Origin of the sequence: Streptomyces sp. NPDC058872, from assembly GCF_042743065.1 — a bacterium.
Taxonomy (GTDB): domain Bacteria; phylum Actinomycetota; class Actinomycetes; order Streptomycetales; family Streptomycetaceae; genus Streptomyces.
Genome location: NZ_JBHYMK010000005.1, coordinates 112,298 through 168,486, shown reverse-complemented (window position 1 = coordinate 168,486; position 56,189 = coordinate 112,298). Strand labels below are relative to the sequence as shown.

61 protein-coding genes, 1 tRNA gene and 1 pseudogene (2 of these 63 running past the window's edge) are annotated in these 56,189 nt (G+C 66.2%); 54 read left to right on the top strand and 9 right to left on the bottom strand.

The window, feature by feature from the left end; genetic code table 11:
- The 5 genes in view from ACFW22_RS04995 to paaA are tightly spaced (each overlapping or abutting the next) and all read right to left on the bottom strand, a layout consistent with a single transcriptional unit that may run on beyond the window.
- A protein-coding gene (locus tag ACFW22_RS04995) for a 2Fe-2S iron-sulfur cluster-binding protein (RefSeq protein WP_386398974.1) crosses the window boundary here: on the bottom strand, positions 1-210 show its 5' portion. It extends 879 nt beyond the left edge of the window; the window shows 210 of its 1,089 coding nt (coding positions 1-210); it begins with the start codon at positions 208-210; its stop codon lies beyond the left edge, outside the window.
- Entirely contained in the window at positions 211-708 is a 498-nt protein-coding gene (gene paaD, locus ACFW22_RS04990; protein WP_386398972.1) for a 1,2-phenylacetyl-CoA epoxidase subunit PaaD, read from the bottom strand.
- On the bottom strand, positions 702-1,436 hold the full coding sequence (gene paaC / locus ACFW22_RS04985; RefSeq protein WP_386398970.1) for a 1,2-phenylacetyl-CoA epoxidase subunit PaaC: 735 nt from the start codon (positions 1,434-1,436) through the stop codon (positions 702-704). The genes paaD and paaC overlap by 7 nt, the downstream gene beginning before the upstream one ends.
- Entirely contained in the window at positions 1,433-1,720 is a 288-nt protein-coding gene (gene paaB / locus ACFW22_RS04980) for a 1,2-phenylacetyl-CoA epoxidase subunit PaaB (RefSeq protein ID WP_017240349.1), read from the bottom strand. The genes paaC and paaB overlap by 4 nt, the downstream gene beginning before the upstream one ends.
- A complete protein-coding gene (gene paaA, locus ACFW22_RS04975) occupies positions 1,717-2,733 on the bottom strand; it encodes a 1,2-phenylacetyl-CoA epoxidase subunit PaaA (protein WP_386398966.1) in 1,017 nt (338 codons plus the stop codon). Before paaA ends, paaB begins: the two co-directional genes overlap by 4 nt.
- A 112-nt stretch (positions 2,734-2,845) precedes the next feature.
- Between paaA and ACFW22_RS04970 the strand changes: the two genes are divergently transcribed.
- From ACFW22_RS04970 to ACFW22_RS04960, 3 genes are read left to right on the top strand one after another with little or no spacing between them, the layout of a single operon-like run.
- Positions 2,846-3,691, top strand: a complete 846-nt coding sequence (locus ACFW22_RS04970; RefSeq protein ID WP_386398963.1) for a DUF5819 family protein — start codon at positions 2,846-2,848, stop codon at positions 3,689-3,691.
- Positions 3,688-4,941, top strand: a complete 1,254-nt coding sequence (locus tag ACFW22_RS04965) for an HTTM domain-containing protein (RefSeq protein ID WP_386398960.1) — start codon at positions 3,688-3,690, stop codon at positions 4,939-4,941. Before ACFW22_RS04970 ends, ACFW22_RS04965 begins: the two co-directional genes overlap by 4 nt.
- The gene (locus ACFW22_RS04960) at positions 4,938-5,600 is read left to right on the top strand and encodes a TrmH family RNA methyltransferase (RefSeq protein ID WP_386398957.1); all 663 of its coding nucleotides are present in this window, start codon (positions 4,938-4,940) and stop codon (positions 5,598-5,600) included. Before ACFW22_RS04965 ends, ACFW22_RS04960 begins: the two co-directional genes overlap by 4 nt.
- Before the next feature lie 39 nt (positions 5,601-5,639).
- Here the strand turns inward: ACFW22_RS04960 and paaN are convergent, their stop codons facing one another.
- Positions 5,640-7,337 (bottom strand): phenylacetic acid degradation protein PaaN, encoded by a 1,698-nt coding sequence (gene paaN, locus ACFW22_RS04955; protein WP_386398954.1) that lies wholly within the window; start codon positions 7,335-7,337, stop codon positions 5,640-5,642.
- 124 nt (positions 7,338-7,461) lie between these two features.
- Here paaN and ACFW22_RS04950 point away from each other — a divergent pair, with 124 nt between their 5' ends.
- Positions 7,462-9,042: a 3-hydroxyacyl-CoA dehydrogenase gene (locus ACFW22_RS04950; RefSeq protein ID WP_386398951.1), complete on the top strand. Its 1,581-nt coding sequence runs from the start codon at positions 7,462-7,464 to the stop codon at positions 9,040-9,042.
- A complete protein-coding gene (locus ACFW22_RS04945; protein WP_386398949.1) occupies positions 9,042-9,635 on the top strand; it encodes a TetR/AcrR family transcriptional regulator in 594 nt (197 codons plus the stop codon). The genes ACFW22_RS04950 and ACFW22_RS04945 overlap by 1 nt, the downstream gene beginning before the upstream one ends.
- 193 nt (positions 9,636-9,828) lie before the next feature.
- Here ACFW22_RS04945 and ACFW22_RS04940 read toward each other — a convergent pair whose 3' ends face one another.
- Positions 9,829-10,386, bottom strand: coding sequence for an Lrp/AsnC family transcriptional regulator (locus ACFW22_RS04940; protein WP_386398946.1), 558 nt, complete (start codon positions 10,384-10,386; stop codon positions 9,829-9,831).
- A 177-nt stretch (positions 10,387-10,563) separates the two neighbouring features.
- On the opposite strand from ACFW22_RS04940, the gene pdhA reads away from it, so the two are divergent.
- The 43 genes and pseudogenes from pdhA to ACFW22_RS04725 all read left to right on the top strand — a co-directional run bounded on the left by pdhA (position 10,564) and on the right by ACFW22_RS04725 (position 50,448).
- Complete coding sequence (pdhA, locus tag ACFW22_RS04935) at positions 10,564-11,724, top strand: pyruvate dehydrogenase (acetyl-transferring) E1 component subunit alpha (protein WP_386398943.1); 1,161 nt, start codon at positions 10,564-10,566, stop codon at positions 11,722-11,724.
- Positions 11,724-12,770, top strand: a complete 1,047-nt coding sequence (locus tag ACFW22_RS04930) for an alpha-ketoacid dehydrogenase subunit beta (protein WP_386398940.1) — start codon at positions 11,724-11,726, stop codon at positions 12,768-12,770. The genes pdhA and ACFW22_RS04930 overlap by 1 nt, the downstream gene beginning before the upstream one ends.
- Entirely contained in the window at positions 12,770-14,131 is a 1,362-nt protein-coding gene (locus ACFW22_RS04925) for a dihydrolipoamide acetyltransferase family protein (protein WP_386398936.1), read from the top strand. Before ACFW22_RS04930 ends, ACFW22_RS04925 begins: the two co-directional genes overlap by 1 nt.
- A 224-nt stretch (positions 14,132-14,355) precedes the next feature.
- Positions 14,356-15,210, top strand: coding sequence for an NTP transferase domain-containing protein (locus ACFW22_RS04920; protein ID WP_386398933.1), 855 nt, complete (start codon positions 14,356-14,358; stop codon positions 15,208-15,210).
- Positions 15,207-16,577, top strand: a complete 1,371-nt coding sequence (locus ACFW22_RS04915) for a molybdopterin molybdotransferase MoeA (RefSeq protein ID WP_386398931.1) — start codon at positions 15,207-15,209, stop codon at positions 16,575-16,577. The genes ACFW22_RS04920 and ACFW22_RS04915 overlap by 4 nt, the downstream gene beginning before the upstream one ends.
- 20 nt (positions 16,578-16,597) lie before the next feature.
- Positions 16,598-17,659: a potassium channel family protein gene (locus ACFW22_RS04910; protein ID WP_386399061.1), complete on the top strand. Its 1,062-nt coding sequence runs from the start codon at positions 16,598-16,600 to the stop codon at positions 17,657-17,659.
- Between the two features lie 47 nt (positions 17,660-17,706).
- Positions 17,707-18,093, top strand: a pseudogene (locus tag ACFW22_RS04905) (alcohol dehydrogenase catalytic domain-containing protein); the annotation flags it as partial.
- A gap of 98 nt (positions 18,094-18,191) precedes the next feature.
- Positions 18,192-19,949 carry a recombinase family protein gene (locus ACFW22_RS04900; RefSeq protein ID WP_386398929.1) on the top strand — a complete coding sequence of 586 codons (1,758 nt, stop codon included), beginning with the start codon at positions 18,192-18,194 and terminating at the stop codon, positions 19,947-19,949.
- Between the two features lie 130 nt (positions 19,950-20,079).
- Entirely contained in the window at positions 20,080-20,295 is a 216-nt protein-coding gene (locus tag ACFW22_RS04895) for a hypothetical protein (protein ID WP_386398926.1), read from the top strand.
- Between the two features lie 425 nt (positions 20,296-20,720).
- Positions 20,721-20,797: transfer RNA gene (locus ACFW22_RS04890), tRNA-Leu, on the top strand.
- A gap of 65 nt (positions 20,798-20,862) precedes the next feature.
- A complete protein-coding gene (locus ACFW22_RS04885; protein ID WP_386398923.1) occupies positions 20,863-21,210 on the top strand; it encodes an HNH endonuclease in 348 nt (115 codons plus the stop codon).
- A gap of 272 nt (positions 21,211-21,482) precedes the next feature.
- Positions 21,483-21,851 (top strand): phage terminase small subunit P27 family, encoded by a 369-nt coding sequence (locus tag ACFW22_RS04880; RefSeq protein WP_386399058.1) that lies wholly within the window; start codon positions 21,483-21,485, stop codon positions 21,849-21,851.
- 43 nt (positions 21,852-21,894) lie between these two features.
- Positions 21,895-23,457, top strand: a complete 1,563-nt coding sequence (locus ACFW22_RS04875) for a terminase large subunit domain-containing protein (RefSeq protein WP_386398921.1) — start codon at positions 21,895-21,897, stop codon at positions 23,455-23,457.
- A gap of 64 nt (positions 23,458-23,521) precedes the next feature.
- A complete protein-coding gene (locus ACFW22_RS04870; RefSeq protein WP_386398918.1) occupies positions 23,522-24,880 on the top strand; it encodes a phage portal protein in 1,359 nt (452 codons plus the stop codon).
- Positions 24,843-25,460 carry an HK97 family phage prohead protease gene (locus ACFW22_RS04865; RefSeq protein ID WP_386398914.1) on the top strand — a complete coding sequence of 206 codons (618 nt, stop codon included), beginning with the start codon at positions 24,843-24,845 and terminating at the stop codon, positions 25,458-25,460. Before ACFW22_RS04870 ends, ACFW22_RS04865 begins: the two co-directional genes overlap by 38 nt.
- Positions 25,460-26,638, top strand: a complete 1,179-nt coding sequence (locus ACFW22_RS04860; protein WP_386398911.1) for a phage major capsid protein — start codon at positions 25,460-25,462, stop codon at positions 26,636-26,638. Before ACFW22_RS04865 ends, ACFW22_RS04860 begins: the two co-directional genes overlap by 1 nt.
- Before the next feature lie 72 nt (positions 26,639-26,710).
- Positions 26,711-27,076, top strand: coding sequence for a hypothetical protein (locus tag ACFW22_RS04855; protein WP_386398908.1), 366 nt, complete (start codon positions 26,711-26,713; stop codon positions 27,074-27,076).
- Positions 27,077-27,085: 9 nt separating this feature from the next.
- Positions 27,086-27,517, top strand: coding sequence for a hypothetical protein (locus ACFW22_RS04850; protein ID WP_386398903.1), 432 nt, complete (start codon positions 27,086-27,088; stop codon positions 27,515-27,517).
- A gap of 10 nt (positions 27,518-27,527) precedes the next feature.
- Positions 27,528-28,529, top strand: coding sequence for a phage tail tube protein (locus ACFW22_RS04845; protein ID WP_386398900.1), 1,002 nt, complete (start codon positions 27,528-27,530; stop codon positions 28,527-28,529).
- A 39-nt stretch (positions 28,530-28,568) separates the two neighbouring features.
- Entirely contained in the window at positions 28,569-28,997 is a 429-nt protein-coding gene (locus ACFW22_RS04840; RefSeq protein ID WP_386398896.1) for an HK97-gp10 family putative phage morphogenesis protein, read from the top strand.
- Between the two features lie 3 nt (positions 28,998-29,000).
- On the top strand, positions 29,001-29,279 hold the full coding sequence (locus ACFW22_RS04835) for a hypothetical protein (RefSeq protein WP_386398893.1): 279 nt from the start codon (positions 29,001-29,003) through the stop codon (positions 29,277-29,279).
- Between the two features lie 276 nt (positions 29,280-29,555).
- Positions 29,556-31,886 carry a phage tail tape measure protein gene (locus ACFW22_RS04830; RefSeq protein ID WP_386398890.1) on the top strand — a complete coding sequence of 777 codons (2,331 nt, stop codon included), beginning with the start codon at positions 29,556-29,558 and terminating at the stop codon, positions 31,884-31,886.
- 46 nt (positions 31,887-31,932) lie between these two features.
- On the top strand, positions 31,933-32,730 hold the full coding sequence (locus ACFW22_RS04825; protein ID WP_386398886.1) for a hypothetical protein: 798 nt from the start codon (positions 31,933-31,935) through the stop codon (positions 32,728-32,730).
- On the top strand, positions 32,730-33,803 hold the full coding sequence (locus tag ACFW22_RS04820; protein ID WP_386398884.1) for a hypothetical protein: 1,074 nt from the start codon (positions 32,730-32,732) through the stop codon (positions 33,801-33,803). The genes ACFW22_RS04825 and ACFW22_RS04820 overlap by 1 nt, the downstream gene beginning before the upstream one ends.
- A gap of 19 nt (positions 33,804-33,822) precedes the next feature.
- On the top strand, positions 33,823-34,611 hold the full coding sequence (locus ACFW22_RS04815; protein WP_386398882.1) for a hypothetical protein: 789 nt from the start codon (positions 33,823-33,825) through the stop codon (positions 34,609-34,611).
- Between the two features lie 10 nt (positions 34,612-34,621).
- Positions 34,622-34,864 carry a hypothetical protein gene (locus ACFW22_RS04810; protein ID WP_386398879.1) on the top strand — a complete coding sequence of 81 codons (243 nt, stop codon included), beginning with the start codon at positions 34,622-34,624 and terminating at the stop codon, positions 34,862-34,864.
- Positions 34,865-34,900: 36 nt separating this feature from the next.
- A complete protein-coding gene (locus ACFW22_RS04805) occupies positions 34,901-36,688 on the top strand; it encodes a hypothetical protein (RefSeq protein WP_386398876.1) in 1,788 nt (595 codons plus the stop codon).
- Between the two features lie 77 nt (positions 36,689-36,765).
- Positions 36,766-37,683 carry a peptidoglycan-binding protein gene (locus tag ACFW22_RS04800; protein ID WP_386398874.1) on the top strand — a complete coding sequence of 306 codons (918 nt, stop codon included), beginning with the start codon at positions 36,766-36,768 and terminating at the stop codon, positions 37,681-37,683.
- 110 nt (positions 37,684-37,793) lie between these two features.
- Positions 37,794-38,012 (top strand): hypothetical protein, encoded by a 219-nt coding sequence (locus ACFW22_RS04795; RefSeq protein ID WP_386398870.1) that lies wholly within the window; start codon positions 37,794-37,796, stop codon positions 38,010-38,012.
- Between the two features lie 62 nt (positions 38,013-38,074).
- Complete coding sequence (locus ACFW22_RS04790) at positions 38,075-38,638, top strand: hypothetical protein (RefSeq protein WP_386398867.1); 564 nt, start codon at positions 38,075-38,077, stop codon at positions 38,636-38,638.
- Between the two features lie 175 nt (positions 38,639-38,813).
- A complete protein-coding gene (locus tag ACFW22_RS04785; protein WP_386398864.1) occupies positions 38,814-40,502 on the top strand; it encodes a hypothetical protein in 1,689 nt (562 codons plus the stop codon).
- Positions 40,503-40,791: 289 nt separating this feature from the next.
- A complete protein-coding gene (locus tag ACFW22_RS04780) occupies positions 40,792-41,631 on the top strand; it encodes a hypothetical protein (RefSeq protein ID WP_386398862.1) in 840 nt (279 codons plus the stop codon).
- A 137-nt stretch (positions 41,632-41,768) separates the two neighbouring features.
- Positions 41,769-42,482 (top strand): hypothetical protein, encoded by a 714-nt coding sequence (locus tag ACFW22_RS04775; protein ID WP_386398860.1) that lies wholly within the window; start codon positions 41,769-41,771, stop codon positions 42,480-42,482.
- Positions 42,483-42,487: 5 nt separating this feature from the next.
- A complete protein-coding gene (locus ACFW22_RS04770; RefSeq protein WP_386398857.1) occupies positions 42,488-42,664 on the top strand; it encodes a hypothetical protein in 177 nt (58 codons plus the stop codon).
- A complete protein-coding gene (locus ACFW22_RS04765) occupies positions 42,657-42,938 on the top strand; it encodes a hypothetical protein (RefSeq protein ID WP_386398855.1) in 282 nt (93 codons plus the stop codon). Before ACFW22_RS04770 ends, ACFW22_RS04765 begins: the two co-directional genes overlap by 8 nt.
- 245 nt (positions 42,939-43,183) lie before the next feature.
- Positions 43,184-43,723 carry a hypothetical protein gene (locus tag ACFW22_RS04760; RefSeq protein WP_386398852.1) on the top strand — a complete coding sequence of 180 codons (540 nt, stop codon included), beginning with the start codon at positions 43,184-43,186 and terminating at the stop codon, positions 43,721-43,723.
- 135 nt (positions 43,724-43,858) lie between these two features.
- Positions 43,859-46,288, top strand: a complete 2,430-nt coding sequence (locus tag ACFW22_RS04755; protein ID WP_386398849.1) for a phage/plasmid primase, P4 family — start codon at positions 43,859-43,861, stop codon at positions 46,286-46,288.
- A 67-nt stretch (positions 46,289-46,355) separates the two neighbouring features.
- On the top strand, positions 46,356-48,212 hold the full coding sequence (locus ACFW22_RS04750) for a DNA polymerase (RefSeq protein WP_386398847.1): 1,857 nt from the start codon (positions 46,356-46,358) through the stop codon (positions 48,210-48,212).
- Between the two features lie 389 nt (positions 48,213-48,601).
- Positions 48,602-49,405, top strand: coding sequence for a sigma factor (locus tag ACFW22_RS04745; RefSeq protein ID WP_386398845.1), 804 nt, complete (start codon positions 48,602-48,604; stop codon positions 49,403-49,405).
- A 16-nt stretch (positions 49,406-49,421) separates the two neighbouring features.
- A complete protein-coding gene (locus tag ACFW22_RS04740; RefSeq protein WP_386398843.1) occupies positions 49,422-49,586 on the top strand; it encodes a hypothetical protein in 165 nt (54 codons plus the stop codon).
- A gap of 16 nt (positions 49,587-49,602) precedes the next feature.
- Complete coding sequence (locus tag ACFW22_RS04735) at positions 49,603-49,857, top strand: hypothetical protein (RefSeq protein WP_386398840.1); 255 nt, start codon at positions 49,603-49,605, stop codon at positions 49,855-49,857.
- Between the two features lie 42 nt (positions 49,858-49,899).
- Entirely contained in the window at positions 49,900-50,157 is a 258-nt protein-coding gene (locus tag ACFW22_RS04730) for a hypothetical protein (RefSeq protein WP_386398838.1), read from the top strand.
- 39 nt (positions 50,158-50,196) lie between these two features.
- Complete coding sequence (locus ACFW22_RS04725) at positions 50,197-50,448, top strand: hypothetical protein (RefSeq protein WP_386398836.1); 252 nt, start codon at positions 50,197-50,199, stop codon at positions 50,446-50,448.
- Positions 50,449-51,621: 1,173 nt separating this feature from the next.
- Here ACFW22_RS04725 and ACFW22_RS04720 read toward each other — a convergent pair.
- Both ACFW22_RS04720 and ACFW22_RS04715 read right to left on the bottom strand, forming a co-directional pair.
- Positions 51,622-51,825 (bottom strand): DUF397 domain-containing protein, encoded by a 204-nt coding sequence (locus tag ACFW22_RS04720; protein WP_386398834.1) that lies wholly within the window; start codon positions 51,823-51,825, stop codon positions 51,622-51,624.
- Entirely contained in the window at positions 51,822-52,652 is an 831-nt protein-coding gene (locus ACFW22_RS04715; protein WP_386398830.1) for a Scr1 family TA system antitoxin-like transcriptional regulator, read from the bottom strand. Before ACFW22_RS04715 ends, ACFW22_RS04720 begins: the two co-directional genes overlap by 4 nt.
- Before the next feature lie 370 nt (positions 52,653-53,022).
- Here ACFW22_RS04715 and ACFW22_RS04710 point away from each other — a divergent pair, with 370 nt between their 5' ends.
- The 6 genes from ACFW22_RS04710 to ACFW22_RS04685 all read left to right on the top strand — a co-directional run.
- Positions 53,023-53,172 carry a hypothetical protein gene (locus ACFW22_RS04710; RefSeq protein ID WP_386398828.1) on the top strand — a complete coding sequence of 50 codons (150 nt, stop codon included), beginning with the start codon at positions 53,023-53,025 and terminating at the stop codon, positions 53,170-53,172.
- Between the two features lie 107 nt (positions 53,173-53,279).
- Positions 53,280-53,450 carry a hypothetical protein gene (locus ACFW22_RS04705; protein ID WP_386398824.1) on the top strand — a complete coding sequence of 57 codons (171 nt, stop codon included), beginning with the start codon at positions 53,280-53,282 and terminating at the stop codon, positions 53,448-53,450.
- Complete coding sequence (locus tag ACFW22_RS04700) at positions 53,447-53,890, top strand: hypothetical protein (RefSeq protein WP_386398822.1); 444 nt, start codon at positions 53,447-53,449, stop codon at positions 53,888-53,890. Before ACFW22_RS04705 ends, ACFW22_RS04700 begins: the two co-directional genes overlap by 4 nt.
- Before the next feature lie 153 nt (positions 53,891-54,043).
- Complete coding sequence (locus tag ACFW22_RS04695) at positions 54,044-55,165, top strand: radical SAM protein (protein WP_386398819.1); 1,122 nt, start codon at positions 54,044-54,046, stop codon at positions 55,163-55,165.
- Positions 55,162-55,332, top strand: coding sequence for a hypothetical protein (locus tag ACFW22_RS04690; protein ID WP_173264330.1), 171 nt, complete (start codon positions 55,162-55,164; stop codon positions 55,330-55,332). Before ACFW22_RS04695 ends, ACFW22_RS04690 begins: the two co-directional genes overlap by 4 nt.
- 93 nt (positions 55,333-55,425) lie before the next feature.
- On the top strand, positions 55,426-56,189 hold the 5' portion of the coding sequence (locus tag ACFW22_RS04685) for a phosphotransferase (RefSeq protein WP_173264329.1). The gene runs 43 nt beyond the window's last position; 764 of the gene's 807 nt are visible here — the first part of the coding sequence; its start codon is at positions 55,426-55,428; its stop codon lies off the right edge, out of view.

Here is a 56,189-nt window from a genome sequence, read left to right as displayed (position 1 = left end):
GGGGGCGCAGATCGAGTACGTGCGCCGGACCTCCGTGCCGTCCTCGGTGATGCGGCGCAGGGCGAGGTGCTGGCCGGGGAGGTGGCGGTACGCCTCGTGGAGTTCGGTCGGGACCGCGAAGGTGACGGCCACGGAGTCGTCCGTGAGTCGCTCGACCTCGCTCACCCGGAGCGGATGGAAGCCGGTCCGTCCGGTGTCGGAGGGCAGCATCTACAACTCCTTGAAGTGGTCGAACGGTTCGCTGCAGGCGGTGCAGCGGCGCAGGGCCTTGCACGCGGTGGAGGAGAAGCGGCTCAGGAGCTCGGTGTCGGTGGATCCGCAGTGGGGGCAGCGGATCGCCAGGCTCAGCGGTACGGGACCACCAGCCGGGCCCTGGGGGCGGGGCGGGGCGATGCCGAACTCGGTGAGCTTGCGCCGTCCCTCCTCGCTGATGTCGTCGGTGGACCAAGCCGGGGTGAGCACCGTGACGACGGAGACCTCTGGTACTCCGTGGTCGTGGAGGGCGTGCTCGATGTCGGAGGACATCGCCTCGATGGCGGGGCAGCCCGTGTACGTGGGGGTGAGCGACACCTCGACCCGTCCGGGACCGAGGACCCGGACGCCCCGCATGACGCCGAGCTCCTCCAGGGTGAGGACGGGCAGCTCCGGATCGGGAACGGAGCCGGCGATCCGGCTCAGTTCCTCCTCCAGGGCCGTCATGGTCACCATGACGCCCCCGGGTGGCTGCGGTGCAGGTGCTGCATCTCGGCCAGCATCCGTCCGAAGGCTTCGGTGTGCAGGCCTTGGCGGCCGGCTCCCGCGGCCCATGCGCCGGTGCGCGGCCCGGAGGGCAGGGTGAGGGTGGCCCGGCCGAGGACGTCGCTGACCGAGTCGAGCCAGGCGCTCTCCAGGGACGTGAGGTCCAGGTCGAGGCCGTCGACGGGCTGGAACAGTTCGCCGGTGTACCGCCAGAGCGCCTCGCAGGCCTGCTGCATCCGGGCGTGGCTCTCCGCGGTGCCGTCGCCGAGGCGCAGGGTCCAGTGCTCGGCATGGTCCTGGTGGTAGGCGACTTCCTTGACGGCCTTGGCCGCGAGGCCTGCGAAGGGGCCTTCGGCGGCGGCCAGCTGCCCGTACAAGAGCCGCTGGTAGGTGGAGAAGTAGAGCTGGCGGGCGATGGTGTGGGCGAAGTCGCCGTTCGGCTGCTCGACCAGCTGGACGTTCCGGAAGGAGCGCTCCTCGCGGAGGTAGGCCAGCTCGTCCTCGTCGCCGACGAGGGAGAGCAGGATCCGGGCCTGGCCGAGGAGGTCGAGGGCGATGTTGGCCAGGGCCACCTCCTCCTCCAGGACCGGGGCGGAGCCGGCCCACTCCCCCAGGCGGTGGGAGAGGACGAGGGCGTCGTCGCCGAGGGCGAGGGCCGCGGCGACGGGGGTGTCGGTGCTGTGGGCGGCGCCGGTCACAGGTGCTTCACCCCCTCCGGGATCTCGTAGAAGGTCGGGTGGCGGTAGGGCTTGTCCGCGGCCGGTTCGAAGAAGGGGTCCTTCTCGTCGGGGGAGGAGGCGGTGATGGCCGTCGACGGGACGACCCAGATCGACACTCCCTCGGACCTACGGGTGTAGAGATCGCGGGCGTTCCGCAGTGCCATCTCCGCGTCGGGCGCGTGGAGACTGCCCGCGTGGGTGTGGGACAGTCCGCGGCGGGAGCGCACGAACACCTCCCACAGCGGCCAACCGTCGCTCGTCATGCCTGTGCCCCTCCGTGCTTGCCGGTGTGCTTCTCCGCGTAGGCCGCCGCGGCTTCCCTGACCCAGGCGCCGTCTTCGTGGGCCTGGCGCCGTTTGTTGAGCCGCTGGTCGTTGCAGGGGCCGTTCCCCTTGAGGACGTCCCAGAACTCGGCCCAGTCGATCGGGCCGAAGTCGTAGTGCCCGCGCTCCTCGTTCCACCGGATGTCGGGGTCGGGGAGGGTGAGGCCGAGGGCCTCGGCCTGGGGCACGGCGATGTCGACGAAGCGCTGGCGCAGTTCGTCGTTGGAGTGGCGCTTGATCTTCCAGGCCATCGACTGGGCGGAGTGCGCGGACTCGTCGTCCGGCGGGCCGAACATCATCAGCGAGGGCCACCACCAGCGGTCCACCGCGTCCTGGGCCATGGCGTGCTGGGCCTCGGTGCCGCGGGAGAGGGCGAGCAGGGCCTCGTACCCCTGGCGCTGGTGGAAGGACTCCTCCTTGCAGACCCGGACCATCGCGCGGGCGTACGGGCCGTAGGAGCAGCGGCAGAGCGGCACCTGGTTGGTGATGGCGGCCCCGTCGACGAGCCAGCCGATGGCACCGACGTCTGCCCAGGTCAGCGTGGGGTAGTTGAAGATCGAGGAGTACTTCTGGCGGCCGGAGTGGAGCTTGTCGAGGAGCTCGTCGCGGCTGGTGCCGAGGGTTTCCGCCGCGCTGTACAGGTACAGACCGTGACCGGCCTCGTCCTGCACCTTGGCCATGAGGATGGCCTTGCGGCGCAGGGAAGGCGCGCGGGTGATCCAGTTCGCCTCGGGCTGCATGCCGATGATCTCGGAGTGGGCGTGCTGTGCGATTTGACGGACGAGTGAGGCCCGGTAGGCCTCGGGCATCCAGTCGCGCGGCTCGATCCGCTCGTCGGCGGCGACGGCGGCGTCGAACACGGCCTCGTGCGCGGCCTGCTCCGCCGCCATGGCCGCGTCCGACGCGCCGGGCACGCCCGTGGTCCTTGCCGTCCCTGCCGTCACTGCGGTCATCAGATCCCCTACCGACCGATCGTTCGGTTGAATGACTTCAATGGTGGGTCGACGGCCCGTATGGTGTCAACCCTGTGGATAACCGAGGCGGGTCGATCGGGATCGGGGCGGGATGGACGCGTACGTCGAGAAGGACGCGGTCGGGGTGAGCGACGACGGGCGGGGATCCACCGCCGACCCGCGGACCGTCCTTTCGGAGCCCGAGGAAGCCCGGGCCGCCGGCACCGGGGACGGACTTGGCCCCGCACCCGGCCCCGCACCCGGGGGAACCGGTGGCGGCACCGGGATCATGGCGCTGTCGCTGCCCTACCAGGTCGTCGCCGCCGTGGCGCTCGCCGTGGCCGGCGTGCTCGTCTGCGTCCACCTCTCGATGGTGTTCCTCCACGTGGCCCCGTCCAACACGCTGACCAAACGGCACGGCGAGGCCGTCGGCGACTGGATCTACCCCGAGTTCGAGCAGAACTGGAAGCTCTTCGCGCCCAACCCGCTCCAGACGAACCTCTCCGTCGAGGTGCGTGCCGAGCTCGTCACCGCTGACGGGGGGCGCCGCACCACCGACTGGATCGACCTCACCGCCCAGGACATCGAGCAGATCCGCCACAACCCGATGCCCAGCCACGCCCAGCAGAACCAGCTCCGCCGGGCCGTGGACTTCTACCTCAACACGCACGACGACGACTTCCGGCCCAGTGGTCTGCGCGGCACCCTGTCGGAGCAGTACATGCGCCGGATCGCGATGATCCGGCTCGACGCCCTCGAAGGCACCGACGGGCGACCCCTCGGCGCCGCTGCGCAGCGCATCCAGCTCCGCACCGTCAGCCGGGCCGTCCCCGCCGCTCCGTGGAGCGACGAGAAATCGCAGAAGACCCCCTCCCACCGGGACTTCCCGTGGTGGAAGGTCACCGAAGCCGACCGGCCCGCCGGGGCCGGCACGAGCCGCACGGAGACGGGCCGATGAGCAGCTCCCACGTCATGCCCGCAGCTCCCCGCGAGCCCCTCGACCGACGTCTCGCCCGTGCCGTCCAGGCCGTCACCGGCCGACCGCTCGCCCCGTACCAGAGCGCGATCGTACGCATCGGCTTCTCCCTGACCTGGCTGCTGTTCCTGCTGCGCGAGATTCCCCACCGGCACCTCCTCTACGGCCCCGAGGGACCCTGGTCCTGGGGGATGGCGCACCGGCTCATCGCCGACAACCGCGCCTTCACCACCCTCCTGTGGTCGGACGGCCGGATCTGGTTCGAGACCGTCTACGGGCTCGCGGTGCTCTCCGCAGCCCTGCTGCTGGTGGGCTGGCGGACCCGGGCCGTGTCCGTGGTCTTCATGGTCGGCGTGCTCTCGCTGCAGAACCGCTCCGTCTTCGTGGGCGACGGCGGTGACAACGTGCTCCACCTCGTCGCGATCTACCTCGTCTTCACCCGCTGCGGACGGGTGTGGTCCCTCGACGCCCGGCGAGCGGCCCGTGAGGCCCGTGAGGTCCGCTCCGGGGGCCTTCCGCGCCGTGATGTCGTCGGGCCCGTGCTGTGGGTGGTGCTCGGCGGCTTCGTCCTCGCCGCCACCTGGTTCAGCGACGTCACCGGCGAGTGGTGGGTGCCGGTGCTGCTGTGGGTGCTGTGGCTCGGGCACGGCCTGTGGTGGCTGGTGTGCCGGCTCGTCCCCGGGGAACCGCGCACCCTGCTCGACGTCCTCGCCAACCTCGCGCACAACGCCACCCTCGTCGTCCTCATGGCGGAGGTCTGCCTGATCTACGCCACGGCGGGCTGGTACAAGATCCAGGGATCGCGCTGGCAGGACGGAACCGCCCTGTTCTACCCGCTGCACCTGAACTACTTCACGCCCTGGCCGACCCTCTCCGAGGTGCTCGGCGCCAGCGGGATCATGGTGATGCTGCTGACCTACGGCACCGTGGTCGTCCAGGTCGCCTTCCCCTTCACGCTCTTCAACCGCAAGGTCAAGAACGTCCTGCTCGTCATGATGATGGCCGAGCACGCGGGGATCGCGGTGCTCCTCGGACTGCCGGTGTTCTCCCTCGCGATGATCTCCGCCGATGCGGTGTTCCTGCCGACGGCGTTCCTCGTCGCGCTGGGCGCCTGGGTGACCCGGGGCAGGGACCGACTGCTGCGCAGGCCCTCCACCGGGTCCCCCGTCGAGCCGGTGCCCGAGCAGCGCCGTACGGGTGAGGAGCCCGCTCCCCGTACCCTCGTCGGGTGAGCACCACGGAAGAACAGTCCGAGCCGATCCAGTACGACGAAGGGTTCGGACCCGAGATCGGCGTCGGGCCGCACCCGGAGCCGTGGCCGCGGGACGGGCGGTACGACCCCGAGCTGCTGGCCGGCGGCGACCGGCGCAACGTCGTGGACCGCTACCGCTACTGGAGGCACGAGGCGGTCGTCGCCGACCTCGACACCCGGCGCCATGACTTCCACGTGGCGGTGGAGAACTGGGGCCACGACTTCAACATCGGGTCGGTGGTGCGGACCGCCAACGCCTTCCTGGCGAAGGAGGTCCACATCGTGGGCCGACGCCGCTGGAACCGGCGGGGCGCCATGGTCACCGACCGCTACCAGCACGTCCGGCACCATCCGGACACCGCGTCGCTGACCTCCTGGGCGGCGGCCGAGGGCCTGCCCGTCATCGGCATCGACAACCTGCCGGGCGCCGTTCCGCTGGAGCGGACCGTGCTGCCCCGTCGCTGTGTGCTGCTCTTCGGGCAGGAAGGGCCGGGGCTCACGGAGGAGGCCCGTGCCCACGTGGAGATGGTCTGCTCGATCGCCCAGTTCGGTTCGACCCGGTCGATCAATGCGGGCGCCGCGGCGGCGATCGCCATGCACGCGTGGGTCCAGCGGTACGCGGAGATCGAGGCTCCGTAAAGGGGGTGGAGACCCCGAGGGGCCTCCACCCGTCGTGCGTCAGGCCTGGCGGCGGACCTCCACCACCCGGAAGCGGTTGGAGACGAAGGCGCCGTCACACAGCGCCGCGTTCGCCGCGGGGTTGCCGCCGGAACCGTGGAAGTCGGAGAAGGCGGCCGTCTGGTTCACGTACACCCCGCCCGTGAGGTTCAGCGAGAGCTGGGCCGACTCCTCCAGGCAGACCTCCTCCACCGCGCGCTCGGTCTCGGCCGAGGTCGTGTAGGCGCCGACCGTCATCGCGCCCTTCTCCCGGACCGTGCGGCGCAGCAGCTCCAGGGCGTCCGCGGTGGAGTCCACCGAGACGGCGAAGGAGACCGGGCCGAAGCACTCGGAGAAGTACGCGGACTGGGCGTCCGGCTTGGAGCCGTCCAGCTTCACGATCACCGGGGTGCGGACCACGGCGTCCGGGTACTCGGGGTTGACCACCTCGCGGGAGGCGAGGGCGACCTCGCCGAGCTCGGCGGCGGCTTCGAGACGCGCCTTCACGTCCGGGTTCACCAGGGCGCCGAGCAGGCCGTTGGCCCGGGCGTCGTCGCCGAGCAGACCGCCGACCGCCGCCGCGATGTCGGCGACGACCTCGTCGTACGACTTGGGGCCCTGGTCGGTCTCGATGCCGTCGCGCGGGATCAGCAGGTTCTGCGGGGTGGTGCACATCTGGCCGCTGTAGAGGGACAGCGAGAAGGCCAGGTTGGCGAGCATGCCCTTGTAGTCGTCGGTGGAGTCGACCACGACCGTGTTGACGCCGGCCTTCTCGGTGTAGACCTGGGCCTGTCGGGCGTTGGCCTCCAGCCAGTCGCCGAACGCGGTGGAGCCGGTGTAGTCGATGATCCGGATCTCGGGGCGCACGGCCAGGGTCTTGGCGATGCCCTCTCCGGGACGCTCGACGGCGAGCGCGACCAGGTTCGGGTCGAAGCCGGTCTCGGCGAGCACCTCACGGGCGATCTTCACCGTGAGCGCGAGCGGCAGCACGGCGCGCGGATGCGGCTTGACCAGGACCGGGTTGCCGGTGGCGAGGGAGGCGAACAGGCCCGGGTAGCCGTTCCACGTGGGGAAGGTGTTGCAGCCGATGACCAGGGCGATGCCACGGCCGACCGGGGTGAACTCCTTGCTCAGCTCCAGCGGGTCGCGCTTGCCCTGGGGCTTGGACCAGCCGGCCCGCCCCGCGGGCGTGCGGGTCTGCTCCGCGTACGCGTACGCCACGGCCTCCAGGCCGCGGTCCTGGGCGTGCGGGCCGCCGGCCTGGAACGCCATCATGAACGCCTGACCGCTGGTGTGCATGACGGCGTGGGCGAACTCGTGGGTACGGGCGGAGATCCGGGCGATGATCTCCAGGCAGACCAGGGCGCGGGTCTCGGCGCCGGCGTCCCTCCAGGCGCTCATGCCGGCACGCATCGCGGGGAGCAGCACGTCGAAGTCGGCGTGCGGGTACTCGACGCCGAGCGCCGGGCCGTAGGGCGAGGTTTCCCCGCCGGTCCAGCCGTCGGTGCCGGGCTGGTCGAGGTCGAAGCGGGCGTTCAGCACGGACTGGTGAGCGGCGAGACCCGCCGCCGCGTCGAGCGAGCCGTCCGTGCCGTACGCCTTGGGGTGCTCGGGGTGCGGCGACCAGTAGGCGCGGGTGCGAATGGTCTCGAGTGCCTGGTCAAGCGTGGACCGGTGCTTCTCGGCCAGACGGTCGGTGGTCAGCTGAGCGGTGGCCATGGGTGGACCAACTCCTCGTCGAGCTGGGCAGGGAGACGCGTACGGAGTTAGAGTAACCGAACGATCGGTCGGGACAAGGGGGTCCGTCGATCCTGTGGAAAACCCATCGGGGAGGATCACTGCCATGAGCGCCAACGTGACCGTCAGGGGGAACGACGACGTGACCGCGAGTGAGACCGCCGCCGAGGTCCGGGGCGGCGGCGCCGTGGCACGGGACCGCGTCGTCGCCGTCGTCGGCACCGGCACGATGGGCCAGGGCATCGCCCAGGTCGCACTGGTCGCCGGGCACCCCGTCCACCTCTACGACAGCGCCCCCGGCCGGGCCGCCGAGGCCGTCGTCGCCCTCACCGCCCGCCTGGACCGGCTGGTGGAGAAGGGCCGTCTCGACGCCGCGGCCCGGGAGGCGGCCGTCGGCCGGCTGCGCGCGGCCGAAGAGCCCGCCGAGTTCGCGGACGCCGCCCTCGTGATCGAGGCGATCGTCGAGGACCTCTCGGTCAAGCAGCGGCTCTTCGCCGACCTGGAGAAGATCGTCGGCGACGACACCGTCCTCGCCACCAACACCTCCTCCCTCTCCGTCACCGCCATCGCGGGAGGGCTGCGCCTGCCCGGCCGCTTCGTCGGACTGCACTTCTTCAACCCGGCACCGCTGCTCCCCCTCGTCGAGGTCGTCAGCGGCTTCGCCACCGAACCGGAGACCGCCGTGCGCGCCTACGAGACGGTCAAGGGCTGGGGCAAGACGCCGGTGCGCTGTGCCGACACCCCCGGATTCATCGTGAACCGGGTCGCCCGCCCCTTCTACGCCGAGGCGCTGCGGGTGTTCGAGGAGGGCGCGGCGGACCCCGCCACCATCGACGCCGCGCTGCGCGAGTGCGGCGGCTTCCGGATGGGGCCGTTCGAGCTGACCGACCTCATCGGCCAGGACGTGAACGAGGCCGTCACCCGGTCGGTCTGGGAGTCCTTCTACCAGGATCCCAAGTTCACCCCCTCGCTCGCCCAGCGCCGGCTCGTCGAGTCGGGACGGCTCGGTCGCAAGTCGGGACACGGGTGGTTCTCGTACGCGGAGGGGGCGGAGCGCCCCGAACCGCACACCGCCCCGCCGGCCGAGGCGCCCGGGTGGATCACGGTGCGCGGAGACCTGGGACCCGCCGAGCCGCTGGTCGGGCTGTTCGAGGAGGCGGGGATCGAGGTCCGGCGCCAGCCCGGTTCCGGGCACGTCCTGCTCCCCGGCGGGGCCCGGCTCGGCCTCGTGGACGGGGAGACCTGCTTCGAGTACCCGAACGAGGAGATCATCAGCTTCGACCTGGCCCTGGACTACGCGCGCGCGAGCCGGATCGTCCTGTCGGCCGGCGAGCGCACCTCGACCGGGTCCCTCGCCGAGGCGGTGGGCCTCTTCCAGGCGCTCGGCAAGCAGGTGTCCGTGATCGGTGACGTGCCCGGCATGATCGTCGCCCGTACCGTCGCGATGCTGGCCGACCTCGCGGCGGACGCGGTCGACCGCGGGGTCGCGACCGCCGAGGACGTCGACACGGCGATGCGGCTCGGGGTCAACTACCCCGCCGGCCCGCTGGAGTGGGCCGGGAGGATCGGGCACGCGCGCGTGCGGGACCTGCTCCTGGAAATGCACGAGAGCTACCCGACGGGGCGGTACGCACCCAGCCTGGCGACCGCCCGCCGGGGCCATGCCGAGGAAGGGCAGGACTCCTGATGACCACGGCGAAGCGCGACACCTACACCCCCGAGACGCTGCTCTCGGTCGCGGTGCGGGTCTTCAACGAGCGCGGTTACGACGGCACGTCCATGGAGCACCTGTCCAAGGCCGCCGGCATCTCGAAGTCCTCGATCTACCACCACGTGTCCGGCAAGGAGGAGCTGCTGCAGCGGGCGGTCAGCCGGGCGCTGGACGGGCTCTTCGCAGTGCTCGACGAGCCGGGGGCGGGGCGCGGCCGGGCCGTCGAGCGGGTCGAGTACGTCACGCGCCGCACCGTCGAGGTGCTGAGCGCCGAGCTCCCGTACGTGACGCTGCTGCTGCGGGTCCGCGGCAACACGCCCACCGAGCGCTGGGCGATGGAGCGGCGCCGCGAGTTCGACCACAAGGTGGCCGAGCTGTTGAAGGCCGCTGCCGCCGAGGGCGACCTCCGGGCCGACGTGGACATCCGGCTCGCTACCCGGCTCCTCTTCGGAATGATCAACTCGCTGGTGGAGTGGTACCGGCCGCACCCGGACGGCGCGGCGGAGCGCGAGCAGCTCGCCGAGACCGTCGTCCACCTGGCCTTCGACGGGCTGCGGACGCCGCGCTGAACCACGCACGGGGCGGTGCGCCCGGGCCAGGCCGTCCGTGCGCCGCAGCCCTTCGCCGCGGGGTCCGGCCGTGCCGTCGAAGCCCTGCGGCGGCGGCACGGTCGACTTCCTGATCCGCTTGGCCGACCGGGGCCCGCCCCGGTCGGGCCGCTGCCCCGCCTTCTCCGCTTCCCCCGCACGGCCCCTCGTGGGTTCAGCGGGTCGTTTCCCGGTGGTCCGGGTCCAAATCCGTCTCCTCGAAGACCAGCAGGGTCCGGGTGGAGAGTACTTCGGGGATCGACTGGAGCTTGGTCAGCACCAGCTCGCGCAGCGTTCGGTTGTCGGGCGTGTGGACCAGCAACAGGACGTCGAAGTCGCCGCTGACCAAGGCGATGTGCGCGGCTCCCGGCAGGGCCTGGAGCTGCTCCCGCACCGTCCGCCAGGAATTCTGGACGATCTTGAGCGTGATGTAGGCGGAGGCGCCGTGTCCCGCCCGCTCGTGGTTCACGCGGGCGCTGAAACCACGGATCACTCCGTCGTCGATCAGCCGGTTGATCCGGGCGTACGCATTGGCCCGGGAGACGTGTACCCGCTCGGCGACGGAGCGGATCGAGGCGCGGCCGTCCGCCTGCAGGATCCGCAGGATGTCGCGGTCGATGGCGTCCAGAGGGCGCGCCGGGGGAGCGGGGAGACCCGCCGGGGGAGCGGGGAGGCCCGCCGGGGGCCCCGGGGCGACGACCTGCCAGTCATCGGCCATTTGTTCATCCGCCATGTGCCCCCGCCTCTCTCCGATGGACGACCTGTTCTCATCCCAAGGCCTGGAGAACCGTTTGTCCACAGGCTGGAGGTGCCTGTAGCCAAAATGCCTCCACGACCGAACAATCGGTAGGTGAGGCGCGCCACACCCGCGCCACCCGCCTTCGGGTCTTATGCCCGCTCCCATGAGGAGGTGGACTCGTTGCAACAGCGCAGTTCGACAGTCCAAGAGCCGCCCGGTGCCGTTTCCGCCCACCGGCACACCCCGTCGCCGGCCTGGCAGCCGCGCATCGACCCCGCGCCGCTGCTGCCCGAGGCCGAGCCGCTGCGCGTGCTCGGCACGGACGCGGTGGCCGACGCCGATCCCGCGCTGCTGCTCCGGCTCTACGCGGAGCTGATCCGCGGCCGGCGGTACAACACCCAGGCGACCGCCCTCACCAAGCAGGGTCGGCTCGCCGTGTACCCGTCCACCACCGGCCAGGAGGCGTGCGAGATCGCCGCCGCCCTCGCCCTGGAGGAGCGCGACTGGCTCTTCCCCTCGTACCGCGACACCCTCGCGGCCGTCGCCCGGGGCCTCGACCCCGTCCAGGCGCTGACCCTGCTGCGCGGTGACTGGCACACCGGCTACGACCCGCACGAGCACCGCATCGCACCGCTCTGCACGCCGCTCGCCACCCAGCTGCCGCACGCCGTGGGGCTCGCCCACGCCGCCCGCCTGAAGGGCGATGACGTGGTCGCCCTCGCCATGGTCGGCGACGGCGGCACCAGCGAGGGCGACTTCCACGAGGCGTTGAACTTCGCGGCGGTCTGGCAGGCCCCCGTGGTCTTCTTCGTCCAGAACAACGGCTTCGCGATCTCCGTGCCGCTCGCCAAGCAGACCGCTGCCCCTTCCCTGGCGCACAAGGCGGTCGGATACGGAATGCCGGGCCGGCTCGTCGACGGCAATGACGCGGTCGCCGTCCACCAGGTGCTCACCGAGGCCGTGGCCCGTGCGCGCCGCGGTGGCGGACCGACCCTGGTGGAAGCGGTCACCTACCGGATCGACGCCCACACCAACGCCGACGACGCCACGCGCTACCGCACGGCCGACGAGGTCGAAGCATGGCGCGCGCACGACCCGATCCTGCTCATGGAAAGGGAACTGACGGAGCGCGGCCTCCTCGACGAGGACGGCAGGCGCGCGGCGGCCGAAGCCGCCGAGACCATGGCCGCGGAACTGCGCGAACGGATGAACGCCGACCCGGTGCTCGACCCGATGGACCTCTTCTCCCACGTGTACGCGGAGCAGACCACGCAGTTGCGCGAACAGGCGGCGCAGTTGCGCGCCGAGCTCGAAGCCGAGGGTGAGGCGTGATGACGACCGCGACGACCGGCCCTGCCGCGGCCAAGTCCGGCGGCACCGCCGGGAAGCCGAAGCCGGCCACGATGGCACAGGCGCTCCAGCGCGCGATGCGCGACGCGATGGCCGAGGACCCCACCGTCCACGTGATGGGCGAGGACGTCGGCACCCTCGGCGGCGTCTTCCGGGTCACCGACGGACTCGCCAAGGAGTTCGGCGAGGACCGCTGCACGGACACCCCGCTGGCCGAGGCGGGCATCCTCGGCGCGGCCGTCGGCATGGCCATGTACGGCCTGCGACCGGTCGTCGAGATGCAGTTCGACGCCTTCGCGTACCCGGCGTTCGAGCAGTTGATCTCCCATGTGGCCCGGATGCGCAACCGCACCCGCGGCACGATGCCGATGCCGATCGTCATCCGCGTGCCGTACGGCGGCGGGATCGGCGGAGTCGAGCACCACAGCGACTCCTCCGAGGCCTACTACACGGCCACCCCGGGGCTGCACGTCGTCACCCCGGCGACGGTGGAGGACGCCTACGGGCTGCTGCGGGCGGCCATCGCCTCCGACGACCCGGTGGTCTTCCTGGAGCCCAAGCGGCTCTACTGGTCCAAGTCCGACTGGTCCCCCGAGGCGCCCGCGCCCGTCGAGCCGATCGGCAAGGCCGTCGTGCGGCGTCGTGGCACCGGTGCCACCCTGATCACCTACGGCCCCTCCGTGCCGGTCTGCCTGGAGGCCGCGGAGGCCGCCCAGGCCGAGGGCTGGGACCTGGAGGTCATCGACCTGCGCTCGCTCGTGCCGTTCGACGACGAGACCGTCTGCGCTTCGGTGCGACGCACCGGCCGCGCGGTCGTCGTCCACGAGTCCACCGGCTTCGGCGGCCCCGGAGCGGAGATCGCCGCGCGGGTGACCGAGCGCTGCTTCCACCACCTGGAGGCACCGGTGCTGCGGGTGGCGGGCTTCGACATTCCGTATCCCCCGCCGATGCTGGAGCGGCACCACCTGCCGGGCGTCGACCGGGTCCTGGACGCGGTGGCACGACTGCAGTGGGAGGCGGGGAGCTGATGGCGCAGGTGCTGGAGTTCAAGCTGCCCGACCTCGGCGAGGGGCTCACCGAGGCGGAGATCGTGCGCTGGCTGGTCTCCGTCGGTGACGTCGTCGCCGTCGACCAGCCGGTCGTCGAGGTCGAGACGGCCAAGGCGATGGTCGAGGTGCCCTGCCCGTACGGGGGCGTCGTCACCGCCCGGTACGGCGAGGAGGGCACCGAACTGCCCGTCGGCGCCCCGCTGCTGACGGTCGCCGTGGGCGGTACCGGAGCTCCGGAGGAGCGCGCGGAGGCGGCTCCGGAGGCGGCTCCGACGCTGGACGGCTCCCCAGCCGGTGCCGCGGTCTCCTCGGAGTACTCGGGCAATGTGCTCGTCGGCTACGGCACGGCCGGCCCCGCCGCTCGACGCCGTCGGGTACGGCCCGCGAACCCGACGGCCCCGGCCCCCGCAGCGGCCCCGGTCGTGGTGGCGGCCCCGGCGGCCCCCGTGGTGCACGAGGGGCCCGTGCCGGTCATCTCGCCGCTCGTGCGGAAGCTGGCCAGGGACCGGGGGATCGACCTGCGGGAGGTGCGCGGTTCCGGCCCGGAGGGCCTGATCCTGCGGGCCGATGTGGAGCTCGCCCTCGCGACCCGCGAGCGGGCGACCGCCTCCCCGGTACCGGCGCCCGCCACGGCGGCTCCCGTCAGGACGGAGGGCGAGCGGGTTCCGTTGCGCGGGGTTCGCGGCGCGGTGGCGGACAAGCTGTCCCGCAGCCGCACGGAGATCCCCGACGCGACCTGCTGGGTCGACGCCGACGCGACCGAGCTGATGGCGGCACGAGCGGCGATGAACGCGGCGGGTGGGGCGAAGATCTCGCTCCTCGCGCTCCTCGCGCGCATCTGCGTCCATGCCCTGGCCCGGTTCCCCGAGCTCAACTCCACGGTGGACACGGCCGCCCGGGAGATCGTCCGGCTGCCGTCCGTGCACCTGGGCTTCGCCGCCCAGACGCCACGCGGGCTGGTCGTTCCCGTGGTGAAGGACGCGGGGATCCGGACCGCCGAGTCGCTGACCGAGGAGTTCGCCCGGCTGACGGAGGCGGCCCGGCAGGGCGCGATCACCCCGGCCGACCTGACCGGCGGCACGTTCACCCTCAACAACTACGGGGTGTTCGGGGTCGACGGGTCCACTCCGATCATCAACCACCCCGAAGCGGCGATGCTCGGCGTCGGACGGATCATTCCCAAACCCTGGGTGCACCGGGGCGAGCTGGCCGTCCGTCAGGTGGTGCAGCTCTCGCTCACCTTCGACCACCGCGTCTGCGACGGCGGTACGGCGGGCGGCTTCCTGCGCTACGTGGCGGACTGCGTCGAGCAGCCTGCCGTGCTGCTCCGCACGGTCTGACCCGACCGCCCCGCACGGGACGTCCCGTGCGGGGCGGTCGCACCGGACGTGCGCGCGGGGCGGTCGCACCGGACGTTCGCGCGGGGCGGTCGCGCCGGACGTGCGGTCTGCGGGACCCGCGGGCCGGTGAAAACCCTCCGGAGGGCGCGTGCGGTTCGCCACGCTCGTCTCAGTAGGGGAGACGGGCACCTCGCGGATGAGATCAGGCGGACCATACTGCTCGGGTGACCACCGCATACGACGCCGTCGTGCTCGCCGGAGGCGCCGCCCGGCGCCTCGGGGGCTTCGACAAGCCGGCCGTGCGGATCGGCGGGAGGACCCTCCTCGACCGGGTGCTCTCGGCCTGCCCCGGAGCAGGTCGGACCGTGGTCGTCGGGGCGCCCCGTCCTACCGTCCGGCCCGTTCGCTGGACCAGGGAGAACCCGCCCGGCGGAGGCCCGCTGGCCGCCCTCGACGCGGGCGTACGGGAAACCGGAGCCGGGGTCCTGCTCGTCCTCTCCGCCGACCTGCCCTTCCTGGACGGGACCACCGTCCACCAGCTCCTCGATGCGCTTGCCGGGACCTCCGGGGCCGAGGCCGCGCTCCTCGTCGATGCCGACGGGCGGGACCAGCCGCTGGTCGGCGTCTACCGTCGCTCCCCGCTCCTCCGCGAACTCGCCGCCGCCGCCGAACGTCGGGGCACCCTCGACGGGGGACCGCTGCGGCTGCTCACCGAGGGGCTCCGTCTCACCCGCGTTGCCGCGGGCCCCCTGGCCTCCTTCGACTGCGACACCTGGGGGGACGTTGCCACGGCCCGCACCCGCATCAGGGAGCATGGGACCGTGCTGGATGAATGGATCACCGCAGTCAAGGACGAACTGGGCATCGAACTGGACGTCGACACCGACGTGCTGCTCGACCTCGCCCGTGATGCCGCCCATGGGGTGGCCCGCCCCGCCGCGCCCCTGACCACCTTCCTGGTCGGCTATGCGGCGGCGCGCGCGGGCGCCGGGGGCGGGCCGGAGGCGGTGGCCGAGGCCGCCCGCAAGGCTGCGGCGCTCGCCCAGCGCTGGGCCGCCGAGCAAGACGAGGCCGGATGAGTCCGAAGGAACCCCTTTCCGTGGCCCAGAGAACCACCACCGGTGCCGAGGACACACTTCCGCACCGGTCCACCGCCTGGCCCGAGGCGCGGGCCGCAGCCGTCCGCGCCGGAACCGCTGCACGGGTCGAGCGGGAGGCGCAGCGCCTCCCCCTGGACCGGTCGCTCGGTCAGGTGCTGGCCGAGCCGCTCCTCGCCCTCACCGATCTGCCCTCCTTCGACACCTCTGCCATGGACGGCTGGGCGGTCACGGGTCCGGGGCAGGGGCCCTGGACCGTACGCGTGGAGACCCCCCTCCTCGCCGGCCGTGTGCCGGCTGCCGCGCCCGCCGACGGCGAGGCCGTTCGGATCGCCACCGGCGCCCCCGTACCGCCCGGGACCACGGCCGTCATCCGTGCCGAACACTCCCGGTCGGAGCGGATCCAGAACGTCGGTGCCACGACCGGGACCAGCCTGTTGCTGCACGCCCTGCGCGAGGTCGTTCCCGGGCAGGACATCCGCCCCCGGGGCCAGGAGTGCCGCTCCGGCGACGTGCTGCTGGCCGCGGGCAGCCTCGTGACGCCAGCCGTGTTGGGCCTGGCCGCCGCCGCCGGGTATGACGAGCTCCCCGTGTCGCCCCGGCCCCGTGTGGAGGTCCTCGTCCTCGGAGACGAGCTGCTCACGGCGGGGCTCCCCCACGACGGGCTCATCCGGGACGCCCTCGGACCGATGCTCGGCCCCTGGCTGACGGCGCTCGGCGCCGAGGTGCTCGCCACCCGACGGATCGGTGACGACCCCGAGGAGCTCCACGCGGCCGTGGCGGGATCCGCCGCCGATCTGGTCCTCACCACCGGGGGCACTGCCGCCGGCCCCGTCGACCACCTCCACCGGGTGCTCGACGCGACGGGCGCCACGCTCCTGGTCGACGGCGTGAAGGTCCGCCCCGGCCATCCGATGCTCCTGGCGGCCCTCGACGGTCGCCGCCACCTGGTCGGCCTGCCCGGCAATCCGCTCGCCGCCGTGTCCGGTCTGCTCACGCTCGCCGAGCCCTTCCTCGCCGCCCTCACCCGGGTTCCCCCGGCCGGCCCCCCCGCTACGGGGGGCCTTCCGGCCACGGCCACGCCGTCCGGAGGCCGTGCATTCCTTCAGGACGAGGTGCACGGGCACCCCCATGACACGAGGCTCGTCCCGGTCGTCCGCCGGGGTGGAGAGCAGGCCGTACCGCTGCGCTACAACGGGCCCGCCATGCTCCGGGGCATCGCCGTCGCGGACGGCATGGCCGTGGTGCCGCCCGGCGGGGCGCAGGCGGGGCAGGTGCTGGACGTCCTCGACCTCCCCTGGACACCCATGTCGGGCGCCGTACCGGCTCAAGGAGCGTGTTTCACGTGAAACTGCCCAGTCGCGACGTCATGGCCCGCCATGCGGACGAGCGGGTTTCGGGTCCCCGGGTCCAGCTGCCGCGCCGGGTCGTGGAGAAGCCGCTGCGACAGGTCGGCAAACGGCTCCTCATGGCGCTCGGCGTCCTGGTCGTGACGGTGTTCATCGTCTACTTCGACCGTGACGGCTACCACGACAACGCCAACGAGACCGTCGGTTTCCTCGACTGCGTCTACTACGCGACCGTGACGCTCTCCACCACCGGGTACGGCGACATCGTCCCGTACAGCGATTCCGCGCGGCTCGCCAACGTCCTACTGGTCACGCCCCTGCGCGTGCTGTTCCTGATCATCCTGGTCGGCACCACCCTCGAGGTCCTCACCGAGCGGACCCGCGAGGAGTTCCGACTGAACCGCTGGAGGTCCACCTTGCGCGACCACACCGTCATCGTCGGCTTCGGGACGAAGGGGCGGTCCGCGATCCAGACGCTCTGTGCGACCGGGCTCCGCAAGGACCAGATCGTCATCGTCGACCCCTCCAGCAAGGTGATCGAGACGGCGAACGCGGACGGATTCGTCGGCGTCATCGGGGACGCCACCCGCAGCGACGTGCTGCTCCGTGCCGAGGTCCAGCGGGCACGACAGATCGTCATCGCCACCCAGCGCGACGACACGGCGGTCCTGGTCACCTTGACGGCCCGTCAACTCAACCGGGGCGCGAAGATCGTCGCTGCGGTCCGCGAGGAGGAGAACGCGCCGCTGCTCCGCCAGTCCGGCGCGGATGCGGTCATCACCAGTGCGAGCGCTGCCGGGCGGCTGCTCGGACTCTCCGTGCTGAGCCCCAGCGCCGGCACGGTGATGGAGGACCTCATCCAGCAGGGCTCCGGCCTCGACCTGGTGGAGCGTCCGGTGACCAAGAGCGAGGCCGGGAAGAGCGTGCGGGAGACCGAGGACCTGGTGGTGAGCGTGCTCCGGGGCCATCGGCTGATCGGCTACGACGACCCCGTGGCCAGCCCCTTGGAGATCACCGACCGGGTGATCACGATCGTGCGCGCAGCGCCGGTCACTCCGCTTTCCACCCCGCCGGAGGACTGACCGCCGGTACCGGGCGAGGGCCTCGTGGCGGGAGTAGCCTCGCGACCATGCATGCGATCACGATTCCGGAACCCGGCGGCCCCGAGGCCCTCGTCTGGGCCGAGGTGCCCGATCCCGTCCCCGGCGAGGGCGAAGTCCTCGTCGAGGTGACGGCGAGCGCCGTCAACCGTGCCGATCTGCTCCAGCGCCAGGGCTTCTACGCCCCGCCCCCGGGAAGCTCCCCGTACCCCGGTCTGGAATGCGCGGGGCGGATCGCGGCACTCGGCCCGGGAGTTTCCGGCTGGTCCGTCGGCGACGAGGTGTGCGCACTGCTCGTCGGCGGCGGTTATGCCGAGAAGGTCGTGGTCCCGGCGGGCCAGTTGCTGCCGGTGCCGGAGGGCGTCGAGTTGTCCACGGCCGCCGCGCTTCCTGAGGTCGCGTGCACGGTCTGGTCGAAAGAGCTTGTGAGGACTCCCCCAGGGGGAGCGTCAGGCTCCGCGTAGGCAACCCTTGCGCTCCCCCTTCCTGCAACTAGGAACGGGAGAGAGCGCACATGGCATCAAAGACCCTCAACGGCCACGTAGCCCAAGAGGCAGCCGACGACCGGCCCCGCGCGGTTCTGTACGCGCGTCAGAGCAAGCTCAACGAAGACGGCAGCGACGCAAGCCCCCTCATGCAGTGGGAGGCAGGAGAAGCGCTCTGCGCCGCACGCGGGTACCGCGTAGTCAAGCGATTCCGGGACGTAGGTAAGTCCGGTTGGGACCCCAGCGTTCAGCGTGACGGCTTTGACGAAATGATGAACTGGGTTCGCGGCAACAAGTGTGACGTGGTGGTCATCTTCACCTTGAGCCGACTTACCCGCATGGGTGCTCAAGAGGCTTTCGCCATTGAGAAGGTAATGCGGGACAACGCCGTTTCCCTGGTGAGCGTACGCGAACCGTACCTTGACACCAGTGACCCTATCGGCGCGGGAATCTTCGCCATCATCGCTGGACTCGCAAAGCAGGAAAGCGACACCAAGTCGGCGTTCATCGTCAACACCAAGGAGCTTGCCCGAAAGGCAGGCGGGCACGTCTCAGGCAATGCCCCGTGGTGGGGCGAGAACGTCAAGAAAATTGGCGAGAACGGCGTCAAGTACGTCTCTATCCACCCGACGGATAGCGGGCGCTCTACGGTCCTTCTCATGCGGCAGATGGCTGAGAAGGAGGGACTTACTCCCGGCCAGATTGCCGAGAAGCTGACCACCAACCCCGATACTCCCCCGCCCGGTTGGCGAACGGAAGCCGGAAAGAACCGCGTAGACGCTCGCCGGAAGCGCGGAAACTACAAGCAGCACCCGGAACCCCGCTGGACTCCGCAAGCGGTTCTAAGGACGCTCCGCGACCCGCGAATTGCGGGCATGGCCGCTGACCGTGTCACGTCGGACAAGTGGGCAATCCGGCGCGACGACAACGGTAATCCGATCCACGTTCACGAGCAGATCATCACCCCCGCTGAGTGGTACGTCTTGCAAAAGGCGATTTCCACCGAAGGCAAGATGCGTCGCCCGTACCACGGCGGTACCTACTTGTTGACCGGCTGGCCCATTCTGTTCTCGTACTGCGGGGCCACCACTAGCACCACGCTTACGGATGGCGTTCCGCGCTACCGCAGCAACCGAGAAGGAAGCGGCGCAAAGCGCATGGGGGTTACCCGCGTAAGTGTGCGCGTGGACCAGACCGACGAATACGTTGCCCGGAAGGTGTGGGCACGGCTGGTGAATCTCGACACGGAGAACGAAGAAGACCGCGCGCTCATGGCTGCCGTCGCTGAGCGGTTCGCCCGGCAGCAAGACACGGCAGGCGTGGCGCAGGAGTGCAACGAACTTGAGGCGCAGTTGAAGCACACGGAACAAAGCCTCTTGGAAATCTACGCAGACAAGAAGGCCGGTCTTTACAAGGGCACCGTGGGTCGTGCGGCGTTCACGGAAGCCGTTCAGTCCATGCAGCGAACCGAAGAACTGTGCCGAACCCGACTCAAGGAACTTCGCGCCCGACAGATTCAGGCGGTCAGCGTTCCGTGGGACAACTGGCGGGCAGGAACGCCGGATGATGACCCGATCGGTAAGGGCTCACTGTGGGACAAGTGGGGAATGGTCAAGCGTCGGGAGTTCCTGAGCTTCTTCCTTGATCACGTAGAAATTGGGCCCCGTACGTCCGGCAAGATCAAGGACATTGCCGACCGTGTCACGGTGCATTGGGCCAAGCCTGAACCCGAAGAGGCGGACGAAGACCAGGAGCACGACGAGACGGCCGAACTGGTCAGTGCGTGACACTGAGGGGCCCCGGCGTGCGCCTAACACGCCGGGGCTTCCCCCAGGGTCTCAGACAGGCAGACAACGGCAGACAGGAGCACACGCGATGCATGACCACTTCGGCACTCCCCTTGGCGAAGGGGACCGCGTGGAAATCTTCCGGGTGGTGAACGGGCCCACGGGTGGTGACGCTCTCGGCTGGCGCGGCGGCATCCCCGGCACGGTGGCCGTGGTGGATGACCCCCAGTACCCCGGGCGGGTCCTGGTCGAGCTGGACGCACCGACCGGCTACGCGGCCCCGCACGACAAGGTGCGCGAGTGGGCCCCGACGGACACCGTTGTACGGGCCCCTGAGCACCCCTGAGAGCGCCTGAGGCGGCATCCGGCCCCAAACTGGACGCGCTACGGCCCACGGTGACCGCAGACGGCCCCTGAGCCCTTCGGGGTTCGGGGGCTTTCTCTTGGGCCCACTCTTGACATGCTCATGCAATACGGAATGCGGTCATCCAGATGCGGAGCGTGCGCGGCCGTGCGCTTTCAGCGGGGGTGGTGCGGTGAAACGGTGGTTCTTACCTTGATTCCAATATCCCTTGAGAAAGTCACAAGGAAAACAGAAACAGCCTTCCAATCACCGATTCACCGCACGGTGACCGGCGTCACATTCCAGAGACCCCGGAGAACCGGCAACCGGGGCGCTCTAGGGAACCCTTGCGCTCTAGTAAAGATAGAGAGAGCGGGGATACCGCGCACCCCTCCAATTGGGGCGGACTGAGTGCCCGCACTCTCCTTGCCTGCCTAGCCCAACGGTAAGAGGCGCACGGCTTAGACCCGTGATGATCCCGGTTCGAATCCGGGGGTAGGTACCAGACCATCGACTCACGTGAGTCGGTGCCATCGAGAGGGGCGGGGGCTTCCCCGGATAGGGGGTCTCATGCGCACCCGGTGCCTTGACTGTCGAGAGTGGGCCACCCATAAGGGTCGATGCCACGCGCACCACAAGGCTTACGAGAACGGCCGTTCGTATCAGGCGCACCGCAAGCGGCGTGAGGCAATCGCCCGTGGTCACAATGCGGCAGCGCTCCTGCGTAAGGCCGTGCGCAAGGCTGTGGCGGGAACGTGCGCCATGTGTGGCGTGACCTACCTGCCCAGTCAGGTGGACATTGACCACATCAAGCCCCTTGCTCTCGGTGGTGAGGACGTGGCGGGCAACGTTCAGGTTCTCTGCAAGCGTTGTCACGTCGTCAAGACTGCAATGGACTTTGGCAAGCGTCCGTTCTGACCCCGTGGGGAGGGTGGGGCGCTTTCAAAGTTCCCCAGACGCGCCCCCTGGCGATCCCGGCCCAAGCTCGGAAAACGCGCGCTAGGTGTGACGCCGTTTTTAGGGTCGGTCCCCTTGGGGGGACTGGCCAAGCCCGCATTCGCGCACGAGAGAAAGGCACCCGTTAAGGGGTCGATAAGCCCCCGGAAGGTGGTGTCAACGTGTCCCGAAGCAAGAGCCCCGACGTGCGCACCGGCAATGCCAATGCGGCTGCCGAGAGTGCCGCCCCCGTCGTGCACGAGGGTCGGGCCCCCCGCGTGCCTGCCGGACTCAAGCGCGTCGGCCGTGAGGTCTGGCGGAACGTCTGGTCAGCGGGCAATGGTGCGTACTCCCCGGAGACGGACCGGAACATCATCCTTCGGTACTGCGAACTTCACGACCGGCGTGCGGCGCTCCTTGCGGCCGTCGCCAATGACGGACTCATGACCGTGGGTTCAACCGGTCAGCCTGCCGTTCATCCGGCCATGCGCTATGTGGAGTCCACGGAGAAGGAGCTACGGGCGATAGAAACCGTGATCGGCTTCACGCCCGAAGCGCGTATGCGTCTGGGCATCGTGGCGGCTGAGGCTCGCCGCGTGGCTGCCGGACCCGAAGATTTCTGACCACCGACTCACGTGAGTCGGTGCCTACTGGGGAGGGGTGAGCGTGACCGGCATTGATCCCGTGATCGCTCGCCACATTCCCGATGACGCGCCGTTCCCGAGTGAGGGTTACCGGGTCGCCAACTGGGTTGAGCGATTCTGTCGCCTTACCGGTTCATTCGCCGGTCAGCCTTTCCGGCTTCTCGAATGGCAGCGTCAGCTACTCATTGACGCATATGAACTTCGGCAAGACGCATTCGGCCGGTGGATTCGCAAGCACCGAATGGCCGTGGTCTGCATTGCACGGAAGAACGGCAAGTCAACGCTTGCCGCCGCAATCATGCTGTACCACCTGATAGCCGACCGGGCGGACGCTCAGCGTCAGATCATCGCTGCCGCCAATGACCGTAACCAGGCTCGCATGGTCTTTGACGCGGCGAAGCAGATGGTGACCGCTTCCCCGAAGTTGGCTGCCGTCTGCGACGTTCAGCGCGACGTGATCAAGTTCAAGGACTGCACCTATCGCGTGGTGTCGGCGGATGCCGGGCGGCAACAGGGGCTCAACCCCTCAGCGGTCAGCCTTGACGAATACGCGTTCAGCAAGACGGCCGATCTGTTCGACGCGCTGACGCTGGGCAGTGCCGCACGGAACCAGCCGATTACGTGGGTGGTCTCGACTGCCGGACCCGACCCGGACGGCCCCTTTGCCAAGCTCTGTGGGCAAGGCGAGCGGGTCAACTCCGGTGAGGTCACGGACCCGACGCTCTTCTACCGGTCATGGGGTCCGCGCATCGGGGAACAGGTGGACCACCTAGACCCCGAAGTGTGGCGCGCGTGCAACCCTTCGTACGAGATTCTGAACGAAGAGGATTTCAAGGCTGCCGCTCAGCGCAGTACGGAAGCTAGCTTCCGCATCTACCGCCTGTCTCAGTTCGTCCGTGGCGCGTCTACGTGGCTGCCTCACGGCCTTTGGGACTCCCTTGCGGTAGACGACACCCTGCACCCCGGTGACGCCGTGGTGTTGGGCTTTGACGGCTCATGGAAGGGTGACAGTACGGCCCTGGTGGCTGCCCGCGTGAGTGACCTTCGCGTGTTCGTGCTGGGGCACTGGGAGGCACCGGCCGATGACGCGCATTGGCGTGTTCCCATGGTGGACGTGCGGGACGCTCTCCGCTCCGCGCTGGACACATACCACGTGCGCAATCTCGTGGCCGACCCGTACCGCTGGGAAGAGACGCTAGACAACCTTGAGGCTGAGGGGTGGCCGGTTGAGGCTTTCCCGACGAACAGCCTTAAGCGCATGGTCCCGGCAACGCAGATCGTCTATGACGCCTGCCGTGACGGCCGCTTGTCGCACGACGGGGACCCGGCCCTTGCCCGGCACATCGGTAACGCCGTTCTTCGTGAGGACAAGAACGGGGCGCGCGTCACGAAGGAACACGCTTCGTCGCGCCGGAAGATCGACCTTTGCATTGCAATGATCCTGGCCGTTCACGGCGCAGTGATGTTCCGGGAAGAGAACCCCCACTTGATTGAGACGGCAATCGTCGCCACGTGGGAGGACAAAGACGGCCACGTGTTCAATGTCGGTTCCCCGGATTTCGACCAGTACCTAGACGACGACTAGCACGACTCAGGCCACCGACTCACGTGAGTCGGTGCCTAGGTGAGTCAAGCGGGGGGTGGCTCACATGGGCTTTTGGCGTGCGCTCTTCCGGGGGCCGTCTCAGGAAGTCGAGAAGCGGGCACAGTGGGACCCGGTATCGGACCTGTTTCCGCTGCCCGGCGTCATGTCGGCTGCCGGTCAGAAGGTGGACGCGAACAGTGCGCTGACGGTTTCTGCCGTCTTCGCGTGCGTCCGCCTTCTGAGCGAGACGATTTGCACGCTGCCGGTGGCGACGTATTCGCGCCGGGGCGGGTCCCGCAAGGAGATCAAGTCGCCGACGTGGCTGGACTATCCGAATGCTGAGCCCGGCGGACTGGGGCGCATCGATCTGTTGTCTCAGGTGGTGCTATCGCTCCTGCTGGACGGCAATGCGTATCTAGCCGTTCTGTGGGACGGCCCCCATATCGTCGGGCTTGAGGTGCTGGACCCGAACCGCATCGACACGCATACCGTTGTGGTGGACGGCAAGCGTCGCAAGGTTTTCTATGTGGCCGACTATGACGACGACGGAAATGAAGTCGCCCTAGGCTGGTTCACCACCCGCGAAATCCTTCATATTCCCGGCATGATGCTGCCGGGTGAATTCACCGGCGTTTCACCTATCGCGTTCGCGCGTGAGTCCATCGGGCTTGCCATGGCTGCGCAGACCTACGGCGCGAAGTTCTTTTCCAACGGGGCCATGCCGGGGGCGCTCATTGAAGTGCCCGGCGCAATGTCCGAAGAGGGGCTAGCGCGTGCCCGTGAGGCGTGGCGGCTGGCCAACTCCGGTGCCGAGAATGCGCACCGCGTAGCGCTTCTGACCGAAGGGGCGAAGTTTTCTAAGGTCGCGCTCTCGCCGGACGAAGCACAGTTCTTGCAGACGCGCCAATTTCAGGTTCCGGAGATCGCCCGGATATTCGGCGTTCCGCCTCACCTCATTGCGGACGCCACGAACTCAACTAGCTGGGGCTCCGGTCTCGCTGAGCAGAACCAGGCTTTTGCCATGTTCTCTCTGCGCCCGTGGCTTGAGCGCATCGAAGCGGGCTTTACCCGTCTGCTCTTCGCAGAGACGGCCGACCGACAGAAGTTCGTCAAGTTCAGCCTTGACGGCATTCAGCGCGGGGCCCCGAAGGAACGCATGGAAATGTACTCCGTCGGCTTGCAGCAAGGCATTTACAGCATTGACGAAGTGCGCGGATGGGAAGACCTGGAACCCCTGCCGGACGGCAAGGGCGAAGCGCACCGCGTACCGCTGAACCTTGCCGACGTGACGGCCGACGAAGAGCCCGCGAAGCCTGCCGCCATTGAGCCCCCGCCCGTAGACAAGCCCCCGGCCACCGGGGACGACGACAAGGGGGAAGCGACCGATGACGACGGAGCGGAGGAACCTAGCCCTACCGGCTGAGGTTCGAGCCGAAGGCGACACGGTGACCATGCGCGGGTACGCCTACCGGTTCAACGACCTGAGCCACAACCTAGGCGGATTCCGGGAACGGATCATGCCCGGTGCCGGTGCCGATTCGCTCAAGGCGAATGACGTTCTAGGCACGTTCAATCACGACATGAACCAGGTTCTAGGACGCGCTAGCTCCGGCACGCTGCGGACCGGTGAGGACTCCGAAGGCGGCTGGTACGAAATCGACCTACCGAATACCACGGTAGGCCGTGACCTAGCTGAACTTCTCAAGCGCGGAGACGTGCGCGGGAGTTCTTTCACCTTCCGCGTGAGCGACGGCGGGCAGCGCGTTCACGACGAACTAGACGACACCACCGGGCTTCCCATTCGGGAGATCACCCGCATGGACGTGGTGGAACTGGGGCCCGTTCTCAATCCCGCCTACCCGACCACTGACGCCAGTCTCAGCCGTTCTATTGCGCTGAGTCTCGGCATTGGCGAACTACCCACCGACTCACGTGAGTCGGTGACTGATCATCCGGCGCGTGTCCTAGTCCGCGCGCTTCTACACAAGGGGGGTGTCCAGTAGTGGACGCACAGACGCTCAGCGCCAACTTTGAGGCGCGCGAGAAGGCGCACGCTGAACTTCGGTCCCTGACTGATGAGTTCGCGGGCAAGGACATGACCGCTGAGGCGCGCGAGAAGGAGACTCGACTACTCGACGCCATTGCCGACTATGACGGCCGCGTGAAGCGTGGCGTTGAAGCCATCAAGGCTTCTGAGTCGGTGAGTGCGCTCATGGCCGGACTCAAGGGGACCGGCAGCAAGAAGGGTACTCAGGACAAGCTAGCTGAGGCTGCAACTCAGCTTCGTTCGCTGGGGCTTCACCAGTCGCTCACTTTCGCCCCGGAGAAGCGCGCCGTGGTTGACACGGCCACCGGGTCCAACGTCATTCCGCGAACCCTGTTCGGTCAGCTTCTCGCTGAGGCAACCGAGCGTTCTACGGTCATGCGGAACGGCGCGTCGATTCTCACCACGTCCGGGGGTGAGTCCATCGACTTCACGGTTGTCACCGGTCGCGCGTCGGCGGGAATCGTGGCGGAGAACGCCAACATTCCTGAGTCCACCCCGACCACGGTTCAGCGGTCGGTGGGCGCGTTCAAGTACGCCTATGCGTCGGTGGTCTCGACTGAGTTCGTACAGGATCAGGCGCTAGACCTTGTGGGCTTCCTGGTGGGGGACGCTGGCCCCGCGCTGGGTCATGGCATGGGTGAGCACTTCCTAGCCGGTACCGGCACCGGTCAGCCGACCGGCATTCTGACGGCTGCTCCGGCTGCCGTCGCCACGTGGACCGAAGGCGCGAAGGACAACACCGTTTCTGACGCGCTCATTGACCTGTTCTATGAGCTTCCTTCGTCCTACCGGGGCAACGCGGTTTTCATCGTCTCCGACAAGACGGCCGCGACCATGCGCAAGCTCAAGGACGGTAACGGCCAGTACCTATGGCAGTCGGCTCTAACGGCCGGTGCCCCCGACACCTTCAACGGCAAGGCCGTGGCGACTGACGTTGCGGTGCCGGATGACAAGGTCCTGTTCGGTGACCTGAGCAAGTACAAGGTCCGGCTAGCCGGTCCGCTCCGTGTTGAGCGGTCCGTGGATGCGCGGTTCACCACCGACCAGATTGTCTACCGCTTCATTCAGCGCGCGGACGGTCTGCTTGTTGATGAGCGGTCCGCGAAGGTTCTGACCGTTACCCCCAAGCCGTAAGGCGCGGCGGGATTCCAAGGGGTGACCACCAACTCACGTGAGTCGGTGGTCACCCCCGTTTAGGGGGTGCACGTGTCCTACGCGACCGTTGAAGAGGTTCGGGCCCTAGACGGCATGGAAGACGTGTCGCTCTTCCCGAACGAGACTTTGACCGACGCGATTTCGTACGCGATTGAAACCGTCGAAACCTACTGCGGCCGGAAGTGGGAAGGGACCGATGCGCCCCCGGAAACGATCCGGTGGTGTGTGCGGACTCTCGCGCGCCAATACTGCCTTGACCTTGTGTCGCGTGTGCCGGACCGGGCGCTACAGCTTCAAGGGGAATACGGGTCAATCCAGTTGGCGCAAGCCGGTGGAACATGGCGGCCGACCAGCCTGCCGGAAGTGAACGCGCAACTGAATCGGTACCGCGTGCGGCTCCCGTTCATCTTCATCTGAGGGGGATTCGTGGCGCTGGTATTCGACGCGAAGGTTGTTCTATTCGATGCCCTCAAGGCTGCCGTCCCGGCTGGTGTGCAATGCACCTTTGCGGAGACAGGCAAGAGCGACCGGCGTCAACAGGTGTGGCTAGGTGCCACGGGAGACGAAGAGCTTACGGCCGTGGCCATGAGGCAGGGGCCGCGCAAGCCTACGGCCGTCACAAGCTACGTGGACGTTCATGCGCTGGTCATCACGCCGGGCGACCCGATAGGCGCTGAGAGGGCCGTCTACGGCCTTCGTGACGCCATTACAGAAGCCTGCCGCTCCGTCGTTCCGGCGAGCGTGCCGGGCCTACTCGACGTACGGCCGGAATCCTCCGAGAGCGAGACGGCCGAAAACACTGACGGCGCGTACGCCGCGCTGACTGTCCGCGTGCGCATTCGCGGCCGGATTACATAGGGGGGACCACATGGCGCTAGACGCATCCATAGGCATTGGCGAAGAGACCACGTACGGCACTGCCGCAACGGCCATGCTGGGCTATGAGGGAAAGTCCGACAGTTGGAAGACCACGCGAGAGTTCATCGAATCCGTGGGCTTCCGGGCCGGAATGCAGACGGCACGGGCCGACCGCCGAAACGTCATCAACATGGGTGGCGAAGGCGAACTAGAGATTGACCTACTCGACGCCGGGGCGGCTGCCCTTCTCTCCGCAGCATTCGACACCTACGACGGGGGCACCCCGGACGGGAGCACGGGCCTTACGGCTCACGTCTTCGGAAGCGGGGCCGACAGTTCGGCACCCTCGTTCACGGCTCAGATGACCCGGCCGACCACTGACGGCAAGTCGGTGGCTTACAAGCATGTCGGATGCGTGGTCACTGAGTGGGAACTGAGCGCTGAGGTAGAGAGCGCGGTCACCCTCAAGGCCACGTTTGACTTTCAGGACGTGTCGCACTCCGACAAGCCTGCCGACGCGCTACCGGTCGCGTACCCCGTGGAGGCGTACGTCTATGACTGGACCCGTACGGCTATCGCGCTGACCATTGACGGTGCAGCCGTCCCGGTGGACGCGAACAAGCTAGAGCTTTCCGGTGAGCGCGGCATGAAGACCGACCGGCGCTTTCTTCGTGGCAATGCCCTCAAGAAGTCGCCCGTGCGCTCCGCCATGCCGACGTATGAGGGGACGCTAGAGGGTGAGTTCACCTCAGACGCGCTCAAGGTCTATGAGGCGTTCCTAGCGGGCACGGTGGCGTCACTGGCCGTTGACTTTGAGGGCATCATTCCCGGCACGTCCATGCGCATTGAGTGCCCGGCAATCCAGTTCACGGGCGACAGTCCCGAAGCGTCCGTTGACGACGTGACCATGAGCGAACTTCCGTTCCGCGTGCTGGACCCCGGAGACGGCCGGTCGGCCATCAAGGTCACGTACGTGAGCCCCACACCGGGGTTCGTCCCTCCGGGCGAGTAGGCACCGACTCACGTGAGTCGGTGAGCTAAGGGGGCGAGGGTGGCAGGTTCGCGCTTCTCGGTTCAGGTAGAAGGCTTGAACCAACTCAAGAAGTCTCTTCGCCAACTCAAGGACAAGGACCTTTCCAAGAAGGTTCGTGAGGTCAACAAGGACGCTGCGGAGCTTGTGAAGCCGGATGCCCAACGGGGCGTTCCCCGGCACACCCGCACACCGAAGGACAACAAGCGGTACCGGCCCGGAAAGCTGGCCAAGTCGGTCAAGGTGGTGGCGTCTGCCAACTCCGCGAAGATCAAGGCCGGTACCGCTTCCCGCGCTCCGTACGCGGGGGCAATCCACTTCGGATATCCGAAGCGCGAGATTCGCCCGAACCGGTTCCTTTACCGGGCCATGGCTCGCAATAGCGAGAAGGTTTCCGAAACGTACGAGCGTGAGATTACCGCCGTACTCCGAGACAAGTTGGAGAGCTGAACTATGGGCAAGAAGAACGCTGCGGCTAACGGCAATCTCGGTGAGGTTCTGTCGCTGGATATCGACAGCCTTTCCATTGATGAGATCGAACTTATTGAAGACGTGATTGACGGCCCCCTTGACCAGCTTGCCAAGCCGGGCGCGCGAAAGGGCCGTCTTCTGCGGGCAATGGCCGTGGTCATCAAGCGGCGCGAAGACCCGAATTTCTCGGCGGAGGATGCGGGCAAGCTCCGCATTGAGTTCAAGCAGAAGCCGAAGGACCCTACCGCGCTCAGCGAGTAATCACGTGCGCGCGGCTGGTCGGCCATTTCCGGGGTCTTACCTGGACGGATGTTCGCGCGCTCTCGCTGAGGGACTTCAACACGCTGGCCGACCAGATGGTTGCGGACATTGAGGAACAGCAAAAGCAGGAACGGCGCGGCTATCGCGGACGTTCCGGGGGCCCGGTGCAGGGGGAGCGCCGGACCCCCGTCATGACCTGATTCTCACTCTGCGTATATCAAAACCCCCCGCCGGCATAGCCGCGGGATATACGCAGCGTAGCGACGGGGGGTTCTGGTGGCTAAGCCGATCACGATTACCTTGCTGGGTGATCTGGACGACTTGAGCCGTTCTCTCAATGAGGGAACGGCGGACGTGACCCGGTTTGCCGACCAGGTTGAGGACGCGCTTAGAGAAGCCACCGAAGAGGCTGGCCGACTGGGTGACGAGATATCCAGCGGGGCCGATGACGCCGGGGGCGCTCTCGACGGACTTGCCGACAAGTTCGGGGGTCTCGCGACCATTGCCGGTGCTGCGGTCGGTGCTGCCCTGGTGGCCGGTATCAGTGAGGCCATGGACCGGGAAGCCGGTAATGGTCTTCTTGCTGCTCAGCTTGGCGCTAATCCCGACGAAGCGAAGCGGCTGGGAGAAGCGGCAGGCGATATCTATTCGTCCGGCTGGGGCGAATCCGTGGCCGACGCGAATGAGGCTCTTAAGTCCCTGTGGCAACAGGGTCTCGTTCCTGCCGGGGCGACCGCCGATGAAATGGCGAAGATCGGCAAGAGCGCAATGGACGTTGCCAGCGTCCTAGGGGATGAAGTCGGCCCGACTGCAAATGCGGTCGGAACGATGATGAAGAACGGCCTTGCCAAGAATGCCGATGAGGCAATGGACGTTCTTGTTGCCGGAACTCAGCGGGGCGCAAACAAGGCCGGTGACCTACTCGACACGTTCAATGAATACAGCGTCCAGTTCAAGAAAGTCGGTCTTGACGGCAAGACCGCAATGGGCCTGATTCAGCAGGGTCTACAGGGCGGAGCGCGCGACGCTGACACGGTGGCGGACGCCATCAAGGAATTCTCCATCCGTGCCATTGACGGCAGCGCGACCACCATTGACGGATTCAAGGCAATCGGTCTGAACGCCGATGACATGCGCGACAAGATTGCGGCTGGTGGCCCGGCAGCACAGGAAGCCCTAGGGCTCACGCTGGACAAGCTACGGGCCATCAAAGACCCGGCGGAGCGGAGCGCGGCGGCAGTCAATCTCTTCGGTACGAAGGCCGAAGACATGGGAGATTCGCTGTACTCCCTGAACGTCGATACCGCCGTTGACGCGCTGGGGAAGGTGGACGGTGCCGCGAAGGCGGCAGGCGACACCATGCACGACAATGCGTCTCAGAAGATCACTGCCTTTTGGCGGGGGCTCCAGACGCTTGCCGTTGACGTGATCGGCGGAACGGTGCTGCCTGCCGTCGAAGGCATGGCGGACAAGCTAGCCACGCTCGCCGGATGGGTGGAACGCAACAGGACACCCCTTCTCACCGTGGCCGGTGTCATCACTGCCGTCGTACTTCCCGCGCTGATTCAGTGGGGCCTTCAGTCCGTCATTTCCGGCGCTAAGGCGGTCGGTGCCTGGATCACGTCGGCAACGTCGGCCACGGGCTCAGCGGCAACCCAAGTCGCTGCCTCATGGTCGGTGGTCGGCGGATGGCTCAAGGCAGGCGCTCAGGCCGTCATTTCCGGCGCAATCGTGGTCGGCCAGTGGATAGCCGGTGCGGCGGCTGCCGTCGTGAACGGCGCAATCATGGTCGCTCAGTGGGTGCTCATGGGGACTCAGTCCATGATTCAGGCTGCCCGCATGGCTGCCGCGTGGCTTCTGGCCATGGGTCCCATTCCGCTGATCATCGCTGCGATTGTCGGGCTTGCCCTTCTCATCTGGCAGAACTGGGACAAGATCAAGGAATGGACCGGAGCGGCCTTTGACTGGGTGTGGGAAAAGGTCAAGGGAGTGTTCGCGTGGCTCAAGGATCTGTTCCTGAACTTCACCGGACCGGGCCTCTTGATCAAGCATTGGGACACCATCAAGACCAAGACGGCCGAGGCGTTCCTATGGGTGCGGGACAAGGCGAAAGCCGGACTTGACGCGGTCATTGGATTCTTCCGGGACCTGCCCGGCCGAATCCTCGGGTACGTCGGCAAGGTTGGCGGTGCTGCCGCCGATATCGGACGCGCCATCATCGACAAGCTAGGGCAGGGGCTTTCCAAACTGGCCAGCTTCGGTCAGAACATCGGCGCTGCCGTCGCGCGCGGAATCAAGTCCGCTATCAACTCGCTTATCGACCTACTCAACTGGGCAATCCCGGACCGCATCGGAATCGGCCCGGTGGGCGTAGACCTGCCGAAGAATCCCATTCCGAAGATCCGTGCCATGGGTGGCGCCGCTGGCGGCTGGACGCGGGTAGGCGAGCGTGGACCCGAAGAGGTCTACCTACCGGGCGGTTCCCACGTGGTCCCGAACCATGCCGCCCGGAATACCCCCGGCGTGACGGTCAACGTGACCAGCAACGCCGACCCGTTCGCAATCGGGCGCGAAGTGGCATGGGCTCTTCGGGTCGCGCCCCGGTAGGCACTGACTCACGTGAGTCGGTGGTGTAACTCAAGAGGGGGAATCCATGGCGGAGTTGGACGACTGGACATGTGAGTACAACGGGCTTGTCATCGGGTCGCCCGACTCCGCCGTATCCCTTGCGGCCGTTGACGGTCTGCTCTCGCTGCCCGACATGCGAACGGCGGACCTCACCCTTGTGCAGCGCCATGGGCTCTATCCCGGAGACGACTACATGAGCGGACGTGCCGTGACGCTCACGCTTGAGGTTTACGGGCGGACCCGCGCGGAGTTCACGGAAGCCCTGAGCGCCGTTTACGCGGCCTTCGGGCCAGCCGACAGGGAGAAACCCCTACGGTTCCGTTTCCCCGGCGTAGGGGGCGACCGGACGGCCTTCGTGAACGTCCGCCCGCGCAAGCGGTCGGCCCCCCTTGACCTCAACTTCGCCTACCACGTGTGCAACGTGGTGGTCGAACTGTTCGCCACCGACCCGTATATCTACGGCGATGCGCTGATTTCCATGAGCCTTTCAAGCCCGTGGGAAGGGTCAGACCCCAAGCTCAGGTTCCGGCAGGTGGGTTCCGTGCCCGCGCTTCCCGTGATCGCGCTGGACAACGCCAAGAACATTGTGCTGACGGACGAAGTGACCGGGGCCTATTTCGGGCTTACCTACGGAGGCAACGTCACCATCGACAGTGCCGCGCAAACGGTCGTGAGCGATGCGGGCAACCACTTTGAGGACCGGATCACTCCGGGCTCTACGTGGCCCGAATACGGGTTTGGCGACCACCGACTAACCCTTACCAGTGAAGCAACAACGCGAGCGACGGTGGCTGAGTTCACCTGGCGGAACAGGTGGGTGTGATGACCGGCGCTGCATACTCCGTCGTCCAGACGGACCTAAAGACCGGTGACGTAGTGGCTGAGCTACCCGTCACCGGAATTCAGTTCACACACTCCCTGAACGCTTCCGGCACGGCTACCGTGGGAATCCCGCTCTTTGCTCCGGAAGCCGACCCCGAATCACTTGCGCCCGGCGTAAGCGGGCTTGCCATCCTGCGGGACGGTACGCCGGTATGGGCAGGGATTCTCTGGGCTCTCGCTGCCGACATTGCGGCTGGAACACTCGTGCTCAGCGCGTCCGGCTATCACTCCCATTACCAGGGGCGGCACTTCGTCAACGGCTGGACGGCGAGAAGTCTGGAACAGGCGGACATCATCAAGGCGTGGTTCGCCTACTTCAACGCCGACAACGGCATTGGCACAGACACCAGCCTGATAACCAGTACCGGGCACAAGCGAACAACGGTGTGGACCCGGTACGAACTCAAGAATGCCGCCGAAGCGATTGAGGAACTGGCCGACAACATCGGCGGTTTCAACTTCCGCTACGTGCCGTACTGGGTGACGGCCGGTAAGAAGGTGGGGCACCGCTTCGTCATGACGGACCGTTCCGGCGTGACGGCATCCCACGTGCTGACGCACCGCGTGAACTGCAACGTGACCGGCGTCAGCTATGACAGTACGGCCCTTTGCACGGTGGCCTACGCGACCGGCGCGGACAAGGGCAACGGGGAAAAGCTGGTCGGCATCTTCGAGAACCCCTCACTTGCCGCCCGGATGCCTGAGCGCGTCATGGTCGGCTCATACACCGACGTGAAGGAAACACAGACGCTCATAGACAAAGCACAAGCCACCATCAACGCCGGGGCGGTGCCCGTCGCTATTCCGGAACTGACGCTCTACCCCGGGCAGTTCGGCCCTCTTGATTTCGTGCCGGGCGATGTGACGGCCATCGACATTGACGCCGGATACGTCGCGCTCTTTGACGAATTCGTTGTGACCGAATGCGCAACCACGGTGGACGTGAACGGAAGCGAAAGCATCAAGCTCGCTCTAGCGAGTAAGGAACTGTGGAGCAATGCCAACCCAAGCTAATGCCGTACCCCCGTCCCTCGTGAATGAGATAGCCGAACTCAAGCGCCGCATGACGGCCATTGAGCGGGCCCCTGAGCCGACCACACAGTTTGACCGGTATCCGGCCGTTGAGTGGGCCGCTCAGGGGCGACCGGCGGTAGGCGGGAACGTCTGGTCGTCCGTGAGTATCGCCAACGCAACCGGGCTCGCATTCGATCGGGTGGAATGCAAGTTCATTACCGACTTCCTTACCCCTGGCAAGCGCGAAGCGGAAGTGCGCCTAGCCACCTTCCGGCACACCGGCAAGGCTGAACGGGAAATCGTCAGCGCGTCCGCCGTTCTGAACCTCACCGGTCTGGCGAACCGCACCGTGGGAGTTGTGGTCATGCGCTGGGTACACGGCATCCCGTACGGCTGGGATTACGCGGACGACACGACGATTTACACCATTGAGCTACAGCACCGATACAAGACCGGTCCGGAGAACTACACCCCCGGCACGGTGGACGTATTCACCTTCTTCAAGCCGACCAACAAGAGCGCTCCGGGAACCGGTGGGCCCCTGGAAATGCCCAACAACACCAACTACGAAACCATGGTCCTGCCAAAGTCCCGCCCCAATGTCGGGGCAGGCTGGATCACCATTCCGGAACTGGTCAGCGAGAACACGCGCTACGGCGCATACAGCATTTCCCCCATGCACTACTGCGTGGGACTGCCGCAATCCCGCATCCCCGAAGCCAATGAGAACGGCTGGGCATGGATCAAGGGGAGCGGTGCCCAGTGGGGCCGTGACCCCGATATCACGGAACCGTACTTCGGCGTCTAGGGGGTGACTGATGGACTTTGCCCGACTCTACGGAACGGCGGAAATCGTCGTCCCCCTTCTCATATTCCTGGCCGTCTCGCTGCGGAAGCTCCGCACCGGCATGGAAGCGTCATGGAAGGAAGAGGCGGAAGCGTACCGAAGCAAGGTTGAGCGACAGTCGCAAGAGCTAGCCGCACTTCACGCCGAAGTGCGCGCACTGCGGAGCGAGAACGCAGAGTTGCGCGCTCAGATTGCGGAACTACTGAACCGCTGACCCGACCACCAACCGGCCACCGACTCACGTGAGTCGGTGGCCTTTCTCATGCTCAAGGGGGATGCCTTGCCGCTCGCGCTGCCTGCCGAGATTCCTACCGTCACCGTTCACGGCACCTACCTGGGGCCGGACGGCCGACCACTGGCCGGAACGGTCACCTTCTCCGCTCCGTCCATGCTGGTCTTCGCGGACTCCGATGTATTCGTTGCCGGTCCCGTCGTGTCCACGTTGGACGAGAACGGGCGCTTTCAGGTGACGCTACCGGCGACCAATGCCCCCAACATGCAGCCGACCGGTTGGGCCTACGTCGTCAAGGAGAACCTTTCCGGCGTCATCGGCGGACGCACATTCAGCGCGCTACTGCCCAAGGAAACGCCGGACGTTGACCTAGCCGACATTGCGCCGACCGACCCGGCCACACCCAACTATGTGCCGGTGGCCGGATCGCAGATATTCACCGGCAGCGCCGCCCCTGTGTCCGCGCTGGGGCGTGACGGCGACTTCTACACGCAGTACGACACCCGAACCCTTCTGGGGGTCACGTCCACCACGGTCACAATGTGGACCCGTGCGGCAGGCTCATGGGCCAAGGTTGGTGACGCGATACGCGGGGCCGCGTGGTACGTCAACACCACATCAACCCCCAGCACCGACACGAAGGTTGGCGACTTTCTTCTAAGGGCCGACACGGGTGACGTGTGGCAGCGCGATGCGTCCGGCTGGGGTAGCCCCGTGATGAACCTCAAGGGACCCAAGGGGGACACCGGAGCGACCGGCGTTCAGGGCCCGAAGGGTGACACCGGGGCGGACAGCACCGTTCCGGGCCCGGAGGGTCCCCAGGGTCCGCCCGGCCCCGAAGGTCCCGAAGGTCCCGAAGGCCCCCAGGGTCCGAAGGGTGACCCCGGTACGGGCTCAGTCAACAGCGTGAACGGTGACCTAGGCCCGGAAGTTGTGCTAGGCGCTGCCGACGTAGGGGCCGTGCCTGCCGCCGAGAAGGGCTCAGCGGGCGGTGTGGCCACGCTGGACGGTTCGGCCAAGGTTCCAGCCGCTCAGCTACCCACGGGGCTTGTGACGGCCGTTAACGGCAAGGCCGGACCTTCGGTGACGCTCGCTGCCGCCGATGTGTCCGCGCTTGCCGCGAGTGCGCGCGGTGCAGTCAACGGCGTTGCCTCACTGGACGGTTCCGGGAAGGTGCCGACGGCTCAGATTCCGGCTGTCACTGGCGGAGCGAAGAACGCATGGACCCCCCAAGCTCTCGGGTTTGAGGCGTGGTCCGTGGACCCTGCCGCCGTAGCCAATCCGACCGCGAAGGCCGCCGTGGTCGGTCGTGTCTACCTGAGCGGAATCAACATCACGGAATCCACGCAAGTAAATCGGGTGGTCATCTTCGCCCGTGGCTGGGGCGGCTCTTCCCTCATTCCGGGTGCCCGGTTCTATGCGGGCATCTACAGCGAGGCCGGAACGCGCGTCGCCACATCCGGGCAGGTGTCCAACCTTCCGGCTGCCGGACAGATCACCGGCACCGCACCGGGGGCGAAAAACAACCACATTGGCGCGGTACCCATTCCGCTGACGGGAACCGCGACCCTTTCCCCCGGACGGTACTGGGCGGCATTCCTGGTCTCTGCCGGGTCATCAACCGATTTCTACTACATGCACATTCAGAACGAGTCTCCGAGTAACCCCGGAAACTTCTTCCTCGGCAGTGCCTTTCAGCGGCACTGGTGCATTGCAAGCGGCCAGTCCTCACTACCGACCACCGTGAATCAGTCCACGGGGGAAGTCGGCTTGGACCCCGCAATCATGGCGCTTGCCATGGTCTGACCACCGACTCACGTGAGTCGGTGACCCTGCCCCGACCCGGAACGCCGGGCGGGGCTTTCTCATGGGAGGAAACACGCATGGCACGATTCAGCGGCGCGAAGTGGCGACCCATTCCGCGCAACTACACCAAGGGCGGTCAGAAGTCCGTTCGCGGCGTGGTTATTCACATCATGGACGGCACCCTTGCTGGTACGGATTCCTGGTTCCGCAACAGTGCGGCGCGGGCATCTTCCCACTTCGGAACCGGTCGGAACGGTGGCCTGTACCAGTGGGTTGACACGGCCGACCGTGCATGGGCTCAGGCAGGCGGAAACACGGATTGGCTGAGTATTGAGAACGAGGGGCGCGGGGGTGACTCCCTCACGTCTGCACAGCTTGACCGATGTGCCGAAGTGCTCGCGTGGGCCCACAAGGTTTACGGGGTGCCGCTCTCGCTCACTGTCAGCACCACGGGGCGGGGGCTTGGCTACCACGGCATGGGCGGTAGCGCGTGGGGCGGACACCCCAACTGCCCCGGCAGCAAGGTCATTGCCCAGCTTCCGGAAATCGTCAAGCGCGCGAAGGCGCTTGCCGGTGCCGGTAGCGGCTCCGCTGGCAACACGTACACCGTGGCATCCGGCGACACCCTGTCCGGAATCGGGGCCAAGCTGGGTATCCGCTGGCAGAACCTTGCCAGCCTGAACGGCATCAAGGCCCCGTACATCATCCGTCCGGGTCAGCGGCTCACCACCAGCAAGCCCAAGCCGAAGTACCAGCCTTTCCCCGGTGCCGACTGGTTCAAGAAGAACCCCCGTAGTGCCATCGTCACGGCCATGGGCAAGCGGCTGGTGGCTGAGGGGTGTTCCGCCTACCGGTCCGGTCCCGGCCCCCAGTGGACGAACGCCGACCGCGAGAGCTTCCGCAAGTGGCAGCGCAAGCTAGGGGACGCGCCTGTCTACTGCGACGGCTGGCCCGGAAAGAAGCAGTGGGACGCGCTCAAGGTGCCCCACGTGTGATCACGCTGGGTTAGAACCGCGGAAGTCCCTATGTCCGATTCTGCCCGGGTTAGCCGGATGCCGGCCCCGGGCCCTTTTTCACGCAACGTAACGAACAAGGAGAGACACGCATGACCTTCGCCAAGGAGCACGCAACCCGCCTGTACGCGGTCCTGGTGGCCGTTCTCGCACTGGTCGCGCACTACGTGCCGTCGCTGCCGCTTGCGCTCATTCTGGGTGTCGCTGCGGCCGTTCTCGGTACCGGTGAGGCAGTGCAGCGCGTAGAGAACGGCAAGACCGTTGACGCGCTTGAGACTGCCGGAATCGTCGCCCGGCACCGCAAGCCGTAAGGCAGGCAACCCCGGCGCTCCCGTGGTTAGGGAAGAGCCCCTAGCCACGGGAGGTAAGCCCCATGGGATACCCGAACATTGCCCTTATCGGCCGTGCCCGATCCGGAAAGGACACGATTGCGGCACGGCTGATAGGCCGGTATGCCTACACGCGAATTGCATTCGCTGACCCGCTCAAGGAAATGACCTTGAGTGTTGACCCGATCGTTGCCTATGAGCCATCCGGATACGGCCCCTTGCCGACCCGGCTGAGCGCCGTTGTGCAGCGCTACGGCTGGGAGCGCGCCAAGGAACGGTTCCCGGAAGTCCGGCGCACCCTGCAACGCTCCGGGCAGGCGGTACGCGACCAGGAAGCCGGGCACTGGCTCAGTCTCGCGCTGGACAAGGTGACCGTGGCCGACACATGGAACCTGCCCGTGGTGGTCACTGACTGCCGGTACCCGAACGAAGCGGAAGCCCTCAAGGCGCGCGGTTTTCGGCTGGTCAGAGTGCTTCGCCCCGGTGCTGCCGGGGCCGTTCCGCCTCACGAGAGTGAGACGGCCCTAGACGGCTACCCGACCGACGTGAGCATTGCCAATACGGGCACGCTCTCAGACCTCAACGCCCTTGCTGACGCTCTGGTTTGACCCTGCGTCGGTCGAACTTTTTTGCCCCCTATCTGCATCGGTGCAGGTAGGGGGCTTCTCGTGTTTCTGGACCACCGACTCACGTGAGTCGGTGCCTTGCGTGCACGCGCGCGCGTGTGTAAGTTCTCGTTCCGCAAGGCCCCGCAGGGAGCGGGGCCGAAGGGGGGAACGAACAGTGAGCGGCTACACCATCAAGTACAACCGCACCACGAACCACATTGATGGGCTCACCGTTCGGACCACTGGCGGTGGCAAGGACATGGGCGACCACGTCTCCTACTACGCCGAGAATGCTTGCGGGTCGCTGACCCGGTACCGCTTCGCTCAGGGCGCTACGTACGCCACGCTGGCCGAAGCTCTTGAGGCTGCCCGCAAGGGTGGGCGCAAGCTCTGCAAGACCTGTGAAAAGGCCGCTGAGGCGCAGATTGCCGCCGACGCCGAGAAGACGAAAGACGAGGGGGCCCGCGTGGCTGGAAAGCTCAAGCTCAATGAGGTTCGCGGAGACATTCGCATCGGCAGTGCCACCGGTAGCGGCGGGGTGCCGCACGCCATCAAGGAGACCACCGACAAGGGGAACGTGCCCTACTGCTCCGCGAAGCTCAAGAACCCGCTTCGTAGCTGGGGCCCCGCTCTTGAGCAGAACCCGAACCTTGAGCTTTGCGCGGGTTGCAGCAAGCACGTTCCCACCGGCCCCGTGACTGTCTCGGCAACGGATGTTGAGATTCCCGGACTTGGCCGCACGATTCCCGCTACAGTGATCACGCCGGTTGACGCCGACACCACCGAAGAGAAGACGGAGAAGGACACCATGGCCGCGAAGACGACGATGGACAAGGCCGCTCAGGAAAAGGCCGCTGAGGAGATTCGGGCGGACATTGAGCGCCTGCCGTCTCTGATCGCTGAGGGCAAGGACGATTCCGCAAAGGAACTGACCGAAGAAATCGGCAAGGCTATTCCGAAGATCACCGGCACCGGCGCGGCTGCCATTAAGGCCAAGCTCCGCGCTGAGCTGGAGAAGGCGGAGAAAGACGCCAAGAAGGCGAAGGCCGACAAGGACAAGGCCGACAAGGCTGCCAGCAAGGAAGTTGTGGTCAGCAAGGAAACCAGCCTTGAGGCGACTCTTAAGGACGCGGTCATTCAGGACCTTGTCAAGAAGGGTCAGGAGCAGGTTAAGACGCTTGCGGTCAGCAAGTTCAAGGGTGGCCACCAGATTGCGGAAATCATCCTTGATATCCGCACTCAGATTCTCAACAAGAACGGTCACCCGGACCTGAACGCCGAGACGGACGCGGCGAAGAAGAACACCACGAAGGTCTTTGACGGTCTGCTTGAGGGTCTGCCCGAAGAGGGTGAGGACGAAGCGGCCGACGCTATCCGCGCGGAAGTGGACAGCATTAAGAAGAGCTACCGCAACGCCATCAAGGACGTGCGCGCGCTCTACCTCCGGTCGCTGGACAACTCGCCGGAAGAGGCGAAGAAGTACGCCTATGCCCTTGAGGCGCACCCGGACAAGAAGCCGTCTGAGGCCGTGGCGGAATTCCACGGATACGAACTCCGCACCCGCGCCGAAATCGCCAAGGCGGACCGGGAGCGCAAGGCCCTTGAGAAGAAGAAGGTTGAGGATGCGGTCAAGGCCGGTGAACTCTCCGAGGAAGAGGCGGCCGAAGCGCTGAGTGAGGGTGGCGCGGAGGAGAAGACCCCCAAGGAAATGCGCGCCGCTTTCGTCAAGCGCATGACCAACTCTTTCAAGAAGCAGGTCAAGGAAATCAAGACCATTGAGAACGCCGAAGAGCAGGAAGAGGCGCTGGACGAACTGACGGCCCTTCTCTCCGCGCTCCGTAAGGAACTCAAGGCGCAGGCGTAAGGATCGGCAGGCCAGCCGCCCGCCCCACACGGGGCGGGCACTGAACCCCCGGACTCTCACAGAGGGTGCCGGGGGTTTCGGCTTTCGGGGCACTGACTCACGTGAGTCGGTGGCCTGCCCCCCTCGGGCCCCTGATTGCCCGCCTGAGCGTTTTCTAGCCCCATCCGGCCCCCGTGGTCGGGCGGGGCTCTCTTATGCCCGCAGACGGCCGCACAGGGGCTCTCAAGGGCCTGGCAACCCTCACGCTCCCCCGTAGGTGACAGAACACCTACCCGAAGGGGGCACGCCCGTGGGGCGCGTACGTACGATTCAGCGCGGCGGCAGCCGCTTCTACATTCACCCGGAGCGACCGGAGATCAAGGCACCCGGCGTCACGTCCGTGGTGTCCATGCTTCCGAAGCCGTTCCTGAACTTCTGGTACGCGCGCATGACGGCCGAACTCGCCGTTGATTCCCTGCCGTTCGTGGCGCAGATGGCTGAGCGCGACCGACAGGGGGCGATTGACTACCTCAAGGGGGCAGCGCGCCGGTACACAAAGATTCGTGCCGACGTAGGCAGCGACGCGCACGACCTGTTTGAGCGCATGGCCCGGGGTGAGTACGTGGGCAGGGTCCACCCGGACCTTGAGCCGTACCGCGTCAACTTCGCGGCGTTCCTCGCTGCGGTGAACCCTGAGCTAGTGCGCGCCGAAGACGTGGCATGGAGCGACGCGCACAACTACGCCGGAAGCTTTGATGCCGTACTCCGCGTATGGCTGGACGACGACGGCAAGCCGACTCCCGACCGGTCCGGTACGCCGCATCTGCTCATGGCCGACTGGAAGACCAGCAAGGACACATACCCGGACGTGGCGCTACAGATGAGCGCCTACGCCAATGCCGACCGGATCATTGCGCCGGACGGAACGAGTGAGCCCATGCCGGAATTCGACGGTGCGGCCGTACTGCACATCACCCCGGAACTGTGGGCCTTCAAGCCGGTACGGATTGACGCCGAAGTGTTCTCGTTCTTCCTGGCACTTCGACGCGTCTTCAACTGGGACCGCGAGGTTTCCAAGACGGTCATTGGCCGCGCGATTGCCAAGAGTGCCACGGGTCTTGTGACAGGCACTCAGCGCCGGGCGAAGTAGTCCCGGCAACCCCCGCGCTCTAGGCCAAACAGAAGGGGCGGATACAAGGTTGACCCCACCGACTCACGTGAGTCGGTGACTGGCGGTCCCTTGAGTTCGCCCCTCTTTCATCCCGCAACAAAGAGGAGCAGACGCGCATGTCGCTACTGACCATTTTCGAGACCGACCCGGACGCCAAGCCCAAGCCCAAGCAGACGTTCAGCGATGACACCGTGGGCCGTTTCCACTCTGGTCGGCAGGTGGACGACGTTCCTGAGGCGCTTTCGGAGTGGCGCATCACTACCGGAGACCCGGAGGTTGCAAAGGTGGTCGCTCAGCTCTTCGGAGGTGAGCCCATCGAGACCGATTCGACCGGTGAGAACTTCATTGACGTGTTCACCGACCGTGAGACGGTGCCGGTCATCCTTGACGGCCCCGACGCGATTTACGCGGATATGAAGCTGTGGAACCGCAACAAGCTGGTTCATCACTGTGACGGCACGGTCTTTCTCTCTCCGGATGAGCGGAAGGGCAAGCCGTGCCACTGCCCGGAACTCTTCGCTGAGCGAAAGGCGGCAGCGAAGGACTTCATGGGACCGGCCCCGTCCATCACCATCACGTTCCGGCTGGCGGATGACCCGGAGCTTGGCAAGTTCAAGTTCCAGTCCGGCAGTTGGGTCATGGCGAGCGTTCTTCACGAGTATGAGAACGACCTTTCCGCCGTTGACGGCCCGGCGCTGGCTGAACTCACCCTTGAGCTTGTGGAGTACACCATCAAGAAGGGCAAGAACAAGGGCCGGAACGTCAGCTACTACAAGCCCGTAATCAAGGTGCTCAAGAGCTACAACGACGCCATTGCGGATGAGCGGTAAAGCCCATGGTGAAGCTCGACCAGGGCGGCGCGCGCAACTGGGCTCAGGAACTCAAGGGGGCGGCTGATGAAACCGTTCGGTCGCCCCTTTGGGAATTCCCGCCCGATGCGCGTAAGGCGGTAATTCACGAAAGGCGAAGGCGCTTCGGCGTGCATGATGACGAGGGGTACGACATTGGGTAAGCGCGGCGTGGTCACGGATTACGCCGGGGAAGAGCTATACCCCGGTGATCTCATCAACTACGCGGCCCGGCAGGGGAATCGCGTGCGCGTGTCCGACGCAATCATTGAGCGCGTCACGGCCGTTCTGGTGGACGGCAGGCTACGGCCCATGCTCAAGGTGCAGCCCACCGGCACAGAGAGCGGGTTTGCGAAGCGCCGGACCATGCGCGCCGAGTGGATCAGTGCGGAACACGCGCGGCTGATCATGGCCAACGGCGGACACGAAGACGACTGACGACGGACCACAAGGGCCGGACGGTTCCCTACGCGGGCACTGTCCGGCCCTTTCGTGTGTCGGCACCGACTCACGTGAGTCGGTGGGAAGGGGAGGAATGGAGAGCAAGATTACGGCCGACGCTGGCCCGGCACTGGGGGACCTTCGGCGCATGGGGGAGGGTGACACGGTATGGCTGAGCCCCGGAGCGGCCCAACGGGGCGACTGGGGGCGGTACTTGAGTGCCTGCCTTGCTGCGGTCAACCGTGGTGCTGACGTTCGGTGGTGCCGACGTGGCTAACCCGAACAAGGTCAAGGGGACTCAGTGGGAATCGGATGTGCGCAATTACCTGAACGCTGAGCTTGGGCTAGTTGATGAATACGGGAAGTTCCTTGATCCGTTCGACGCACACAATGTGCGCCGACCGGCACAAGAGGGTGCCGCCGACGTAGGCGACGTGCACGCGGTGCCCTTCGTACTTGAGTGCAAGAACGTGAAGCGCGCCAGCGTCCCAACCTTCCTGCGGCAAGCGGAGATTGAGGCACGGCACGCCGGATTCCCGTACGGGGTCGCCGTAGTCAAGGTGCATCGGCTCAACGTTCGGCGCGGGAAGGTGTACGCGGGAGTTCGGACATGGACCCGCGTACGTCTCGCGCTGGGCATGGGTACGCGGGAGTTTGCAGAACGCTACGCGTTCACGCCCTCGCTCCGGGGGCTCGATACGGGGCGCTGGTACATGGCCACGGAGCTTGAGCCCTTCGCCCGACTCCTTGCCGACGTGCGGGCCCTTCGTCACGCACGGTGAGAACCGCGGAAATGCCGGCAACGGGTGTACGTGGGCGAAACGGACATGCCGGGCCCCGCGGAACGGACACAGAGTGACGGGCTGATCTGAGCAACCTTCGCGCTCAAGGGCGAGTGAACGAAGGAGAAGCAAGGAATGAAGTTCGCTCAGATACTCGCCCGATTCACAGACGTAACCGAACAGAACGATGGGGGTTACCTCGCGCTCTGCCCGGCACACAAGGACTCTCGCCCGTCGCTTCGGGTATGGCGGGGGGATGACAACAAGGTCCGGATCACGTGCCGGGCAGGGTGCCCAACTCAGGATGTGATCAATGCCGTTCGGCTCACGTGGTCAGATCTGTTCGACGCCACCGGCCCCGGTGCAACGGTCCCCAGCAAGCGCCCGACCCTGGTAGGCCCCGGACCAACGGCCGCGCTTGCCGCCTACGTTGACCAGTCGGCTGAGTGGCTGCATGATCCTGCCTCTCAGGTGGGGACTCAGGCGCTTGCCTACGCGGCTCAGCGGTTCGGGGTGGACCAGGAGCTTGCCGCCGAACTCCGGCTTGGGGCCGATGATGGGTTCGGCGTTCCCAACTTCCCCTACCGGGCACGGGCGTTCACCCGGTTTCCCCGGCTGACCGTTCCCCTTCTCGACTTCAACGGCGTGGCCCGTGGTCTACAGGGGCGGGACCTGAGCGGGGGGTGTCCGGGCCGGTGGGTGTCGCTGCGCAACCCTGAGGGGGCACGGTGGGCCCCGTACGGCGCTCTGAGGGGCCAGGGTGGCTACGGGGTCACCATCGTCTCTGAGGGGCCCGGAGACGGCCTTACAGCCGTTGCCGTGGGGTATGACGCCGTGGTCATTCGGGGGGCCGCTCTCGCCGGAAGCCCTGAGCTACTGGCGGAACTTGCCGAAGGGCTCAGGGGCACTCAGGTAATCGCTGCCGGTGACAACGACGATGCCGGGCAGCGTTTCAACCGTGCGCTTGCCGCTGGACTCAAGCCCTTCGGAATCGAGGTATACGCGCTCCCCGTTCCCAACACCGGGGATGACCTCACCGATTGGCGCGAGCGGGACGCGCACGGATTCCCCTTCGCACTTCACCGCGCGGTCAAGTCGGCCCGGCTGGTACTGAGTTCGGACGACGACAAGGCGGAAGCCGTCTCCGCCGAACTCACCGACCGCACCGGCACGGACGTGGTGACCCGCGACGAAGGCACGGAAGCGGCGCGCATCCTCGCTGGACTCATCAACCGGTACGGCGAGAGCGACGCCATGAACGCTCACGCACTGGTGGCGTGGTCGGACGGCTGCATTCGCTACGCACCGGGGCTTGGCTTCTACGTGTGGAACGGCCGCGTATGGGAACGGTCGGAAGTCCGCGTGCGGCAGGAGATTCACCGCATGGGGGCCGCTCTCGTTCTCGCTGGCGAGACTCAGAAGGCACGCGGATTCACCATGACCACGCGCATTGACGCTCTCATGACGGAACTGCGCAGCGTGCCGACTGTGCACGTGGACGCTGCCGAATTCGACAACCGGCCGGACCTGTTGAGCTTCAAGAACGGCACGGTGAATCTCCGCACCGGAGAACTCCGACCGCACGACAAGCGCGACATGCTCACGTACCGGCTTGACCTGAATTACCGGCCGGATGCCGAGTGCCCGCGCTGGGAACAGTTCATCGCGGAAATCTTCCCCACCGACCCGGAATTGCCCGCGTACTTTCAGCGGCTCATCGGCTACGGAATCACCGGCAGCAACGCCGAACAGTGCTTCTGTGTCGCGTGGGGGAAGGGAGCCAACGGCAAGAGCGTGGCGACGGACACCCTTACGGCCGTCTTCCGGGCCATCAGCCGGACCACTCCCTTTGCGACGTTCGAAGAGAAGCCGTCCGGGGGAATCCCCAACGACCTTGCGGCACTGAGGGGTTCACGTCTCGTCATGGCGTCTGAGGGTGAGAGCGGCAAGCCCATGTCGGAAAGCGTGCTCAAGCGCGTAACCGGCAAGGACGAAGTGGCCGCAAGGTTCCTGCGGCAAGAGTTCTTCACGTTCAAGCCGACGTTCCTTCTGATCCTCGCAACCAACCACCGGCCAAAGTTCAAAGGTCAGGATGAGGGACTTTGGCGACGGGTCAAGCTCTTGCCCTTCACGCGCTGGTTCGCACCGCACGAGCGGGATTACGGCCTTGACGCCAAGCTCATGAAGGAAGCCGAAGGCATTGCCGCATGGGCGGTTCGCGGGGCCGTCGAGTGGTACCGGGGCGGACTGCAAGACCCCGACATCATCACCAGGGCCAGCAACGAATACCGCAAGACCAGTGACGCGCTCGCCGGATTCTTCCCCGGTGTTCTTGAGGCGTGCGACGAATCCAACGTCATGAACGGCAACGACGCATTCAATGCCTACTTGGATTGGTGCGAAGCGGAGAACCTGCCGCAAAAGGAAAGGTGGACCCGACGCACCTTCTACGGCGCACTTGAGGAGCGAGGGGTAACCCGCGTGATCAAGCGAGCGGGTGTGGCTCTCGCTGGCATCCGACTGGCGGAATCCGCCCCGGACGGCCCCGGCATTTTCAGCAACTAACCCACACCCAAGCAGACCACCGACTCACGTGAGTCGGTGGTCTGTCGTGCTTTGAGGGGGCGCGCACATGCGGACCTATCGACACCCGATTGCCGGTGACGTGGTGAACATTCACGTTCCCGAGACGACCGAAGACCTAGACGAATTCACCCGCTGGGCTCAGCGCGCAAATGAGCGCGGGCCAATCGCACTGGACACGGAAACCAGCGGGCTTGACGTGTTCAGTGACGGCTACCGCCTTCGCACGGTCCAGTTTGGCGACGCTGACGAAGCGTGGGTCATTCACTGGGAGCGCGGGGGCCACTTCCGGCACGCTGCCGCTCAGGTGCTCCGCAAGGCTCGCCGGTTCCTGATTCACAACGCTTCCTTTGACTGGCTGGTGTTGGACCGGCACGCGGGCATTGCGCTGGAAGACCTAGCGCCACGCACCCGAGACACGCGCGTAATGGCTGCCCTTGTGGACCCCCGGCAACCCCAGGAAGGGGGCATTGGGACGGCCCTCAAACCCCTGTCGGCGTACTACGTGGACCGGACGGCCCCGGACACTCAAGGGGACCTCACAGCAGTCTTCCGGTCGCTGGGGCTCACGAAGGCCAACGGTTTTGCCCGCATCCCGCTGGACCACCCCACCTACAACTTGTACGCCGGTCTTGACGTGGTGTTCACGGCCCGGCTTGAGCCGTACCTATCCGCTGAGCTTAGGCGGCTGGGGGTCCGGTCCCGGCTGGTGGACTACGAACACGAAATATCCCGTATCTGTGCGCACATGCAGCGCCGGGGGCTCATTCTTGACGTGCCGTTCACGCACGAACTTGATGCCGCTCTCAGCGCGGATGCAACAGAGAACGCCGGTGTTGCCGCGCGGTACGGGGTCGATTCGGTCAACTCCAACAAGCAGATTGCGGAAGCGCTCACCGGTATGGGGGAGACGCTGACGGAACGGACGGCAGGCGGGGCCGTCAAGGTGGACAAAGCCGTATTGCTCGCGCTTGCTGACATGGACTTGCAATGGAAGCGGCTAGGAATCCGGACCCCTAACCCGCTGGCCGAAGCAATCTTGAAAAGCAAGCGTGCGGGCAAATGGCGCTCAGCGTATGCGGAGACGTTCCTAGAAACGGTGGACTCATCCGGCAGGGTGCACCCCTTCGTGAATTCACTAGCCGCACGCACGGGACGTATGAGTGTCACGCGCCCGGCACTTCAAACACTGCCGTCATCGGATCAGATGATCCGGCGTTGCCTTCTCGCCGACGAAGGTCACGTCATGGTCAGCACCGACTTTCAGGCCGTTGAAATGCGAGTGCTCGCCGCATTGGCGGACGTGCGCCGGATGAAAGACGGCTTTCAGTCGGGCGGTTCGGATTTCGACATTCACATGTTCACGGCTCAGCTCATCAAGGGCGAAGGAGCCACCGACAAAGACCGCAAGCTCTTCAAAGGTGCGGGATTCGGAAAGGTCTATGGGGGCGGCATTTCCACGCTGGCCAGGCAGACCGGTGCCAGCGAGGAAGAAATCAGGAGAGCGGTAACAGCCTATGACCGCATCTTCCCGGAAATTCGCCGCGCGTCGGCTCGCTGGCAGCGTGAGGCGCGAGCAACGGGCATGGTCACCGTGTCGGCAACCGGTCGGCGTATGCCACTCGACAGGGACCGGGCCTATGCCGTCGTGAACTACCAATGCCAGTCAGCGGCACGGGACTTGCTGGGGCAGGCGCTCTTGAACGCCGAGAGCGCCGGTCTTCTCGATGCGATGTGCTTGCCGATTCATGACGAAATCCTTGCGTCAGTACCGACACGCGAAGCGGAGGAGTACGCGCGGGAGTTTGAGCGGGCAATGACGTTCGACCTATTCGGAGTGCCGATCGTGGCCGAAGCGGAGATTGGCGGCCGTTCCTGGGGGTCGCTGTACGGGGCCGACTTCTGACCACCGACTCACGTGAGTCGGTGCCCGTTACCTGTCCGTTATCTAGTCCTTCTCAGGGATGAAAGGAAATGTGCTCGCTCATCCCGTGGGCTGAGTGTCCGTCTCGCCTTCGGAACCTTCTACAACCAACCAAAAGACCAGCGGTCTTACCTCTCATCAAGTCCGTTGTTGGTGTCCGCATCGCTGCCTAAGTTCAACGCCACGCAACGACGAAGGCAATGCGCAAGCCCCGTTCGGAGCGTCCCGGACGGGGCCTAGCCATGCCCCCGCATGTCCAGACGCATCGGTGATCTGACTCACCAAACGGTCTAGCGCGCTTCGCCCTGTTCCGGGCAACCCTTGCGCTCCCCACGGGAGTGCAACCGGCCCAGGAACACGCGGAGCACTCCTTGATAGACCTCACCGAAAAGCAGATTGCCGCCGCTAAGGCGAATGACCTTGACGCCGTGACGGCCGTGGTGACCGCCACGGAAGAGCGGGTCAATCAACTGGCATGGAAGTACGCGACCGGTGCCGGTCGCACGGACCACACCCTTACCGAAGACCTAGCCCAGATTGGCCGTATAGCCGTTTGGGAGGGGCTGAGCCGCTTCAACGGCCGCACCGTGGCGGAGTTCTTCACCTTCATTGACCGGACGCTCAAGGGAGCCATGAGCGACGCACGCAAGGAAGAGACCAGGCACGGCGTTTCCCGCTCCGTTGCTGCCGCCTTTGAACGGGCGCTCTCGCTGGCCGGTGGTGACGTTTATGAGGCTGAGTGGCTGGCCACCACCAAGGAAGCCATGGGGGACCGAAGGCTCAGCGTCGAAACGGCGTACGCGGCACGGCTCAGCTACCAGGGTCTTGAGTACCTGGACGCACCCCTTGGCGAGAGTGAAACGGGGGAGTCGGTCACATTGGCCGACACCCTAGCCGCTGACGCTGGCGTTCCGGTCGAACTCTTGGAGCCCAGCGACTACGAAAAAGCGCGCCGGAAAGAGACCGGCCTGAAAGTGCGCCGCACCCTCAAGCGCATGGGGGAGCAACAGCGAATAGTTCTCATGGCGCTTACCGGCATCATCCCCGTGGACTTCTACGGCACCGAACGAGACGACGAACTCTCACGCGACCACGGAATACCACTCCATCAAGTCCGCATCGTCCGCAGCAAAGCCAAAGACCGTTTTGCGGAACTCTGGATTGCCGCCGCGTAGTCGAAAGGGAATAGCCGTGAAGCTCTCGACTGCCGACGGCGGAACCGTTGAAGTCACCCGCGTGGGAATCACCTTTGACGTTCACGTCCGGGACGCATCCGGGCGCACCGTCGCCACCATCGACATGAGTTCCGATGATGCCTTTTGGCTCATGCAGGAACTTGAAGAACTCAACCCCTGAGCGAAGGAGAAGTGCAGTGCTGAACGTGACCCGAGAGACGAAGGCCACCCTTGCCGCCCGCAACGGTGGGCGAGTCGTCGCATGGCACAACGACAAGGAGCGCGGCACCCTCAGCGTTGCCGTACCGGGCGACCGTGCCAAGCTCACCCCGGTTGAGGCGCGCAACCTTGCCGCATGGCTCATAGACGCAGCGAAGGCCATTGAAGCGCCGGACCGTTCCCCGCTTCGTACGGCCACCCTTCGCACCGAAGAGCGTGTTGCCCACTGGTAAACCACCGACTCACGTGAGTCGGTGCCCGACGAAGGGGAGAGCGTGAAGGGTCAGCACCACCAGACGTGCTACATGCGGGAAAGCTGGGGCTGCAACTGCCCGAGCAAGGGTGGGGGTTCGTGGGTCTTCTGGGTCCTGGTCATTGCGGCAGTGCTCATACTGAGCGGCTGCAAGGTCAGCGACGGGCCCGAGTGTGTGAAGTATGAAACCCGCATGTCCCTGGTTCCGGTGTTCACCGGCAAGACCACGACCATGCATCCAGTCACCACAACCGTATGCGTGAAGTACGCCGACAAATGACCACCGACTCACGTGAGTCGGTGCCAAGGAGTGACCCTCATGACAGACCAGGATGAGCGCACCGCGTTCCTTGCCCGCTTCGCCGCTGCCGCTGGCGACCTGAGTTCGCCTGAACAGGCGGAAGCCGCTTATGAGTTGGTCAAGGGTGGTGCCCGCGAACTGGGTGCTTCCGCCAACTGGCAGGCCGCTTGCGACTGGGTCACTGCCAACTATGAAGAGGCAACCGAACTTCGCCGCCGCAAATGGGTGATCCGTGAAGGGTCCACCCTGCTTGTCATTGCCAGCACCTAGGCACCGACTCACGTGAGTCGGTGCCCCATGAGAGCCCCCACCGGTTTCGGTGGGGGCTTTTTTGCGTGCTCATGACAGTTCGAAGGCCAAGGTAGATGCATGACACATGTGACCTAAATCACAAAAGACGGCGATCTTTAAGGGAATCTAAAGTTGCAGGTCAGGGCCGGTGTCAGTGCGCCGTGCGACCCTCAATGCGGGTCGTTGGTCTAGGTCAGGGGCATGTGCCTACCGCCCGGTATATCCCCTTCCGGATTCCGAACGTGTGTTCTAGAGTGTCCGGATGGCTACACGCGGTACAGGGGACGTATTGGTGTCGGTCTGGGTGCCAGAGCTGGGAGACAACCGGCTTACGTGGCACCCGTGTGCCGACCTGCCGCAACCACTAGGGGAAGAACGGATTACGACATGCGAAGAGACGGGGGCAGTGCTGCGGGCGCAAGGGGTCTTGGTTGCGCGGCTGCTCAAAGGGGGCAAGTTCGATGGCTTCCGCTTGCTGGTGCGCGACCGGTACTCGGGGGACCTTGTGGGGTCCGCTGAGTGGTACATGAGCCCCGAGACGGGGGCGTACCTGCCCTATCCGGGCGGAGTCTGGTCGGCGTGCGACTACGGCCAGCACAACCACCACCAGGACGACGACGAAGGACCGGTCACGCTCGCCGCGTGACCGGCGGACACCAACCCACCAACTCAGGGGAGAAGCCGACGCGTTTGCGCCGACTGCACCACCGCCACTCAGGGGGAACCATGAACCACCGCCCGCCCGTCCGCTCCGCGCTTGCGGCCGTCACAACGGCCGTCGCCTTCGTCTTGCTGGCCGCGCTGAGCCTGCCTAGCCACTGTCCCCAGAAGGACGCTGTGAGCGCCCCTGAGAGCCCCTTGCCGACCGGCGTAGCCACCGGCCCGGCAAACCTCCGTACGGCCCATCAGCGGCCCCCTGAGTCCCCTTCGTTGGCCAGTCGCCTAGCCCATGATCTCCGGCGCGTGGTGCCTGTGCGCGCCCCTGCCATGTGATCACGCAAAGTGAGGCCGCGGGGCCCGGCATGTCCGTTTTAACCCCCAGGATCGATGCCGGCGAGCCCCAAAAATTTTACGCAGGGTAGCGAAGAGCCCCGCCACTCCGGAGGGGGTGAAGTGGCGGGGCTCGAACTGGGCGGCGTGCGCGTCGGCCGGTCAGCCGTGCGTCTTGGCGAAGGCCACGAGACCGGCGAAACCTTCGGCCGTGAGGTTCAGCGTCGGGCCGTTCGGGTCCTTGCTGTCACGGACCAGGAACGTGCCCGTGGCCCGCGCGTACTCCGGGGCCCACTCGACGCACTCACCGCCGTTGTTCTGGCTGTAGCTCGAACTGGTCCAGTCGGGAACGAGGTTGTGCGTCATGAGTAACAGTCCTTCGCAATGGTGTTGATCATGTCTGCCGTCTCATCCGGCGGCGCGGCCATGGCGGTCAGCAGATCATAGGCATCCTGTGCCGCCGCAACGTCCGCTTCTTCAGCGAGGATGTACCCCCTTGGGAAGCCGTCCACGTGCACCACGTCGGCCCCTTCCTTGAACGAGAGCAAACCGAAGGGGCTTGCCCAACCGTGGTGCTGCCCCTGGTCTTTGATGATCTGCACTCGATGCCGGGGGGTCTCGGCAAGGTCCCGCAAGTGGTCAAGCTGAGCGCGCATGGTGGCAGGGTCGCCAACGGAGTTACGTAGGGCGCTCTCGTTCAGCACCAGCCACAAGCGCGCGGGGCCGTCTTCGCGAGCAAGGATGCGTTGCCGCTCCATCCGGGCAGTCAGCAAGTCCTCAAGGTTGGTGGGCCGACCGGTACGCAAGACCGCTTCGGCGTAGGAGCGCGTCTGTACCAACCCCGGTAGAAGCGTGGGGTGGAACATCCGAACCACGGTCGCCTTCGCCTCCAGCTCCACGTACCGGCGGAACCAGGGCGGGAACGCGTAGCGGAGGGCCAACGGCCAGAGTCGAACGAAGCGCCCGTTGGCGTTGGGGAACACGCGGTCGCACGCTTCCGCGAACTCCAAAGCCGGTACGCGCTCGCCAGCCTCGATCTTGGCCACCAGGGAGTACCCGCAGTGTGCTTCCGTGCCTAAATCCTTGCGAGACAAACCAAGTCGTTCGCGCTCAATCCGTACTTCGCTGCCGAAGTGCACCAAAGGAGACGCTGACGGGTCGGCTAGATCATCGTTCTCGTTTTCGACACTCATACGAACGAACACCCCTTGATCGTTGGACAGTTGGCAGTGTCCAGCGCTGCCGTCTTTCGAGCGTAGACCCAAAGTCCGACTCTGTGAGTGCGTCATTACGGACAGCAGCACCCGCAGACGAAGGGGACGGCAACACCATGACCGACCGGCCGACGAACCCCGCCCGACCGCGCGGCGTAGAGGAGCTGGCGGCGGCAGTGCCCATGCCGGACCTTGAGCCCGTGGCGCATCCTGACTGCCGCGTGTGCTTCGCGGCAGACCGGGGCCGGACGGCCGCACGGACACAGGGGGCACCCCAGCGCGTTGCCGACTTCAACCGGGTGATCACTGGGCACCCGCACCGGGCCGACCAGGGCGAGGGGGCAGAGCGGTGACCGCGAACGCCCCGGAACGCTCGCCGCATCCCCGACCGGATGACCAGCCGGACGACGAAGCAGCTACCGGCAACACGTTGGCCGAACGGGTGGAGGAATTGGGGGCTGCAATTGAAGAGCACTTCAAGGAACTGGGCAGGCGGTAATGGGATACCGATTCCGACGCTTTCGCGTTGAGGCAGACTGCGAACCCGACGCAGAACCCCAGACGCACGCCATGCAGTGCGCCGTATGTGGTGAATCCGGGCCCCCGGTGGAAGTCGAGAAGCAGAACACCCCGGAGACTCAGGAAAAGGCCGACCGTGAAGCGCAAGCGGCGGCAGCGACTTGGGTTGGGGAGCACCGCAGCGACAACCGCGAGCATCTGACGTACCGGCTGGTGACCAGTGCGCCGTACCGCATCGTTCCGGGGGAGTGGTTGTGACCGCGAACGTTGAAGGCTACTGGTGCGAATTCGTCGCCCGTAGTTCGGTGGACGGACGGGAATGGTTCCTTGGCGGATACCGGGCCAACTCCCCCCGGCTGGCCATTCGTTGGTTACGTGGTCGTGCGCACCGCCTAGCAAACGCGCTTGACCCCATTCCCGGAGTAGGGCCCCTGCCGCCCGAATGCCTGCACCTTGCCAGCGCAGAGAGCCCCAACCCCGGAAACATCTTCCGGAAATGGGCCATGGACATGCACCACCAGGGCAAGCAAATGAACGCACTGGCGAACGGCCGAAGCATCAGTATCAACGCTGGTGGGCCCGACAGAATTTTCGGGCTTGCTCACACCGACCTGTTTCTCTCTCTCACCTGCCGCCCGATGATGCTGGACTTCGTCACCGAATGGCGATTAAGCGAAGCCGATTACGCGGCAGCGTAGCCGCACCCCCAGATTCCCGCCCCTGCCGAACCTAACCGAATCTCCAACCCCCACGGCGAATCGGAAAGGGCAGGGGCGGGGCAAGCCCCCGCCCGGCTACGTGAACGGACAGCCGTAGTCGGGCGGGGACCCACAACCCCGGAGGAACCCCCAATGCACCAGGTCATTGCCAGTCCGCAAGGTGACAAGTTCATCATTGCGCGCCCCGGTGCGCGTAAGGGAATGCACGTCCCGTACGCCATGCACCGGGAACTTGCCGGTGCCGTGGCCGACGGGCAGGCGGTACCGGGATGGCTGGCCGACGCTGCCCGGCAGGCATGGGGAATCGACATTGCCGGATGCCCGGCCAAGGGAACCGTTCTGGTTCGCCCGCTCACTCCGCTGAACTACAGCCGGGCAACGTGGGAGATCAATAAGGGCTGCAATTTCAACTGTGAGCACTGCTACCTTGCCGAGCGGAAATTTGAAGGTTTGCCGCGCGAAGAGAAAGACCGGCTGCTCTTCATGCTCCGTGACGCAGGGGTGTTATGGCTCCAGTTCACCGGGGGAGAGCCCACAATTGACCGGGATTTCCCGCACGCCTACCGAACGGCCTTCGGGCTGGGAATGCTCATCGAGATTCTGACGAATGGGTCTCGACTGCACCGGCCGGAAACCATCGAGCTTCTTTCGTCCCTGCCCCCGCACAAGGTGACGGTTTCCCTGTACGGCGCGACGGCTGAGAGTTTCGATTCCCTCACGCGCAAGCCGGGTGCTTACAAGCTGCTCATGAAGGGGCTCAAGGCTGCCAAAGAGGCGGGGGTCTCACTTGAACTCGCGTTGATCATCACTAAGCACAACGCGCACGAAGTTGAAGCCATGCGGGAAATCGCAGGGGAGTACGCGACCACGTACACCGAATACGCGAATATCTCGCCTACCTATGACGGAAATCCCGAACCGCTCGCCGCTCAGGCTCCGGGATTCCTGGACAAGTCCACGGTCTTTCAGGGCTGCCCGGCCGGACACACGTTCTTTCACGTGGACCCCCACGGGTTCGCCACCATGTGCAAGGTCGGCCGTGAAAACCCCGTAAGCCTCATAGCTGAGGGACTAAACGGCCTTTCGCGTCTGCCCGCAATCGCAGACGCCCAAATGCTTCGCTCCGGTGGCTGTAGCGGCTGCCAACTCTCGGCAACCTGCCGGGTATGTCGGCCACTCGCTAAGGCGTACCAGGAAGCGAAGGCACCACTGAACACCTACTGTCAACACGGAAACGGAGACCACACAGAATGAGCGCTGTAGCCGTCGAACTCACCACCCGCCCGGGGCTGAGCCTGGTACCGGCCACGGGCGACCAGCCGAAGACCCCGGAACCGGCCGGACTGGTCATCGTGGACGACGTCGAGTCGCTGACCGAAGGCACCGTACCGGGCTGCAACGACGACAACCCGTACCGGTAACCGCGCCGGTACACCCGTAGGACTCCGCACGGGCTCTGTGGCGTTCACGCGCTGCGGGGCCCGTGTGGGCCGTCGTATGAGAGTCTGGGAACCGTGGCAACTCAGCGAATGTCATTCGATGATCTACCGTCCGCCGTACTTGCTGGCGTTGAATCTCGCGCCGGGGAAATCATCAAGACCGAAACGGTACGGCAAGGCTTCAATAGCGAAATCGCGGCGCGAATCTTCACCGCTGGCGGTTCCTTCTTCGTCAAGGGCCTAAGAACCGACCACAAGCGCGTATGGACTCAGCGCCGGGAAGCCGAAGTAAACCCGTACCTCCGAGGAATCGCGCCCGCGCTTCTCTGGCAGGTGGAAGACGCCGGATGGGTGCTCCTGGGGTTTGAGGTACTGGACGGCCACCACGCCGACTACTCGGCAGGTTCGCCGGACCTCCCCAAAGTGGCCGATCTTCTTTGCCGACTGGGGGAAGTCCCCTGCCCCGAAATCGAGTTGCGGCAGGCGGAACAACGTCTTGAGAGGTACGCGGCCAAGCCGTCCGACGTTGCGCACTTCGCGGGCAACTCCCTGCTTCACACAGACCTGAACAACGAGAACGTCATGGTGGACGGCCCCGCCTTTCTCGTTGACTGGGCTTGGGCAACACGCGGTGCCGCATGGCTGGACGCTGCCCACTGGACGGTGTGGCTCATGGCGGCAGGCAAGCAAGAACCCCAGTCGGCCGAACAGTGGGCGGCACGTGTTCCCGCGTGGCAGACGGCAGCACCGGAAGCAGTGACGGCCTTCTCGCTGGCGACCGCAAATCTGTGGGAAGAAATCGCGGGTGCCGACCCGGACCCGTGGACGGCCACTGTCCT

Excerpts from the sequence above, each read along its gene's own strand:
- paaD (WP_386398972.1), bottom strand. The coding sequence starts at position 708 with ATGGTGACCATGACGGCCCTGGAGGAGGAACTGAGCCGGATCGCCGGC.
- paaB (WP_017240349.1), bottom strand. The coding sequence starts at position 1,720 with ATGACGAGCGACGGTTGGCCGCTGTGGGAGGTGTTCGTGCGCTCCCGC.
- paaA (WP_386398966.1), bottom strand. The coding sequence starts at position 2,733 with ATGACCGCAGTGACGGCAGGGACGGCAAGGACCACGGGCGTGCCCGGC.
- ACFW22_RS04970 (WP_386398963.1), top strand. The coding sequence starts at position 2,846 with ATGGACGCGTACGTCGAGAAGGACGCGGTCGGGGTGAGCGACGACGGG.
- ACFW22_RS04965 (WP_386398960.1), top strand. The coding sequence starts at position 3,688 with ATGAGCAGCTCCCACGTCATGCCCGCAGCTCCCCGCGAGCCCCTCGAC.
- paaN (WP_386398954.1), bottom strand. The coding sequence starts at position 7,337 with ATGGCCACCGCTCAGCTGACCACCGACCGTCTGGCCGAGAAGCACCGG.
- ACFW22_RS04950 (WP_386398951.1), top strand. The coding sequence starts at position 7,462 with ATGAGCGCCAACGTGACCGTCAGGGGGAACGACGACGTGACCGCGAGT.
- ACFW22_RS04945 (WP_386398949.1), top strand. The coding sequence starts at position 9,042 with ATGACCACGGCGAAGCGCGACACCTACACCCCCGAGACGCTGCTCTCG.
- ACFW22_RS04940 (WP_386398946.1), bottom strand. The coding sequence starts at position 10,386 with ATGGCGGATGAACAAATGGCCGATGACTGGCAGGTCGTCGCCCCGGGG.
- ACFW22_RS04930 (WP_386398940.1), top strand. The coding sequence starts at position 11,724 with ATGACGACCGCGACGACCGGCCCTGCCGCGGCCAAGTCCGGCGGCACC.
- ACFW22_RS04925 (WP_386398936.1), top strand. The coding sequence starts at position 12,770 with ATGGCGCAGGTGCTGGAGTTCAAGCTGCCCGACCTCGGCGAGGGGCTC.
- ACFW22_RS04915 (WP_386398931.1), top strand. The coding sequence starts at position 15,207 with ATGAGTCCGAAGGAACCCCTTTCCGTGGCCCAGAGAACCACCACCGGT.
- ACFW22_RS04910 (WP_386399061.1), top strand. The coding sequence starts at position 16,598 with ATGGCCCGCCATGCGGACGAGCGGGTTTCGGGTCCCCGGGTCCAGCTG.
- ACFW22_RS04900 (WP_386398929.1), top strand. The coding sequence starts at position 18,192 with ATGGCATCAAAGACCCTCAACGGCCACGTAGCCCAAGAGGCAGCCGAC.
- ACFW22_RS04885 (WP_386398923.1), top strand. The coding sequence starts at position 20,863 with ATGCGCACCCGGTGCCTTGACTGTCGAGAGTGGGCCACCCATAAGGGT.
- ACFW22_RS04870 (WP_386398918.1), top strand. The coding sequence starts at position 23,522 with ATGGGCTTTTGGCGTGCGCTCTTCCGGGGGCCGTCTCAGGAAGTCGAG.
- ACFW22_RS04865 (WP_386398914.1), top strand. The coding sequence starts at position 24,843 with ATGACGACGGAGCGGAGGAACCTAGCCCTACCGGCTGAGGTTCGAGCC.
- ACFW22_RS04845 (WP_386398900.1), top strand. The coding sequence starts at position 27,528 with ATGGCGCTAGACGCATCCATAGGCATTGGCGAAGAGACCACGTACGGC.
- ACFW22_RS04835 (WP_386398893.1), top strand. The coding sequence starts at position 29,001 with ATGGGCAAGAAGAACGCTGCGGCTAACGGCAATCTCGGTGAGGTTCTG.
- ACFW22_RS04825 (WP_386398886.1), top strand. The coding sequence starts at position 31,933 with ATGGCGGAGTTGGACGACTGGACATGTGAGTACAACGGGCTTGTCATC.
- ACFW22_RS04820 (WP_386398884.1), top strand. The coding sequence starts at position 32,730 with ATGACCGGCGCTGCATACTCCGTCGTCCAGACGGACCTAAAGACCGGT.
- ACFW22_RS04810 (WP_386398879.1), top strand. The coding sequence starts at position 34,622 with ATGGACTTTGCCCGACTCTACGGAACGGCGGAAATCGTCGTCCCCCTT.
- ACFW22_RS04800 (WP_386398874.1), top strand. The coding sequence starts at position 36,766 with ATGGCACGATTCAGCGGCGCGAAGTGGCGACCCATTCCGCGCAACTAC.
- ACFW22_RS04795 (WP_386398870.1), top strand. The coding sequence starts at position 37,794 with ATGACCTTCGCCAAGGAGCACGCAACCCGCCTGTACGCGGTCCTGGTG.
- ACFW22_RS04790 (WP_386398867.1), top strand. The coding sequence starts at position 38,075 with ATGGGATACCCGAACATTGCCCTTATCGGCCGTGCCCGATCCGGAAAG.
- ACFW22_RS04775 (WP_386398860.1), top strand. The coding sequence starts at position 41,769 with ATGTCGCTACTGACCATTTTCGAGACCGACCCGGACGCCAAGCCCAAG.
- ACFW22_RS04770 (WP_386398857.1), top strand. The coding sequence starts at position 42,488 with ATGGTGAAGCTCGACCAGGGCGGCGCGCGCAACTGGGCTCAGGAACTC.
- ACFW22_RS04755 (WP_386398849.1), top strand. The coding sequence starts at position 43,859 with ATGAAGTTCGCTCAGATACTCGCCCGATTCACAGACGTAACCGAACAG.
- ACFW22_RS04750 (WP_386398847.1), top strand. The coding sequence starts at position 46,356 with ATGCGGACCTATCGACACCCGATTGCCGGTGACGTGGTGAACATTCAC.
- ACFW22_RS04725 (WP_386398836.1), top strand. The coding sequence starts at position 50,197 with ATGACAGACCAGGATGAGCGCACCGCGTTCCTTGCCCGCTTCGCCGCT.
- ACFW22_RS04720 (WP_386398834.1), bottom strand. The coding sequence starts at position 51,825 with ATGACGCACAACCTCGTTCCCGACTGGACCAGTTCGAGCTACAGCCAG.
- ACFW22_RS04715 (WP_386398830.1), bottom strand. The coding sequence starts at position 52,652 with ATGAGTGTCGAAAACGAGAACGATGATCTAGCCGACCCGTCAGCGTCT.
- ACFW22_RS04695 (WP_386398819.1), top strand. The coding sequence starts at position 54,044 with ATGCACCAGGTCATTGCCAGTCCGCAAGGTGACAAGTTCATCATTGCG.
- ACFW22_RS04690 (WP_173264330.1), top strand. The coding sequence starts at position 55,162 with ATGAGCGCTGTAGCCGTCGAACTCACCACCCGCCCGGGGCTGAGCCTG.